Annotated in this window: 25 protein-coding genes (1 of these 25 running past the window's edge); 21 read left to right on the top strand and 4 right to left on the bottom strand. The window is 46.7% G+C overall.

Annotated elements, in window-relative coordinates; translation table 11 throughout:
• Both K339_RS0106600 and K339_RS0106595 read right to left on the bottom strand, forming a co-directional pair.
• Positions 1-458, bottom strand: partial view of a glycoside hydrolase family 43 protein gene (locus K339_RS0106600; protein WP_028522909.1) — the beginning only. It extends 562 nt beyond the left edge of the window; only the first 458 of its 1,020 coding nucleotides appear in the window; the start codon lies at positions 456-458; its stop codon lies off the left edge, out of view.
• A 102-nt stretch (positions 459-560) separates the two neighbouring features.
• On the bottom strand, positions 561-2,027 hold the full coding sequence (locus tag K339_RS0106595; RefSeq protein ID WP_028522908.1) for an MFS transporter: 1,467 nt from the start codon (positions 2,025-2,027) through the stop codon (positions 561-563).
• 201 nt (positions 2,028-2,228) lie between these two features.
• Between K339_RS0106595 and K339_RS0106590 the strand changes: the two genes are divergently transcribed.
• The 19 genes from K339_RS0106590 to K339_RS0106500 all read left to right on the top strand — a co-directional run bounded on the left by K339_RS0106590 (position 2,229) and on the right by K339_RS0106500 (position 41,564).
• The gene (locus K339_RS0106590; RefSeq protein WP_028522907.1) at positions 2,229-2,813 is read left to right on the top strand and encodes an RNA polymerase sigma factor; all 585 of its coding nucleotides are present in this window, start codon (positions 2,229-2,231) and stop codon (positions 2,811-2,813) included.
• A gap of 75 nt (positions 2,814-2,888) precedes the next feature.
• Complete coding sequence (locus tag K339_RS0106585) at positions 2,889-3,959, top strand: FecR family protein (RefSeq protein WP_028522906.1); 1,071 nt, start codon at positions 2,889-2,891, stop codon at positions 3,957-3,959.
• Positions 3,960-4,161: 202 nt separating this feature from the next.
• Positions 4,162-7,635: a TonB-dependent receptor gene (locus K339_RS0106580; RefSeq protein ID WP_028522905.1), complete on the top strand. Its 3,474-nt coding sequence runs from the start codon at positions 4,162-4,164 to the stop codon at positions 7,633-7,635.
• A gap of 6 nt (positions 7,636-7,641) precedes the next feature.
• Complete coding sequence (locus K339_RS0106575) at positions 7,642-9,453, top strand: RagB/SusD family nutrient uptake outer membrane protein (protein ID WP_028522904.1); 1,812 nt, start codon at positions 7,642-7,644, stop codon at positions 9,451-9,453.
• 388 nt (positions 9,454-9,841) lie between these two features.
• Positions 9,842-12,313: a glycoside hydrolase family 95 protein gene (locus tag K339_RS0106570; protein WP_028522903.1), complete on the top strand. Its 2,472-nt coding sequence runs from the start codon at positions 9,842-9,844 to the stop codon at positions 12,311-12,313.
• A gap of 29 nt (positions 12,314-12,342) precedes the next feature.
• Positions 12,343-14,019 carry a glycoside hydrolase family 43 protein gene (locus K339_RS0106565; protein WP_028522902.1) on the top strand — a complete coding sequence of 559 codons (1,677 nt, stop codon included), beginning with the start codon at positions 12,343-12,345 and terminating at the stop codon, positions 14,017-14,019.
• 131 nt (positions 14,020-14,150) lie between these two features.
• The gene (locus tag K339_RS0106560; RefSeq protein WP_028522901.1) at positions 14,151-16,433 is read left to right on the top strand and encodes a glycoside hydrolase family 127 protein; all 2,283 of its coding nucleotides are present in this window, start codon (positions 14,151-14,153) and stop codon (positions 16,431-16,433) included.
• 326 nt (positions 16,434-16,759) lie between these two features.
• The gene (locus K339_RS0106555) at positions 16,760-18,334 is read left to right on the top strand and encodes a glycoside hydrolase family 43 protein (protein ID WP_028522900.1); all 1,575 of its coding nucleotides are present in this window, start codon (positions 16,760-16,762) and stop codon (positions 18,332-18,334) included.
• Positions 18,335-18,400: 66 nt separating this feature from the next.
• Positions 18,401-19,234: a sialate O-acetylesterase gene (locus tag K339_RS0106550; RefSeq protein ID WP_028522899.1), complete on the top strand. Its 834-nt coding sequence runs from the start codon at positions 18,401-18,403 to the stop codon at positions 19,232-19,234.
• 32 nt (positions 19,235-19,266) lie between these two features.
• A complete protein-coding gene (locus K339_RS0106545; RefSeq protein ID WP_028522898.1) occupies positions 19,267-20,430 on the top strand; it encodes an esterase in 1,164 nt (387 codons plus the stop codon).
• Positions 20,431-20,480: 50 nt separating this feature from the next.
• Positions 20,481-21,554 (top strand): alpha/beta hydrolase-fold protein, encoded by a 1,074-nt coding sequence (locus tag K339_RS0106540; RefSeq protein ID WP_229598705.1) that lies wholly within the window; start codon positions 20,481-20,483, stop codon positions 21,552-21,554.
• 14 nt (positions 21,555-21,568) lie between these two features.
• The gene (locus K339_RS0106535; protein ID WP_028522896.1) at positions 21,569-22,960 is read left to right on the top strand and encodes a glucuronyl esterase domain-containing protein; all 1,392 of its coding nucleotides are present in this window, start codon (positions 21,569-21,571) and stop codon (positions 22,958-22,960) included.
• Between the two features lie 175 nt (positions 22,961-23,135).
• A complete protein-coding gene (locus tag K339_RS0106530) occupies positions 23,136-25,064 on the top strand; it encodes an alpha/beta hydrolase-fold protein (protein WP_028522895.1) in 1,929 nt (642 codons plus the stop codon).
• Positions 25,065-25,514: 450 nt separating this feature from the next.
• A complete protein-coding gene (locus K339_RS0106525; protein WP_028522894.1) occupies positions 25,515-25,850 on the top strand; it encodes a hypothetical protein in 336 nt (111 codons plus the stop codon).
• Positions 25,851-25,877: 27 nt separating this feature from the next.
• Entirely contained in the window at positions 25,878-26,978 is a 1,101-nt protein-coding gene (locus tag K339_RS0106520; protein WP_028522893.1) for an endo-1,4-beta-xylanase, read from the top strand.
• Positions 26,979-27,133: 155 nt separating this feature from the next.
• Entirely contained in the window at positions 27,134-29,902 is a 2,769-nt protein-coding gene (locus tag K339_RS35790) for an ATP-binding protein (protein WP_169731822.1), read from the top strand.
• 176 nt (positions 29,903-30,078) lie between these two features.
• The gene (locus tag K339_RS32745) at positions 30,079-30,822 is read left to right on the top strand and encodes a DUF5602 domain-containing protein (protein WP_051397842.1); all 744 of its coding nucleotides are present in this window, start codon (positions 30,079-30,081) and stop codon (positions 30,820-30,822) included.
• Positions 30,823-30,959: 137 nt separating this feature from the next.
• Positions 30,960-39,764 carry a BspA family leucine-rich repeat surface protein gene (locus tag K339_RS35785; protein ID WP_051397841.1) on the top strand — a complete coding sequence of 2,935 codons (8,805 nt, stop codon included), beginning with the start codon at positions 30,960-30,962 and terminating at the stop codon, positions 39,762-39,764.
• Positions 39,765-39,893: 129 nt separating this feature from the next.
• Positions 39,894-41,564 carry a helix-turn-helix transcriptional regulator gene (locus K339_RS0106500; RefSeq protein ID WP_028522892.1) on the top strand — a complete coding sequence of 557 codons (1,671 nt, stop codon included), beginning with the start codon at positions 39,894-39,896 and terminating at the stop codon, positions 41,562-41,564.
• 93 nt (positions 41,565-41,657) lie between these two features.
• Here the strand turns inward: K339_RS0106500 and K339_RS0106495 are convergent, their stop codons facing one another.
• Positions 41,658-42,272, bottom strand: a complete 615-nt coding sequence (locus tag K339_RS0106495) for a response regulator (protein ID WP_037299435.1) — start codon at positions 42,270-42,272, stop codon at positions 41,658-41,660.
• A gap of 30 nt (positions 42,273-42,302) precedes the next feature.
• Complete coding sequence (locus K339_RS0106490) at positions 42,303-43,895, bottom strand: tetratricopeptide repeat-containing sensor histidine kinase (protein WP_028522890.1); 1,593 nt, start codon at positions 43,893-43,895, stop codon at positions 42,303-42,305.
• An 859-nt stretch (positions 43,896-44,754) separates the two neighbouring features.
• On the opposite strand from K339_RS0106490, the gene K339_RS0106480 reads away from it, so the two are divergent.
• A complete protein-coding gene (locus K339_RS0106480; protein ID WP_028522889.1) occupies positions 44,755-52,386 on the top strand; it encodes a DUF8693 domain-containing protein in 7,632 nt (2,543 codons plus the stop codon).
• A 202-nt stretch (positions 52,387-52,588) separates the two neighbouring features.
• Positions 52,589-57,671: beta strand repeat-containing protein (locus K339_RS0106475; protein ID WP_157607499.1), on the top strand; the 5,083-nt coding region annotated here is incomplete at its 3' end.

Here is a 57,671-nt window from a genome sequence, read left to right as displayed (position 1 = left end):
GCAGGGTCAATGCTGTAACTGCCTTTTATTGGTGATTTTTCGGCCACAAAAGGTCCCGTCGGAGAGTTTGAAATGGCCACCCCAATTTGAAAAATTCCTTCGTGGTTTTTGGCAGGGAAAAAAAGGTAATAGCGTCCGTCTTTGTGCGCGGCATCGGGCGCCCACAACTGCCGTTCTGCCCACGGAACATCGTTTACGTGCAGCGCCACCCCGTGGTCAACCACTTCACTATTCACTGATTCCATCGAAAAAACGTGGTAATCTTCCATGCCAAAATGGTCGCCGTTGTCATTAAACGGAATGCCCGCGTCGATGTCGTGGGAAGGATAAATGTAAATTTTCCCGTCAAAAACGTGTGCGGATGGGTCGGCCGTAAACAAATGCGAAACCAACGGTTGCGAAATTGCTCGTTCGTTAAGTTTCTCAAAATCAATGTGCTCGATGCTATCTTCTGGCATTTTTTTATTTTTTATTAATTGCTATAATCAACCTTTGTCACTTCGACGAAACTTTTGTCACTTCGACGAAGGAGAAGTCTATTTTCGGAGAAGCCCAACACCTCACCGCTGACGTTTTTCCTTCAAATCAGCCTCAATTTGCACTTCCATTGTTTTGTTAATTTCGTACCAAAACAACAAAGCGACGCTTACGAGAAAAATCAATCCAGGGTAAATACTCACGGCCATTTTAATACCATTGACAGCACCTGCCGTTTGTTTGGTTTGTTCGGCTACATATCCATAATTTGATAAAATTCCTGCCCCGATTGATCCCCCAATACTGAGTCCCGCTTTCAGGCCAAAAATCATGGCAGAAAAGATAATAGCGGTAGCGCGGCGGTTGTTTTTCCATTCTGAATAATCCGCAACGTCGGCAATCATGGCCCAAAGCAACGGAATGGTCACGCCGTAGGTAAAGCCGTGGAGGATTTGAGTGAAAAAAACGAGGCCAATGCTGTCTTTGGAATAAAAATTAAACATCAATAAACACAGCGCCGACAGCGCCAAGAAGATTCCGAAGATGTTTCTTTTTCCAAAACGGTCGGCCAGTGGTTTAGAGAACATGATTCCGACAATCATAAAAATAATTCCACCCGCATTAAAAACGCTGTTGGCCGAGGTGGGGGCATCTTCGGGCCACTCAAACTTCCCTAAGCCTAAACCCGTGATGGTGGCATTTAAGCCCCGAATAAAGTCGTTAAAACCAATGGAATCGAGGTAAGCTGCTTGGGCAGCGTGGTCGAGGTAGTAGTTAAAATAATAAATGTACATACCGCCTTTGAGGGCTAAGGTGACAAAAATGAGAATGGTCACCAAGAGCATAATAACCCAAGGCTTGTTCTTAATAAGGTCAGTCAAATCTTGCTTAATGGAATTTTTCTCTTCAACGGGCGGTACTATACGCTCTTTGGTAGTTAAAAAAGTAATCCAAAAACAAATCACGCCTACAATGGCAAAAAAGAGCATCACTTTTTCAAACCCAACGGCTTTGTTTCCGTGCCCCAACGACAGCGCCAAAGGAAGAAGTAGCGATTGGATGATAAATTGGGCAACCATCACGGCCACAAAACGATAGGACGAAAGGCTATTTCGCTCTTTCATGTCGCCCGTAATGACGCCACTCAGTGCCGAATACGGCAAGTTATTGGCCGAATACACAATCACGAGTAGGAGGTAGGTGGTGAGGGCGTAAATAACCTTGCCCGTGTCACCAAAATTGGGTGTAGAGAAAGCCAACAAAGAAATGATTCCAAAAGGTAAGGAAGTCCAGATAATCCAAGGGCGAAATTTCCCCCAGCGCGTGTTGGTACGGTCAGCAATGAGGCCCATCAAGACATTAAAAAATGCCCCCAACAAACCTCCCACAAAAATGATGATACTGGCCGTACCCGCAGGGATTTTGTAAACATCGGTGTAGAAATACGCCAAAAAGGTCATTAAAGTCTGAAAAATGAGATTGGCAGCCAAATCTCCGAGACTGTAACCGATTTTTTCAATGACCGAAAGTTGCTGATTACTGGAATTCATTGGTAGTGTCCGTTAAAGGTTAATTGGAAGCATAAGTGGGGTTATGGTATTTTTTACTATAATATATTGGTAATTTTTTTTAGCCTCAAAAAAATAAATTACAACTTATTGTAAAAATTACCATAAGATAATAAAACTTTATTACTTTTGTTAGACTATTCACAAAAAATCTTTGTTTGGTTATATTAGCTCGATTTCACTATGACTTCTTCAGTTCAAGACCATGTTCTATGGAAATCATATCGAGAAGGCGATAAGCAGGCGCTTGGCATGATTGTCGAGCGTTATTATCGTACGTTGCGGCGCTATGGTCTAAAGTTTATGATTGATGAAGCGGCGGTCGAGGATTGTATTCAGGATTTATTTTTGCAACTGTGGCAAAATCGGCTTCAAATCAATGACACCTGTTCGGTCAAACATTATCTGCTGAAATCGTTGCGGAGCCACATTATTCAGTTTTTACGGATTGAAAAACATTTTACCCACCAAGAACCCGATTGGGACACGGCTTTGCCAAAAGAAATAGATGTTGAAACGCTTCTTATTCAGGAAGAAGTGGCTTTGTTTCAAATCAATGAACTCAAAAGACAATTAGATACGCTCCCCGCCCGCGAACGCGAAGCGCTATATTTAAAGTACTACGAAAACCTGTCGGTGGCAGAAATTGCCGAAACGATGAATGTCAACCGTCAGTCGGTTTCTAATTTTCTACAAAAAGCACTGACCAAATTGCGTAGCCGTTGGTTGGTTGCTCCCCTTTATTGGCTCATTTGTCTTTTCCTCTAAAAAAATTTAACCTTCATTAGGGTATCTCGTTTGGGTATCTTCATACTATCATTAAAAATAGTAGAAAAGTACCAAATGAAATCATTTCCCAATCCCCATTCTGTTACCGAGCTGCTCGACGATGAGGTCTTCCAACGATGGATGAAGGAGAGACGTCGGGAAGACCGTTGGTTTTGGGAAGAATGGCTTCAAGTGTATCCCGAAAAAAGAGATTTGTACGAACAGGCCGTTGCAGCTTTCTTACTGATTGAAGGTAAAGAGGATAATCTCACAGACGACGAAGTTGCCCTAAAGGCAGACCAAATTTTGGCCTCAATTCCCGATGAATCTTTGGATAATATCAAACCATTACTGGGCTGGACCTGGGTACGCTGGGTAGCGGCGGCGATTGTTATTGGACTAGCCACTTGGTACCAATTCCTGCCTAAGCCGCAAGAGGTTACCTTAACGTCCAGAAGTGAAGAAAAGGCATTGGAGGAAGGAAAGTGGACGTTGGTAAATAATACGAGTCAGCAGCCAATGGTGGTTTTATTGCCCGATAATTCGTCGGTCGTATTGTCGCAGGGAAGTAGTGTTCGTTTTCGGAAAGTAATAAGTAAAACCAAACGAGAAGTGTTTTTGCAAGGCGAAGGCTTTTTTGAAGTAGCCAAAGATGCCCAAAAACCATTTTTTGTTTATACCAATAGTCTCACTACCAAAGTATTGGGGACGAGTTTTCAAGTGCGTTCTTTTGAAGGAGAAACCGTGGCGTTGGTAAAAGTAAAATCGGGGAAAGTGGCGGTTACGTCGGTAGCAGCACCCAATAAACCAACTTATCTGATTGAACACCAAGAACTCAGTATTGTCACCAAAACCAATGAAGTCATTCAAAAAACGAGCGATAATGTAGCCGAAAACCCCGCAGCCATCGTCAATCAACAGTTTACGTATGAGTTTGCGCCCGTTTCGGAAATTTTTAGCCAATTGCAAGAAGCATATCACCTTCCGATTCAGTACGACCACGAAAAACTACGATCATGTACGTTTACGGGGCAACTTAATGATGTACCATTTCTTGAAAAAATCCGATTAATCTGTCTTACCATTGAAGCAACCTATGAAGTCGTTGATGATAAAGTGACTATTCACAGCCAAGGCTGTAATTAGTTGTTGTTCTTTCTTTAACCTATCTATTAAAACGTATGAGTTAGATTCTATCACTTTCCTTTTCCCCAAAAAAGAAAAGCGATAGTGCTCCCAACACTATCGCTAGTACTACTCTGAAATGTGTTTACCAGACACATTTAGCCGTTAAGGCGAGCAATTGTTTTTGTCATTTCTACCAAAAAACAACAAAACGAACAAATGTATGGATTCCCATTTATTTAAACACAACGTTTGGATTAGGATTATGAAAATTTCAGGTCTTCAGTTCTTGCTTGTGCTCTTATTTTTCAAAATAAGTTTTGCCCACGATAGCAAAGCGCAAGAGTTTTTGAACCGCCGCATTAGTTTTTCGGCCCAGAATCAAGATGCTGAAGTGATTATCAAACGCATTGAGAAACTAGCAAAAGTGCAATTTCTGTTTAGTCGAGAAGTTGTACAATCGAAGCGTAAAATCACTTATCAAGCCAATAATGAAGAGCTTTTTGGCGTATTAGAGCACATTTTGACCCCGCTCAACCTTACTTACGAAGTAGTAGGACAACAAATTTTGATCAAACGGCTGCCTGCGCCGTCCACACCCGCCCAAGAAAAATCTGCGGAAGCAGCGAGTGTCTCCGACATCAAGCTAATTGACATTGCAGGGCGTGTCACAGGAGACGATGGTCAAGGATTACCAGGCGTAAGCATTCAGGTAAAAGGGACGGTGAAAGGAACCAGTACCGATGCCAACGGCGACTATAAACTGTCACTTTCTGATGCCAACGGCGTGGTGTTGGTTTTTTCGTACGTCGGCTATGTTAGCAAAGAGGTAGCAGTAGGTGCGCAAAAAATCATCAACATTCGTTTAGAGGCCGACAACAAGACCCTCAATGAAGTGGTGGTAGTAGGTTACGGAACGCAGCGCAAAAGAGACATTACTGGCTCGGTGGTGTCCGTAAACGAAGCAACCTTGAAAGAAGTACCTGCTCCCAACCTTTTGAACCAGCTCAAAGGCCGTGCCGCGGGGGTTTCTATTGTGAGTAACGGCTCTACGCCTGGTAGTCAGGCAACGATTCGTATTCGCGGAAACCGCTCCCTTACGACGGGTAACGGTGACGGACTTGATGGCCCACTGGTAGTAGTAGATGGGATTCCGTTTGGAGGATTGAATGACATTAATCCAGACGATATTGCTAATCTTGAAATCTTGAAAGACGCATCGGCAACGGCTATTTATGGCTCAAGAGGAGCTGGAGGGGTAATCTTGGTTACTACAAAAAGAGGGAAAACGGGCAAGCCAGTGTTGACGTATGATGGTTACCACGGCGTGACAAACATCATGGGCAAATACAACGTCATGAACGGCGAGCAGTACGCCAAATTCAAAGAGCAATCGGCGGCACTGAACACCCAAGGTGCAGGGACAACGGCCTATCCACTTACAGAAGAAGAAAAGGCCAACCTCGCCGCAGGCGTTTCTACCAATTGGCAAGACTTATTGTACAAACAGGGCTTTAACACAAGTCACCAACTTGGCTTGCAGGGTGGCGTAGAAAATACCCAATACAGCTTGGGCCTTGGTTATTTTAATGAAACGGGTATTATGCCGAATCAAAATTTTCAGCGTATGAATATCCGTGCTACCATAGATCAAAAAATTGGCAAGCGAGTGAAAATAGGTTTAAATACGCTCAACACCCTTACGTACCGAAATGATCCTGCGGGTGGGGGCGTTCCGACGGAGTTGGTGCGTTTATCGCCACTCATCAAACCCTACAATGATGACGGCACAGTACTTCTGAACCCTAAACGCGGAACCATTGAGGCACAGGCAGTAAGCCCACTTACCCTCATTTCTCGCGGCAACGATATTCTTTCGAGAGAGCGTGCCATCAGAACATTCAATAGTTTGTACGCCGAAGTCAACATTTTGGATGGCCTTCGGTATCGGTTCAACGTTGGTTTGAACTACAGCCAGACTGGTTTTAATGGCTACGGCCCGCCAAATACATTCGTCAATACAGGCGTTGACCAAAGTGTGTCAAGCGCCGAAATTAGAAATACGGAGTATTGGGACGTAAATATGCAGCATTTGCTGTATTATGATAAAACCATTGGAAAACATAGAATAGGCTTGACTGGGCTCTATGAATATACCAAAAATCACTCGCTGGGTAGTCGATTCACGGTAAGGGGAGTTCCTGCTGATTACATTAAAACTGCCAATTTTGCGCTGGCTTCTGGAACGCCCGTTGCACCTACAGACTTCGGCAATTCCTTTTCAGAAACGGGTCTGCTTTCTTACATGGCCCGATTGAACTATACGTTCAATGATAAATACACCTTGACGGCAACGTTCCGTAGAGATGGTTCATCGACCTTGTCTCCCGCTAATCAATACTTCAATTACCCCGCCATTGGTTTAAGCTGGAATGTCATCGAAGAGCCATTTATGAAGGATTTAGCCGTTTTCTCTAACTTAAAATTGAGAGGTGGTTGGGGTATTTCGGGCAACCGTAACGTGGGTGCTTATGCTACGTTAGGAGCACTTTCAACGGGTTACTACAACTTTGGAACAACAACCGCAGGTCAAGTGCTTGCTTATACCGTTACCAGTCTTCCAGCGGCTAATTTGGGTTGGCAATCGACGGCTCAGACAGATGTTGGTTTAGAAATTGGTTTGTTTAACAACCGCATAACGGGCACATTTGACGTGTATTTCCAAAAAACGAAAGACATTTTGCTTTCGGTCAACCTGCCAGAAAGTAACGGTGCCAACTCTACCCTGAAAAACTTAGGAAGAACCGAAGGAAAGGGGTTTGAATCTTCGTTAACGTTTGATATTTTCAGAAATAAGGGTGGGTTTAATTGGAGCGCTGATGTGACCTATTTCTTTAACCGTGAAAAAATCACGCAGCTTACCACACCGACCGAGTTAGACAACAAAGGAAACTTCTGGTTTGTTGGACAACCGCTGACCGTCATTTACGACTACAATAAGATTGGTATCTGGCAACAAGCGGATTTGGATAATGGCACGTTGAAAAAACAAACGTCGCCAGTACAGATTCCAGGTGAAATCAGAGTAGAAGACGTTGATAACAATGGGGTGATTGATGCCAATGACCGCAAGATTATTGGCAATTTTCAACCAAAATGGGAAGGTGGCCTAACCAACAGATTCAACTACAAAGGTTTTGACTTATCTATCGTTACCTTCGCCCGCATGGGAATGAAAGTAGTAGTGCCGTATTTATCAGGCACTTCGGGTGGTGGTTCTGGATTTGGATTCCTTAACCAAGGACGTTCTAACCAATTGGTGATGGATTACTGGACCCCAGAAAACCCAACCAATGCTTTCCCTCGACCAGATGCAGGGGGTGGTGTGCGTAACTTTACTTCTACTACTTCGTACCAAGACGGTTCTTTCATCAAAATGAGAAGTATCAACTTAGGTTATACTGTCAGTGGAAAAGCCCTCACCAGATTGGGGATTTCTTCTGCTCGCATTTACCTAAACGCTACGAACCCTTTCATCATTTACTCGCCACTGGTAAAAGCCAAATTGGCGGTTGACCCTGAAGGAAACGGTTATGGGAATACCATTCAAGGAGGCAATTTCAACCGCTTTGTGACGGTCAACTTAAACAATCCTCCAGTTCGTCAATATACGATGGGTTTAAATCTTAAATTTTAATTCAAGATGAAAAAGATACATAGTTCAATCCTTGCTTTTACCTTACTATTCTGCTTGAGTTGCGGGAAAATATTGGAAGAGCATCCGCAATCGCAAATTGTCCCCTCTTACTTTAATAGTTCTGCTGGGGTACTGGGTGGGATTGCTGGCGTATATAATCTAATCCGAAACCAATGGGGCACCGAAGGGTTTTCTTCCGAAATGCAGGCTGGTACCGACGAATTTATTCAGGGTGCCAGCAGTGGTGGCGGTCCGATACATACCTACAACGGTCTCAATAGTACCAATTTCGGCTCGGCTTGGGGGACGTCTTTTGTGGCAATCAATACCATCAACGGTGTATTGAAATATGGACAGAGTATTGACCTGCCAGAAGCAACAAAAAAACAATATTTAGCACAGGCCAAGTTTTTGAGAGCTTTCTGGTATTTTTATTTGGTGCAAACATGGGGAGATGTTCCGTTGAGTACTGAATTTATTACGGTTCCATCACAAAGTGCCAAAAGAGACCCCGCAACAGAGGTATATAAGTTGATTATTCAAGACTTAACCGAGGCCGCTGCTGCTTTGCCCGATAAGCCAACCGCTCCATTCTTAGGAAAGGCTGCGACCAAACCTGTGGCTTTATTTTTCTTGGCAAAAGCCTACCTGACCCGTGGTTGGCTGACAAATTCGCAGGCAGATTTTGCGGAAGCAGCAAAAATTTCGAATGATCTTATTGCCGCGAAGGGAACCTATGGTTTAGACCTTTGGCAGGATTTTGGCGATGCTTTTGTGCCTGCAAACGACTATGGGAAAGAAACAATGTTTGTTAGCGATCACTCAAATGATGCTAAGTTTGGTTATTATACCGTAGGAGGTGGAGCCAGTGGTGGGGATGCTCAAAACCTTACGCCTTGGTTTACCAACTGGAATTATCCGAACAACAGCGGACTCAATTCTTTTGTAAATGCTTCTGGAGTATTGGTAAACTCTGGCACCTCAGGCATGATCCGTGATTCATACTATGGCCGCCCATACGCCCGTATTCGCCCAAACAGTGTGAAACAAACAGCGGGAGAAAGCACAGGCAAAAATTATTTTCTTGACCAAGCATTTGTCAAAAGAGATGTTGACTCAAGATTTGCCAATACATTCTACACGACGTACATTTCTAATACTGCGGTAACAAATACAGCGACAGCCGCTAATAACAAACGTGGTATTGGCTATACCATGCAAGTCGGTATTGATACCGCTGTGTGGATTACAGATTATGAAGTGGTAGGTGCTCCGCAATTTAACGGAACAAGACCCTTTAAAGGAATCATAGCTCCTCCGAGTACGTGGAATGCCAATTTGTATCCTGCTATTAAGAAACACATGGATCCGAGCCGTGGCACTAATTTCAACGACCCATCCACTCGCCCAGTTGTCATTACTCGATTTTCTGAAGTATATCTGATTGGCGCGGAAGCGTATTTGATGTCGGGTAATAAAGCCAAAGCGGCTGAATTGCTCAATGTCGTTCGTCAAAGAGCTGCTTATCGAAAGACCAACACGGCGGCGCAAAATACGGCGGCAGCAACTGCCATGGCGATTGCTGCCGATGATGTCACAATTGACTTTATCTTGGATGAAAGAAGCAGAGAGTTTTTTGGTGAATGGATGAGATACCACGACTTAGTTCGAACCAAAACCTTGGTAAGACGTATAAAAGCTTGGAATAGTGAGGCGGGGCCGTATGTAAAAGATTTTCATGTTTTACGGCCAATACCTCAATCGCAAATAGACCGTACGGTGGAAGGGCCTAAATTTCCGCAAAATCCTGGTTATTAGGTCAAAGCAATGTTAGCCGCTATCCAATAGTTGCTTAAAATGTTCTAACTCCAGCCTTTAGGCTGGGGTTATCGACTAAAACAGTGATGCGGGGCTTTAGCCCTGACTTTTTGTAGGTATTTGTGCTAAAATAAAAGTAGAGAAATAGGATAATAGATAGATGGAACGACTGAGATGTAAGTGGCATTTGCCGCTTACATCTTTTAATGTCAATTATTTTCTGTGTTTTTTATTAGAAAAATATAGCATTTTGTCTTTAGTAGTTATAAGGTAATTCTACCTTTTGCCTCTTTTTTTGTTTAAAAATGTGTAAAAATGACACGTTTATGCAAAAGTGATAATAGGTTGGAATAGATAATATTAATTTTTTGTGGATAATTGATTGTTAATGAGAAAGTTATTTGTAATTTATTTGCTGTTTTTGCCCTATTGGGGCTTCTCTCAGGAAGCGAAAACCCTCAAACTCTGGTACAACAAACCCTCGGGGACGATTTGGGAAAATGCCTTGCCTATTGGTAACGGGCGTTTGGGGGGAATGGTCTATGGGAACGTTGGCCGCGAAACAATTCAGCTGAATGAGCACACCGTTTGGTCGGGAAGCCCTAACCGTAACGATAACCTTGACGCGTGGGCTTCGCTGCCCGAAATCCGCCAGCTGATTTTTGACGGTAAACAAAAAGCGGCCGAGCAGTTGGCCAACAAAACCATCATTACCAAAAAATCGCACGGGCAGATGTTTCAGCCCGTTGGTAGCCTGCACCTTACGTTCGACGGCCACGATAACTACACCAACTACTACCGCGACCTCGATATTGAGCGGGCGGTGGCTAAAACCAGTTACTCGGTCAACGGCGTTACCTACACGCGCGAACTATTTGCGTCATTGCCCGACCGTGTGTTGGTTGTGCAGCTGACAACGAGCCAGCCCAATGCGCTTTCGTTCCGCGCCTCGTACACAACGCCGCAGGCCAAACCCGTTATCAGCGCCAATGGCAACGAGCTGACCATCGCGGGCCCTACCTCTGACCACGAAGGGGTAAAAGGTTTGGTGAAGTACATGGGTATTGCAAAGCTCAAAACCAACGGCGGTACAGTAGCGGCCAACGATACCAGCTTGACTGTAAAAGGCGCTACGTCGGTTACGATTTATATTTCGATTGCGACCAATTTCGTCAACTATAAAGACGTTTCGGGCGATGAGAAAGCCCGTGCGTACAGTTATTTAAACAAAGCCTATCCCAAACCTTACGCTAGTTTGTTGGCCCAGCACGTTGCGGCCTACCAGCGTTATTTTAATCGGGTAAAACTTGACCTCAGCACCACGGAAGCCGCAAAGCTCCCGACCGATGAACGGCTTAGAAATTTCCGTTCAGTTAATGACCCTCAATTGGTTACGCTGTATTACCAATACGGTCGCTACCTGTTGATTTCGTCTTCACAGCCATCGGGCAACGGCGAATCGGGGCAGCCTGCCAACTTGCAGGGCATCTGGAATCACAAAATGCGTCCGCCGTGGGACAGTAAATATACCATCAACATCAATGCCCAGATGAACTACTGGCCTGCCGAGAAAACCAACCTGTCGGAGCTGCACGAACCGTTTTTGAAAATGGTAACGGAGTTGTCCGAAACAGGTCAGCAAACGGCGCGCGAAATGTACCATACCCGTGGCTGGATGGCGCACCACAATACCGACATCTGGCGGGCAACGGGTGCTATCGACGGCGCTTTCTGGGGAATGTGGCTCGGTGGCGGCGGATGGACTGCCCAGCATTTGTGGGAACATTATCTATACAGCGGTGATAAAACCTATCTGACAAAAATCTACCCCATTCTGAAAGGGGCGGCGCTTTTCTACGCTGATTTTCTGATTGAACATCCCAAATACAAATGGCTCGTAATCAACCCAGGTAGTTCGCCCGAAAATGCCCCGAAAGCCCACGATGGTTCGTCGCTGGATGCGGGTACGACGATGGACAACCAGATTGTGTTTGATGCCTTCAGTACGGTGATTCGGGCGACGGAAATCCTGAAAAAAGACGCCGCTTTTGCCGATACCCTTAAACAATTGCGCGGGCGACTGGCACCAATGCACGTAGGTCAGTACGGTCAGTTGCAGGAGTGGCTCGACGACGTGGATGACCCGAACGATCACCACCGCCACGTATCGCATCTGTACGGTTTGTTTCCATCCAACCAGATTTCTGCTTACCGCACGCCCGAGTTGTTCAATGCCTCTCGCACAACGCTTATTCACCGTGGCGACGTGTCAACGGGCTGGAGCATGGGCTGGAAAGTAAACTGGTGGGCAAAGTTGCAGGATGGTAACCATGCCTATGCCCTCATTCAGAATCAGTTAACCCCGCTAGGCGTCACCAAAGACGGCGGCGGAACCTATAATAACCTGTTTGATGCACACCCGCCGTTTCAGATTGACGGGAATTTTGGCTGTACGTCGGGCATTACCGAAATGTTCATGCAAAGCACCGACGGAGCAGTACACCTGCTGCCTGCCCTGCCTGATGTCTGGCCTACGGGTAGCGTGGGCGGTTTGCGGGCTATCGGCGGTTTTGAGGTGACAGACATGCAGTGGAAAGACGGCAAACTCGTCAAACTAACCATAAAATCGGCACTGGGCGGCAACCTGCGCGTTCGTACACCAAACGCCCTCAAACTCACCAACGGAAGTGGGCTCAAGCCTGCCGCTGGTGAGAATCCGAATATGTTCTATCTAACCCAAAAAACACCCGCACCTGTCCTTTCAGCGAAAGCCAGTTTGACCCCGCTTTCGTTGAAAGAAACAGTGCTGTATGATCTGCCGACGCAGGCAGGAAAAACGTACGTTTTTGTGGCGCAATAAGCTGATTAACAGAATATCTTAACTATACTATGTTGAAAACCGCACTTACCACCTTTTGTATTGCTTGTTTGGTAGCTTTTGGTTTTGTAGCTCAGGCTCAGAAAGTTACCCTGAATAATCCCATTTTGACGGGTTTTTATCCCGACCCGAGCATCGTCAAGGTCGGGCCTAATTATTACTCGGTTCATTCCACGTTTTCGTACTTTCCGGGGCTGCCCATCATGCACAGCCGCGACCTGAAAAACTGGAAACAAATCGGCAATGTCATCAGCCGTCCGTCGCAAATGGACTTTATGGGTGAGCGCATGACGCGCGGGTTGTTTGCCCCTGCCATTGCTTATTACAAAGGCGTTTATTACGTCACCTGTACGGATATTGACCACGATGGCAACTTTGTCGTGACGGCCACCAATCCAGCGGGGCCGTACAGCAACCCCGTGAAACTTCCGCAAGTCAGGGGCATCGACCCATCCATTTATTTTGACGAAGCTACCGATAAAGCCTATATCGTTTACAACAGCGATGCGCCTGATAATAAGCCGCTTTATCCGGGTCATCGCACCGTGCGAATGTATGAGTTTGATTACAAAAATTTAAAAACCGTCGGAGAACAAAAACAATTGATAAACGGTGGGGTGGACATTTCCAAAAAACCAGTTTGGATTGAAGGCCCGCACATTTTGAAACGCAACGATTGGTATATTCTTTACTGTGCCGAGGGCGGAACGTCCGTCAATCACTCGCAGGTGGCTTTGCGTAGCCGCGACGTTTGGGGGCCGTACGTGCCGTTTGAGGGCAACCCTGTCCTGACGCAGCGCGGTTTACCTGCCGACCGTCCGAATCCGATTACGTCGGCGGGGCACGCGCAGTTTATCGAAGGCCCTGATGGCAACTGGTACTCCATTTTTCTCGCGGTTCGTCCGTACGAAGGTGATTTTTACAACACAGGCCGCGAAATGTTCATTGCTCCGCTCACGTGGGTGAACGATTGGCCGATGATTGAGCACGGCGAAAAAGCCATTGAATACAAATACGCTACCAACATTAAAGAGGTAAAACAGAAAGGCGCGTTACCGCAAAACGGCAATTTTGCCTACACCATGACCTTTGACAAAGGGCTGGATTTATCGATGCTTTTCCTGAGAACGGTGGACAGCAGTTCGTTCAAGACGTCTAAGGCTAATGGCTTGACCTTCAAACTCAAACCTGAAACCATTTCGGAAGCAGGTAACCCGTCGTTTGTCGGAAAACGCCAGCAGCATTTGACGAGTACTGCCGAAACGGAAGTAAGTTTTTCACCCAAAACCGACAATGAAAAAGCGGGACTGGTTACGTTTCAGGACGAACGCCATTTCTACTTTTTGGCCAAATCAATAAGCAACGGCAAAGCGGTTGTGCAGCTTTTTAAGAGCAAAGACAAGACGGTTGAGTTAGTGACCGAACTACCCTTGGAGGCTTCTGTGGCCAAGGTGTTTTTCAAAATTCAGTCAGAAGGCGCGCTTTACAGTTTTTACTACTCGACCGACGGAAAGAACTGGAAACTGGTAAAAGATCAGGTGGACGGTAAGTTCCTGAGTACGAAAGTGGCCAACAGTTTTATTGGTTGTGTGTATGGGTTGTATGCTACGTCGTCGGGCGAAAAATCAGACAACTCAGCCTCGTTTAAATTCCTGAAATACAGCGGCAATGATGCTGTCTTGAAATAAATCTGTGACCCTTGGAAAGGTTCAAAACCTTTCCAAGGATTAAATACAGCGGAATGATGCCGTATTGAAATAAATCTGTGACCCTTAGAAAGGTCTCAAACCTTTCCAAGGATTCTAATAAAGCTTCTGTTTTGAAACCTTTCCTTGCCCATATTGCCGCCCTTTTTCTATGCAGCGTTTCAGCGCTGGCGCAGATGCAACCGTTTACCCTTCAGGAGGTAAAGGTGACCAGCGGTGCCTTCAAAAACGCGCAGGACGTTGACCTCAGGTACATTCTGTCGCTGAACCCTGACAAACTGCTGGCACCGTACCTCATCGACGCGGGCTTGCCCCTGAAAGCCGAACGCTACGGCAACTGGGAAAGCTCAGGACTGGACGGTCACATCGGCGGGCACTACCTGTCGGCACTGGCCATGATGTACGCTTCGACAGGCAATGCCGAACTGAAAAAGCGACTCGACTACATGATCGACCAATTGGCTCAGTGCCAGGCGAAAAACGGGAATGGGTACGTAGGTGGGATTCCGCAGGGAAAAGTATTTTGGGAGCGGATTCACAAAGGTGATATCGACGGTAGCAGTTTTGGATTGAACAACACATGGGTGCCGCTCTACAACATTCATAAGCTGTTTGCAGGCTTACGGGATTCCTACGAATTTGCAGGAAATCAGCAGGCTAAACAGGTATTGGTTGGTTTGGGGAATTGGTTTGTCGAACTCATACAGCCGCTTTCGGACGACCAGATTCAACAAATTCTCCGCACCGAACACGGGGGGATGAACGAAGTTTTTGCCGACTTGTATATCCTGACAAAAGAGAAAAAATACCTTGAAACGGCCCAGCGGATTTCGCACCGCGCGATTCTGAATCCACTACTACAAAAACAGGATAAACTGACGGGGCTGCACGCCAACACGCAGATTCCGAAAGTGATTGGTTTTGAGAAGATTGCGCAATTGACGGGGAATGCAGACTGGTCGGAAGCGGCGCGTTTTTTCTGGCAGAATGTTTCCCAAACCCGCAGCGTTGCCTTTGGCGGAAACAGCGTGCGCGAGCATTTCAACCCAACCACGGATTTCAGCTCGATGCTAAAATCGAATCAGGGCCCCGAAACCTGCAATTCGTTTAACATGCTGCGACTGAGTAAAGCCCTGTTTCTGGATAAAAACGACCCGACTTATCTTGACTTTTACGAACGGATGCTCTACAACCATATCCTGTCGAGTCAACATCCGCAAAAGGGTGGTTTTGTGTATTTTACGCCCATTCGTCCCAATCACTACCGCGTCTATTCGCAGCCCGAAACCAGCATGTGGTGTTGCGTAGGTTCGGGTATCGAAAATCATACAAAATACGGCGAACTGATTTACAGCCATTCGGCCAATGACCTGTTTGTTAACCTGTTTATTCCTTCCACGTTAAACTGGAAAGAAAAGAACATTCAGCTAACCCAAAGTACGGAGTTTCCGTACAAAAACCAGACAGAACTGGTACTGAAAATCGCTAAATCACAGACGTTTACCTTGCAAATCCGTTCTCCGAAATGGGCGAAAAATGTTGAGGTTTTGGTCAATGGGCAACCGCATCCTGTTAACACCCAGCCCTCGCATTACATCGGTATCCAGCGAAAATGGAAAACGGGTGATAGAGTAGCGGTGCGTTTTACGACTTCCACGCATCTGGAATACCTGCCCGACCAGTCCAACTGGGCGGCGTTTGTGCATGGCCCGATTGTGCTCGCGGCCAAAACCTCCACCGCCGATTTGGTGGGCCTTTTTGCCGACGACAGCCGCATGGGGCACGAAACCAAAGGAAAACTGTACCCTATCGACAAAGCATATACGTTGATTGGCAATACCGATTCTTATCTTTCAAAGATAAAACCATCTGGTAATCTGACCTTTACCCTCGACTCGCTGACGCTGCAACCGTTCTACGAAATCCACGATGCGCGTTACCAAATGTATTTCCAGACCTTTACGCAGGCCGATTTTGACGCTCAAAAAGCAACCCGACGTCAGCAGGAAGCGGAGGCGCTTGCCCTCGAAGCCCGCACTGTTGACAAGGTGAATTGCGGCGAACAACAACCTGAAGTGGATCATGCGTACAAAGGCGAAAAAAGCGACTCGGGCTACGACGACGACGGCCGTTTCTGGCGCAATACCCGTTCGTACATTTCCTATCAATTACAGAACAAAGGATTGGCGGGCAAAACGCTCGACATTCATTTTTCGGGAAATCTGAAAATGGAGGATGTGGGTATTTTTATCAATGATCAAGCGGCGGAAGTACTCGCAGTAAAAGACAAAGTGATTACAGTAAAAACCGATGATAAAGAGCTTGTTAAGCTAAAAATTACGTCCGAAAACGGCAGGCCGACGCCACGGTTTTTTCAGATTAGATTGGTGAAGTAGAGGTTGTAGTTTGCGTCTGAGACGCACTACCTTTTAATACAGTGTAAACTAAATAGCTTTATTTTTTTACCCGCAGAAAGCCGCAGAATTAAAAACGCTGATTTTCGCTGAAAAAGGGTTTTATAGTGTCATTAATCTGCGCCATCTGCGACTTTCAATCGGCGTCAATCTGCGGGTAATAGTTAAAGTAACTTAGCTTACAGTGTATTTAATGTCCCGAATCTGAATTTGGGACAAGCTGTAACAAGCTATAAATAGCAAAAAAATAACGAGATAAATCGTAAACTAAATTGTGTCACATTAACACGGACTATTGTTATAAGCGTATGTTAAAATGTAATTTTTATAGTCTTTTTAAGGTAATTCTCGGGCTTTTGCTGACCACACAGGCATTTGCTCAGAAAGCCCGCAACCCCATCATCTATGCCGATGTGCCAGATTTGGCCATGATTCGGGTCGGGAATACCTACTACATGAGCAGCACCACCATGCACATGAGTCCGGGGCTGCCCATCATGAAATCGAACGATTTGGTCAACTGGCAGATGGTTGGCTATGTGTATGACACGCTGGCCAATGTCCCTTCCCTGAACCTTACCGATGGCAAAGGGACGTACGGACGCGGCTCGTGGGCAAGTAGTTTGCGCTATCACAAAGGCACCTACTATGTCACAACCTTTGCCCAGACGACGGGTAAAACCTATATCTGGTCAACGAAAAATATCGAAAAAGGGCCGTGGAAAATGGCTTCGTTTAAACCTTCCTACCACGACCATACGCTGTTTTTTGACGAAAACGATAAGGCGTATTTAATCTACGGCGCGGGAAAACTCAAGCTGGTTGAACTGAACGACGACCTTACGGGGGTTCGGGAAGGGACTACCGAAACGGTGGTGATTGAAAATGCAAGTCTGCCTGCGGGCAACAACATCATGCTGGGGGCGGAAGGCTCACAGTTGTTTAAACACAATGGCAAATACTACCTCTTCAATATCTGCTGGCCACGGGGCGGGATGCGGACCGTGATTATCCACCGCGCTGATAAAATCACGGGGCCGTGGGAAGGGCGTGTCGGGTTGCAGGACTTGGGCGTGGCGCAGGGCGGCCTGATTGATACCCCCGACGGCCGTTGGTTTGCCTATCTCTTCCGCGACTTTGGCGGTGTCGGACGGATTCCGTATTGGGTACCTGTGAAATGGGAAGACGGCTGGCCTGTGCTGGGCGAAAACGGCAAAGTCCCCGAAACGCTTGATTTGCCTGCCAATAAGTCATTGATTCCCAACATTGTTGCTTCCGACGACTTTACCCGCAAAAAAGGTGAAGCGGCCTTGCCGTTGGTTTGGCAGTGGAACCACAACCCCGACAATGCCCTTTGGTCGGTGACCGAGCGTAAGGGTTTTTTACGGTTAAAAACGGGACGGATTGATACGTCGTTTGTACTCGCCCGCAATACCCTGACGCAGCGCACTTTCGGCCCTGAGTCGGCGGGGTCGGCTGCGCTGGATGTCTCCAACATGAAGGAGGGCGATTTTGCGGGACTGGGTTTGTTACAAAAGAACTTTGGTTTGGTGGGGGTGAAGGTGGCCAATGGCAGCAAATCCATTGTGATGGTCAGTGCCAATACGGGCAAACCCATTGAAATCGAGCGCGTTCCGTTGGCCAAAACGACGGTGTATCTCAAGGCCGAATGCGATTTCAAAAACCGCGCCGACATTGCCCATTTCTTTTACAGCCTCGACGGTAAAACGTGGACCAAAACCGGGGAGCCGCTGAAAATGCCGTACACGATTCCGCATTTTATGGGCTACCGTTTCGGACTGTTCAACTACGCCACCCAAACCACGGGCGGTTTTGCCGATTTTGATTATTTCCGAATGGAGGACAAAATTTCTCCGAAATAGTAACCTTCGTGTTCATCGTGCCATCCTTTGAGTTCTTTGTGGTTAAACCCCTATAACTTACTAATAATGAAACGCTTACTTTTGTTTTTAACCTTTTCTGTCGTTGGATTCATTCGCGCCCACGCCCAGGACCCCAACTTCCACATTTACCTCTGCATCGGGCAGTCGAACATGGAAGGCCCGGCCCGCATTGAACCTCAGGACACCACCGTGGATAGCCGACTGCGCTTACTGGCCGCCATCGATTGCCCTGAACTGGGGCGCATCAAAGGCAACTGGTACACCGCCAAACCGCCGCTTTGCCGCTGTAATACCCGCCTTTCGCCCGCTGATTATTTTGGGAGAACAATGGTGGCCAATCTGCCGCAAAACGTCAAAGTAGGTTTGGTACACGTGGCCGTGGCAGGGAGTAAAATTGAGATTTTTGATAAAAAAGACTATAAAATGTACCTCGATACCTCGGCCAAAGAAAGGCCGTGGATGATTAATATGGCCAACCAATACGGCGGCAATCCGTACGAACGATTGGTCGAAATGGCGCGTTTGGCGCAAAAAGCGGGCGTTATCAAAGGCATTTTGCTGCATCAGGGTGAATCCAACACGGGCGATAAAGAATGGCCGATGAAGGTCAAAAAAATCTACGATGATTTGCTGACCGACCTGAATTTACCCGCCAACTCAGTGCCGTTGCTGGCGGGCGAACTGGTCAATGCCGATCAGGGAGGTAAATGTGCCAGCATGAACCCCATCATTGCGACCTTGCCGCAGGTGATTCCGAAAGCTCTTGTGGTTTCGTCCAAAGGACTACCCGCCGTGCCTGATAAACTGCATTTCAGCAGTGAAGGCATCCGCATTTTTGGTAAGCGCTACGCTGAGGTTTTGCTACAAATCTCAAAATAAAACCTAACTACCCTTAACCAATCAGATAAACAATGAAACCCCTTACATTCTTTACAAAAATTGGCTTGCTACTGCTGATTCTTATCCCGTTTGCAGGGTTGGCCCAGCCCCCGCGCGGCCCGTTTGTGATTTCCCCCAAAGTAAACCCTGACAAAACCGTCACGTTTTCGTACTTAGCACCAAACGCCAAAACGGTGCTGTTGGGCGGAAGTCAGTTCGGGCAAGCTGATGTACCGTTGACCAAAAATGCCGAAGGGGTTTGGTCAGTCACGGTTGGCCCCGTCAAACCTGATATTTACCCGTACAGCTTTAAAGTCGATGGCGTGACCGTGATGGATCCTGCCAACGTTGCTTTCTTTCCCAATGAGCGTTTCAAGGCCAGTCTGGTCGAAATCCCGTCGGATGAACCTGCCATTTATGCACTCAAAAATGTACCGCATGGCTCCATTACTTATGAATATTACCCCTCGGTCGAAGGCTCAACGGGGACGGTAGTCGTCTATACCCCAGCGGGCTACACCAAAGAAACCGCCAAAAAATACCCCGTCTATTACCTTATCAGTGGCACGACCGATACCGAAGAAACCTTCTGGAAAGTGGGTAAAGTCAACCTGATGCTGGACAATATGATTGCGGCGGGCACAGCCAAACCCATGATTGTGGTGATGCCTTACGGGAATCCGCTGGCGAAAATTGCCGAACAAACGGGCAAAGACAAACCCGCCGATGTGATGTCCCGCGACGGAGACGATGCCCTGCGCCGCATGAAACTGTTTGAAACCGACTTGGTTTCGCACGTCATTCCGTATATTGAAAAGAACTACCGAACCATTAACAATCGTGACAACCGCGCCATTGGCGGCTTCTCACGCGGGGGCGGACAGACATTGCGGACGGCGTTCAACAACGTCGATAAATTTGCGTACGTGTGCAGTTATGCCTCTTACATTGCACCCGCCGAAATGGACAAAAGCTTTACCAACATTACCTCAAATCCTGCCAAAACCAACAAGGATTTCAAGCTGCTTTGGTCAGGCATCGGAACCGACGACTTCTTGTACAAAGGCACGGTCGAGTTTGAAGATTACCTGAAAACCAAGAAGATAAACTTCAAAAGTTACGTCACCGACGGCGGTCACACGTGGATGAATGTGAAGAAGTACCTCAACGAGACATTGCCTGTTTTGTTCAAATAAAGCCTATCTCAACCCTTATGATGGTGAAAAACCGCATTTTATCAACCTTCATGGCTTCGGCGCTGTCCATCGGACTCTGCCATGCCCAAATTGCCGAAGATTTCAAACCGTCCAGCCTCAACCAACCGGGTCAGGAATATCCGATGGTTAATTCTCAGGGCTATGCCCGTTTCAAAATCGTAGCTCCTGCCGCCGACAGCGTTCGGGTAAGTCTGGGGCTGGGCGGTAAGGGTGGTACAAAACTCGCCAAAACCGAAGATGGCTCGTGGATGGGCACCACCGAAGGCCCGATGGACGAGGGCTTTCACTACTACAACGTCAAAATTGACGGCGGGAAATTCAACGACCCGGGCACACTCAACTTCTACGGTTCGGTGCGTTGGGAAAGCGGCATTGAGATTCCTGCCAAGGATCAGGATTTTTATTCCCTCAAAAACGTACCCCATGGCAATGTGCAACAAATCCTTTTCCCGTCGCCTAGCACAGGCACTTCCCGTCGGGCTTTTGTCTATACACCTCCGGGCTATGAAAAAGGGAAAGGCAAATACCCTGTGTTGTATTTGCAGCACGGCTGGGGCGAAGACGAAACGGCGTGGATGAATCAGGGACGAGCCAATTTAATCATGGACAATCTGATTGCGGAAGGAAAAATCAAGCCGTTTATCATTGTCAACACCTACGGTATGACTAATGAAGTGAAGTTTGGCAAAATCCGTGAGTTTAAGATTGAACCTTTTCAAACTGTGCTGATTAATGAGTTGATTCCGTACGTGGATGCCAATTTTCGCACGTTGGCCAACAAAGACAAACGCGCCATGGCAGGCTTGTCGATGGGAGGCATGGAAACCAAAACCATTACCCTCAATAACCCCGAGGTGTTTGCGTATTATGGCCTGCTGAGTGGCGGTTTGTACGCCCCCGCCGACATCAAAGACAAGTCGAAAGTGAAGCTTATCTTCCTGAGCTGTGGCAGCAAAGAGCGCCCAGAAGGTGTCAAAAAATCGACCGAAGAACTCAAGGCGGCAGGGTTCAACGCTGTGGGTTACGTGTCAGAAGGCACCGCTCATGAATTTCAGACGTGGCGTCGGAGTTTGTATCAATTGGCACCGTTACTCTTTAAATAAAATACCTCTGCCTCATGATAAAATTACCTTTCCTAACGCTATTGCTGGCTGGGCTATCCTTTGTGGCCATTGCGCAGCAACCACGCCGCACACCCGAACAGGATAGCCTGATGGCGCGGATGCAGCGAAAGACTACGGCGGACCATCAACAAATGTTGAAGCAACTTGGAATCAGTGCATTGCGGCCTGGGCCGTCGGGTAATCCGTCGGCGCCCAATGCCGCCAATCGTGATGAATCGAAGGTGCCGCCTTATACATTGCCCGATCCCTTAGTGCTCAAAAACGGCAAAAAAGTAAAGTCGGCCAAAGAGTGGGTCGCTGTCAAACGTCCTGAATTAGTGGAAGATTTTGAACGGGAAATGTACGGTCGATTGCCCGCCACTCTTCCGAAAGTAAGCTGGCAGGTGGTTTCGGTGAAAGACACCACCGTGGGCAATCAACGCATTAAAGAAAAAACGCTGCGGGGTGTGGTGGACAATTCTGCCTATCCATCCATTAGTGTCAATATTGAACTGGTGCTGGCAACCCCCAAAACTGCATCGGGACCCGTACCCGTGGTGATGGAATTTGGTTTTATCCGTTCTCCGTTCGGCAACAATGCGCCCGTTCAACCCATCGGATTAGGATCGGCGGGCGAACCGACGTGGAAAGAGCAGCTGATTTCCCGAGGATGGGGGTACGCCATTATTGTTCCCTCCAGCATTCAGGCCGACAATGGTGCGGGTCTGACGGAAGGTATCATTGGTTTATGCAACAAAGGGCAATTCCGCAAACCAGACGATTGGGGAGCATTACGGGCATGGGCGTGGGGAGCAAGCCGTGCCGTTGACTATTTCGAAACAGACAAAGATGTTGACACCAAACGGATTGCGATTGAAGGCCTGTCGCGCTACGGAAAAGCTACTGCCGTCGCTATGGCTTTTGAGCCCCGTTTCTCGCTGGCGTTTATCGGCTCATCAGGGGCGGGCGGTGCCAAAATCTTACGCCGAATCTTTGGCGAGCAAGCCGAAAACCTGGCTGGTTCGGGCGAATACCATTGGTTTTGCGGTAATTTCGTGAAGTATGCAGGACCGCTCACCCCGCAGGATATGCCCGTCGATGGTCACTCGCTCGTGGCCTTGTGTGCGCCGCGCCCTGTTTTTATCAGTTCGGGCTCACCGCAGGTGGAAGGGCAGTGGGTCGATGCCAAAGGAATGTTTCTGGCGGGTGTCCATGCGGGGCCTGTTTACAAACTATTTGGTAAAAAAGACCTTGGCACTTCCGAATTTCCCCGCCTCGGTACTCCGCTGATTGACGGAGAAATAGCCTTCCGTCAACACGCAGGCGGACACAGTACTGGTCCCAACTGGAGTACGTGGATAGCCTGGGCCTGTCGCTATTGGGGCGATTGTAAATACTACGAATGATTAAATCCTGCTAAGTTCGTTTAAAATTTTACCCGCAGATTGGCGCAGATTGAGAGCCGCAGACAAGCGCAGATAGCACCATTAAAATCCTTTTCAGCGAAAATCTGCGTTTGTATTGTTCAACGGTCTTCTGCGGGCGAAAAAAGAAAATTGTTTACTTAACAATGTGTTCATTATGAAGCATTTATCGTATTTTATTTTTTCACTTTTTGGCTTTGTGGGCAGTTTGCAAGCCCAACCCACCGACAAGGAAATGCCCAAAGGTTTTGATCAGGTCAGAACGGGCATTGCCATGGGTAAACTGGACACCGTAAAATACGAATCCAAAACGGTTGGTAGTACCCGTAAAACGCTCATTTACACGCCGCCCAATTTTAACAAAAAAACAAAGTATCCCGTGTTGTACCTGTTGCACGGCATTGGCGGGGACGAAAAAGAATGGCTCAAAGGCGGCAATCCGCAGGTGATTCTGGACAACCTGTATGCCGATGGCAAACTCGCGCCCATGATTGTGGTGATGCCCAATGGCCGTGCCATGAAAGACGACCGCGCGGTGGGCAATATCTTTGACAAAGACAAGGTAGAAGCCTTTGCGACCTTTGAAAAAGACCTGCTCAACGACCTGATTCCGTTTGTCGAAAAGAAATATCCGACACTTACCGACCGCGAAAACCGTGCCATTGCGGGCTTGTCGATGGGAGGGGGGCAATCGCTGAACTTTGGGTTGGGTAATCTGGACAAATTCGCTTGGGTGGGCGGGTTTTCCTCAGCGCCCAACACCAAAGTTCCGCAAGAATTAGTCCCGAATCCTGAAGACGCCAAGCAAAAACTGAAGTTGCTCTGGATTTCGTGCGGCGATGCTGACGGGTTGATTACGTTCAGCAAACGTACCCACGATTATTTATACCAGAACAGCGTGCCGCACATCTACTACCTCGAAGCGGGCGGCCACGATTTTAAGGTGTGGAAAAACGGGTTGTTTATGTTCTCACAGTTTCTGTTCAAACCTGTCGATGCGGCGTCGTTTCCTTCGTATTCGGTGCTGGGAACGCCTGCGGCTACCAACATCCGCAACGGGAAATACCCGCAGATTCTGCCCGATAACCGCGTTGTTTTTCGCGTAAAAGCTCCTCAGGCGCAGAAAGTTCAGGTGGATTTGGGTAAAAAGTATGACATGGTAAAAGACACCGCAGGCTTTTGGAACGTAACCACCGATGTCATCAGCCGTGGGTTTCATTATTACTCGCTCATCATCGACGGTGTGGCCCTTGCTGACCCCGCCAGCGAAACCTTTTACGGCATGGGACGCATGGCGAGCGGCATCGAAATTCCGTACGAAGGCAGCGGATTTTATACGCTCAAAGATGTGCCGCACGGCGATATTCGGGTCAAAAAGTACTATTCTAAAGTTACCAATTCGTTGCGGGAAATGTACGTGTATGCGCCTCCAGGTTACGACAAGTCTTTTGAAAAATACCCCGTTATGTACCTCCTCCATGGTGGTGGCGAAGACCAGCGCGGCTGGGCAACGCAGGGGCGTACGGACGTTATTTTGGACAACCTCATCGCCGAAAATAAAGCCAAACCTATGCTGATTGTGATGGTGGACGGCAACTTTTACGGCAACGGCGGCGGCGTGGCAGGCTTTGGGATGCAGCAGCTAAACCAGTTTGAAAACGAGCTCAAAAACGCGGTAATCCCGTTTGTGGAAGCTAATTTCCGCACCTTGACCGACGCTAAAAACCGCGCATTAGCTGGTCTGTCAATGGGTGGTTTGCAAACGCTTCACGCTGGGGTTCGCAACTCCGACTTGTTTGGGTACCTCGGTGTATTTAGCTCAGGCTGGTGGTCAAATAATGCTAAACTGTCTGATCCTCAGTACGAATTCATGCAAGCCAATAAGGACAAAATCAACGCTAACATCAAACAATTCTGGATTTCGCAAGGAGGTAAAGAAGACATTGCCCACGCCAACTGCCAGATTATGATGAAGAAGTTTGATGACATGGGTATCAAGTACCAGTACAGCGAATACGCGGGTGGGCATACGTGGCCCGTGTGGCGGCATGATCTGTTCGGATTTTCTCAGTTGTTGTTTAAGTAGATGATCAAGATTGTGATAGGTCTAATATTAATAGCATTGACACTTTAACCCCATGCCTTTAGGCTGGGGGGAGTGAACAAGAAGAATTAGTAGGGCTTTAGCCCTGAATTTTATATAGCAAAGTGCTAAAATTCAGTACACTGTTAGCTAAGTTTTTTAAGTTTTACCCGCAGATTGACGCTGATTGAAAGTCGCAGATGACGCTAATTAATGACAATATAAAGCCCTTTTCTGCGAAAATCTGCGTTTGTTTTGTTCTGCGGGCTTCTGCGGGTAAAAATTGAAACTAGTTAATTAACAATGTATTCAGGGCTAAAGCCCCACATTAGTTTTGATTATTTATAGCCCCCAGCCTAAAGGCATGGGGTTAGAACAGTAGCTCTTTAATCCAATCTAATTTTACTTAATTATCTCAAATAAATGTTTCATTCAAAACCCCCAATCAGTACAATGAAAACCTTGTTTTTTTCTCTGATTTTATCAATCGCCAGCTTTGTAGCCATGGCGCAAAACCCGATTGACGGCAACTGGAAAGGTAGCCGCGAAACGCCCAACGGTACGTTTGAAGTCAACTATACCTTCAAGGTAGAAGGTGATAAATTGACTGGCACGTGGAAAACGCAATTTGGCGAAGCCAAAATTGAAGAAGGCAAAGTAGAAGGCAAAAAAATCTCTTATTCCATCTCATTCAACGACCGCAAGATGAGCTACACAGGCGAGTTGGTTTCTGAAAAAGAGCTGGTCGTAAAAAGTGAGCGCGGTGAGATGAAGCTTGCCAAGCAGTAGATATTTATTCATTAACCCAATAATCAAATGTTTTCAAAAAAAAGCGCGAAGGCTGTAAGTACGGCCATTCTGATGGCGGGAGCGACCACTGGTTTTGCCCAATCCATACCGTCGTTGAAAGATACCTTTAAAAACGATTTTGGCATCGGGACGGCCTTGAACAACGGCCAGATTGAGGAGCGTGACCCTGCGATGACCCAATTGATTGTGAGTCAGTTTAACATGGCAACCCCCGAAAACGTCATGAAATCGGCGCTAATTCATCCCAAATGGGATACCTACGATTTTGTCGTGCCCGATAAACTGGTTGCTTTTGGAAAAAAACACAACATCAAAATCAACGGTCATACCTTGGTTTGGCACAGTCAGCTGCCGTCGTTTATTCGTGGTATTCACAGCAAAGACTCCATTCAAACGTTTTTTAACGACCACATCAAAACCGTGGCAGGTCGCTACAAAGACAATATCTTTTCGTGGGATGTGGTGAACGAAGCCTTGAACGAAGACGGAACTTTGCGCAAAACTGTTTTCCTAGATTATCTGGGTGAAGGCTACATTGCCGAAGCTTTCCGCCTCACGCAGCAGGCCGCGCCAAACGTGGAGTTGTACTACAACGACTACAACAACGAACAACCTGCCAAACGCGCGGGCTGTATTGAGCTTATCAAGAAAGTACAAGCTTCGGGTGCGCGCATCGACGGCGTGGGGATTCAGGGACACTGGCACGTAGGGCGAGTACCGTTTAAAGACATCGAAGAAAGCATTTTGCAGTATTCGGCGCTGGGGCTGAAAGTGATGTTTACCGAACTGGACATTGAAGTGCTTCCCCGCAACTTTCAGGGAGCCGATGTCAGCCAGCGCATGGCCAGCAATCCCAGTCTAAATCCTTACACGGCTGGTTTGCCCGACGAAGTTCAGAAGCAGTTAGCCGCCGATTATGAAGCGCTATTCAAATTGTTTTTGAAGCATAAAGACAAAGTAACCCGCGTGACATTGTGGGGTGTTAACGACGCAAACAGCTGGCTCAACGGTTGGCCTGTGCGTGGTCGTACCAATTACCCGTTGCTTTTTGACCGTAATAACCAGCCCAAACCTGCGTTTTATTCGGTCGTAGCGCTGAAAAAGTAGTAAAAGTTTTACAATAGGTGGTTTTGGGTTCGTATCTAAAACCTAAACCACTTATTGTAATAAGACATATTTAGGGCTACTTTTATTTGCTATAAGATTGGTTTTAGGTAGATTTAGGTATATTTGATTCTTTTCTCAAATGAGGTGAGATGAAAATGAAAAACTATATAAAGCTACTTTTCTTCTTTGTAATTGCGTTTTATGGCTTTCCTAAGCAGGGAGTTTCTCAAGAAATTGTTTTGTCGGAAGACCAAAAGATTCCTAAAAACATTACTTCTTCCATTGAAATTTTAAAGGATTCGACGGGCAAACTGACGTTGGAACAAGTGGCCGCGATGAACTTCAAGAAGTCGCCCAAAGACCACATTGTTTTTCCCTATTCTGATGATGTATTCTGGGTGCGATTTTCCCTAAAAAATACCAATGCCGCCAATAAAGACTGGATTTTGGTATGGACAAACCCTTTGGTGGAGCAGTTGGATATTTATATTTCGGATACGACGGGGCAAAAATTTTCGCACAAACGACAGAAAATTTTAACGGTTGAGAAAGAGAAAAAACTCATCGACCAAGACCCAACCTTTACCGTTGACCTTAGCCCCAACCAACGCAAAAACATCTATGTCAAAGTAACCAGCAAACGCGGTCACTACATGACTTTGCGGCTACATTCAGAAAAAACATACTATAAGTCAAAACTGGAGAGTTTTGCAGGGCAAAGTTTCTTCAACGGTTTGGTTATTTTTCGTTTGTTTTTGGTACTTACGCTTAGTTTGTTCATCATCAACAATTTTGCCTTTAGGCTATATTCGCTACATACCGTCATCAAAACATTTGCCTTTTGGGGGTATCTCAATATCGCTGGCCCATGGTTTACGGACGACCCCGACGTTGCTAAAAAAATTGATTTTTTGTTCTATAATTCCGTGACTTTAGGCGGCGGGATTTTTGTCTATTTTACCCAAGTCAGGGGGAAGTTTTCAAAAATTCATACCATCATTGCCATGACCATTATTTTGCTGACCATCTTCGAGAGTATCATTGTTTTCGTTGATTATCAGTGGTATTGGCTCAAGTTGGGGGTGTATAGCATCATCATTTCGGCAACGTATTTTTCTGGTTTGTACCTCTATTCCATCGTTAAGAAAATCGCTATTGAAAAATACTACGCCATTCCTTTTATTTTGGGGATGATCAGCTACGCCCTGCTTTACATTCGGTTGTTGGGCTGGATTGAATACGAACCCGTGTATTCGATTGCGTATTTGTTGTTTTTGGGAGAAATTTTCGTTTTTGTCATTTTCTTAGGCGGGATTTTTCGTTCTGCGGAGCAAAAACTCAATTTCAGCATCGAGCAAAACAGCCGTTTGAAGGAACTAGACAACCTCAAAACCAGCTTCTTCGCCAACATTTCCCACGAATTTCGGACGCCCCTGACGCTGATTTTGTCGCCCCTCAAAGACCTGCGGCGAGAGTTTCCAGAGCGGGATATTTTTCGCGTAATGCAGCAAAACGCCGAACGATTGTTAGCGCTTATCAATCAATTGTTGGATTTGAGCAAACTGGAGGCTGGAAAAATGGACATGCAGTTGCAAAGAAGCGACCTAGCCCAGTTCCTAAACTATTTGTTTGCTTCCTTTGAATCGCTTGGGCAAAACAAGAAAATTCTTTTTCAGTACGAGCAAAGTCAGTTGAATTATGTAGCTGATTTTGACCAAGATAAGATTGAAAAAGTTGTGACCAACCTCCTCTCGAACGCGTTTAAGTTCACGCCTCCTAATGGACGAGTACAGGTACGGGTTGATTACCAAAAAACGCAGCTACTCCTGAAAGTACAAGACTTTGGTATCGGGATTGACCCACAGCGTTTGCCACGCATATTCGACCGTTTTTACCAAGCCGACAGTGGCGATAACCGTACGTACGAAGGAACGGGCATTGGGCTGGCGTTGGTGAAAGAGTTGGTACAAGTGATGAAAGGAAGCATCAATGTAGAAAGTAAAGTAGGCGAAGGCTCTATTTTTACGGTGATGTTGCCCATGTTGGAAGAGAGTGAAGCACCCAAAGGTCAGGTGGTTGTACCCATAAATATGCCAAAGGAACAAGCGCTTTTGGTAGAAGAATTGCCAATGGAAAACCCCATCAATGATGGCAAAGAGGTGCTGTTGATTGTGGAAGATAACCCCGAACTGCGGGCGTACATACGGGAAATTTTTGCCCCCCATTACGATTTATTAGAGGCAAGCGACGGACAAGAAGGGCTGGAAAAAGCGATTGAAGAACTTCCCGATGTTGTCATCTGTGATTTGATGATGCCCCGACTCGACGGTTTTGGTTTTTGCAAAGCCATGAAAAATAATGAGCTCACCAACCATATTCCGATAATAATGCTGACGGCCAAAGCGACCCTAACCGACCGCTTGGAAGGCTTGGAACTTGGCGCTGACGATTATTTGTCAAAGCCCTTTGATCGGGAAGAGTTGCAGGTGAGGGTTCGGAATTTGATAAAACAACGTCAGGTTTTACTTCAAAAATATACGAAAAACAAGGCGTCCGAACTGGCTCAGAAAAGCCAAGTGGAGGAAGAAACAGCGCTTAAAAATCGCATCAACGATGAGCAATTTATGCAACACTGCCACGAAGTACTCATGCAGCATTTGGGAGAAAGCGGCTTTGATGTGGAGCGTTTTGCGGAGGCGATGAACGTTTCTGCGGTGCAGCTTCGCCGCAAGCTGAAAGCCAGTACGGGACAGGGAGTGATTGAATATTTGCGAAATTTTAGACTTGAAAAAGCCGCCGAAATGCTCGCCAATAAGACCGAAACTGTGTCGGAAGTTGCCTACAAAGTGGGCTTTGAAAGCCTGTCGTATTTTTCAAAAATGTTTTTTGAAAAATACGAAAAAAGTCCTTCTGATTGGTCATAAACGGTATTTTGTTCAAAATGAGTTAAAGAAAGTCAAAAATGAGTTAATAAAAATTGAAAGCTCCGCTGAGGGGCTTTTTTTATTGTTCAAAATGAGTTAAAGAAAGTCCATTTTGTGATAACACTTGCATCCAGCAAACCACCAATTTTGGGTATCACTTTTAACTCATTCCAATCATGAAAAAACTACTTGTATTATTATTCGCTACAGCGATGATGTTCGGATGCAGCAAAGACGAAAACGTAGCACCTACCTACACGGGCGCGTCCCAAAACATCGGAAACGGTAAGGCGTATTCTTGGATTAAATTCACGACCGACAACAAGCCTTCTTCTCTGGGCTTTACCATGACCAAAGGCGCGCTCGACAACCTACCGCACGGAGGAATTGCGCTGGTGTTGAGCCTGCCCAACGAAGCCATCGGTCAAGTGCCTTTTGACCACATCATGCTCGACTATCTGCACACGGGTCACGAGCCGCCAGGCACCTACGACGTAGCCCATTTTGACATGCACTTTTATATTCAGGCGCTTGCAGAGCGGAAAGCGATACCTGCCTATCCAGTAGCTCCTGCCAAATTTGACAACCTCCCTGCGGCGGGCTACATTCCTACCAGCTACATCCGCCTCCCTGCGGGTGTTCCCGAAATGGGCGTTCACTGGGCTGATCCTGCGTCTCCAGAATTATCAGGAAAGGGCAAGTTTACCGAAACGCTTATTTATGGTTCGTACGATGGCAAAATGACGTTTGTCGAACCAATGGTAAGTCACGAGTTTTTGAGTAGCAAGCCGAACTTGACCAAATCAATGCCGCTGCCGACCAAGTTTGCAAAGGCGGGCTACTATCCGATGAAATACAGCATCAAGCAAGTGGGCGACGACATCGTGGTAAGCCTCGATGACCTAATGATGATGCAATAACCAATAGTTTTTCAATACCCTACTCATAATCTTTCATGGTAGAAAGGGAAGGAGGTGTCTGGGGGCATTTGACGAAATGTTTCTACCTCCTTTTTCTACTACCGACTCATGTTAAACTCATTCAAACGTTTCTACCCATGAAAAATCTTTTTACGATACTGGCATTTTGGGTTATTACCATAGCCAGTTTTAGCTCATTAGCCCAAACCCCCGATATTAGTGTCAAATACGGTTCTACTAATGTTCCAAATAATGCTGGGGTAAGTAATAACAATGGGACGCTTTTTAGCTCAATTCCCTTGAGTAATGGAACGTTGAGTAGCGACTTTACCATTGAAAACAGGGGGACTGGTACACTTACCATTTCATCGATTGAAATCACTGGAACAGAGGCGGGCGATTTTACAGTCGGCAATTCACCCAGCACTACACTTGCTCCTAATGCTACTACTACCTTAAGAATTACCTTTAATCCTTCCGTTGCAGGTAGAAGAACAGCAACAGTTACTATCACCAGCAATGACTCAGACGAAAGTCCTTTTAGGCTCAATTTTTTAGGATTTGGCATTGAGCCCGAAATGGATGTTTTCGGAAACGGATACCCAATTGCGAGCGGTAGCTCAACGCCCATTACGAATAATCATACCCATTTTGGGGCAGAATTTGTAACAGCAGGCTCGATAGTTCGCACTTTTACGATTGAAAACAATGAAAGTGCCGCGCTTAATCTTACGGGTACGCCAACAAAAGTAGCGATTACTGGTACCCATGCGTCAGATTTTACGTTAACTGCGGCACCGTCGTCACCCGTACCACGTTTTGGATCTACCACGTTCCAAATAACATTTAATCCTTCGGGAAACGGGGTACGAACCGCACTCCTGACCATTGCCAATGATGATGAAGACGAAAGACCTTATACGTTTGCTATTGAGGGGGTAGGCACGGTTCTATCGTCCTCGGCTGACTATACGATTTCTACCGCCAATAATACGGTGACTATCAACGATGTCGGTGGTAATGGTGAAACCATAGACATAAGTGAAAGCAATTCAACTATCCGCTTCTTTGTATCAGGCAGAACGTACAGCATTGACGGGGGTGCTGTTACGCCATTTACAACGCCTGCTGATATACCCATTTCTGGTAATACAGGCATTGTCATCAATACAAATGCAGGCCATGATATTATCAATGTCGGAGCGTTTACCTCCGCATTGCCCAGTCTGACAATCAACGCGGGTGTTGGCGATGACATTGTGAATATGAATGGTAACATAACTTTTGCGGCAAATGCCAACCTGGATTTAGACTTACAGAATGATGATGCTTCTCCTGGTAGGGATGTTGTGAATATTGCCACTGGTGCAAATGTGGCTTTGACTGGAACGGGTAATGCTACGATAAAGGTAAGCCAGAATGTTTTGGTAAACACAGGAGGAGGGCTAACGACCGCCAACGGCAATCTCGTGGTTGAAGCTAACCAGCAAAGTACGCCTACAAGTGGTAATTTTGTAGGTGTACGATTAAACGGTCTAAATGCGTTGTTTCAGGTGACGGGCAGTGGTTTACTCACCGTAAAAGGGAAAGGAGGAAATACAGGAAATGACAACCAAGGCATTTATTTAAGTAGTAGCGCAAAAATACTAGGCGGAACCAACACCGTAACATTAGAAGGTATCGGTGGGCCTACGAGTGGTTATAGAAGTTACGGAGTATCTGTACTTGAAAACAGCGAAGTGAGTTCGACGGATGGAAACATTGTTATGAATGGTACTGGAGATGGAACTGGATTCAACAGCGGGGGTATTGGTTTAGGGTACCATGGCGTATTTGTTCGTGGGGCGATTGCAGCAGGCGGTTCGGGCAATATTACAATAACAGGGCGAGGAAGCCTAAACTATACTGAGGAAGGGTCAGGTGGGGTTTATATATTAAGTGGAACAGTAACTACTGCGGGAGGAAATATACTTTTCAATGGGTATGGAGGAGGCTCAGGAAACGCCCGTTTTTGTGCGGGAGTCGTTATTGCCTCTAGCTCAGTTTCACCTGGGGGAATGGGTACGTTAACGCTTTATGGAGAAGGTGGCCCAGGTACTGGAACAGGAAACCTTGGCGTTAGAGTAAGTGCTGCAATTACGAGTAATGGAGGGAACATAACTGTTACAGGGAAAGAAGGTGGTAGTAACAGTTCTCATGGGGTTTTCGTAGAAAATACGGACATAAACGGCGTAAATGGTGAAATCAAGACATCTATCAATGGTGGGGATATAACAGTGACTACCAATAGTTTTGCCTCAGTCTTGGATAATCAGGCTTTAATAACAGGCCACCCTTCTAATAAAATTACGTTTTTGCCATTGACTAATGGGACTGAAATTAATTTTGTTTCTACCAGCGAAGTAGCCTCAAACCCAATCCTTATCTCTGATTTTGAATTTGATAATGTTACAGGAGGAGCTATTCATTTCGGAAATGCCAATACAGGCGCCATCAATGTAAATCAAGCCATTACCCACGCTGCTGGCAATATTTATTTAATTACTGGGCAAGCACTCAACCTGAATCAGTCATTTGGGGCAGGTACTGGTAATATTACCATTAATGCTGCTGGCGGGATAAATCCTAAGGCTACAACCGTGGATTTGAGCGGCAATACTATTTCGTTTACTTCTGGCAATAACCTTAATATCGCCATCGGTGGCACAACGGTCAATACAGAGTATGACGAATTGAATATACAGGGAGCGATTGATTTAACAGGGTTGAACTTGGTACTTTCGGGTAGCTACGTCCCTGTTGCTGGAAATACTTTCACCATTGTCAACAACGACGGCACGGATGCCATCGTGGGTACGTTCAATAATCTAGCGCAAGGAGCGACGATTCCTAATTTTAGAGGAAGTGGATTAAATGCAACGATTTCCTACACGGGAGGTTCGGACAACAACGATGTGGTGATAACGGTAGCTTCGGCAGCGGTGGCTGAGATTAACGTGAAAGGTAACAGTCAAAACATCGTCAGTGGAGATAATACCCCAATCATTACTGACCATACCGATTTTGGGGCCGTATCAGTGCCGAGCGGCTCGGTGACCCGTACGTTTACCATTGAAAATCCCAATACGGCAACAGCTGCCTTGGTTTTGGGGACAATTACGGGAGGTACAACTGATTTTGTTATTACTCAGCCTAGCCTCACAACCATTCCTGTGGGTAGTTCTACTACATTTACGGTCACATTCGACCCGACTGTAGCGGGTAAACGCACGGCTACGATTAGTATTCCAAACAATGACCCAGATGAGAATCCTTATACCTTCGCCATCGAAGGCTACGGAGGAACGCCTTTTGTCACCACTTGGAAAACCGACAATGTAGGTACATCCAACAGTACTTCCATCACAATTCCGACCACGGGCAGTGGCTACAACTACGACGTGGACTGGAACAACGATGGTACGTTTGATGAGTTTGGTTTGACGGGTAACGTTACGCACAACTACGGTACGGCGGGTACTTATACGGTAGCCATCCGAGGCGATTTTCCCAGAATATACTTTAACATTGAAGGCGACAGGCGTAAACTAGTGTCCATCCAACAGTGGGGCAGCATTGTGTGGACAAGTATGGAAAAGGCTTTCTGGGGCTGTGAGAACATGGTACTCAACGCCACCGATGTGCCCAATACCGCCGCCGTTACGGATATGAGTTTTATGTTTGCCAATTGCCGTAGCTTCAATCAAGCTTTACCCGTAGGATTCAATACCACAGCTGTCACCGATATGAGTTATATGTTTAGTGGGTGCACTATCTATAACCAAGCCCTGCCCAGCACTTTCAATACGGCCCAGGTAACCAAGATGAATAATATGTTTTCTGATTGCGGTGACTATAACAAAGCCTTACCCAACAGTTTCAGTACAGCTTCTGTCACCGATATGAGTTATCTATTTTATCGTTGTATCGACTATAACCAGACCTTACCGAGCAGTTTTAATACCGCTGCTGTAACCAATATGAGAAGTATGTTTGAGGGTTGCAGTGCCTACAACAAAGCCTTACCAATCAGTTTCAACACTGCGGCTGTAACCAATATGAGAGGTATGTTTGATGGTTGCGTCAACTACAATCACGTCTTGCCGAGCAGTTTCAACACCGCTGCCGTAACCGACATGATTGATATGTTTGCTGACTGCAGGGCTTACAATCAGGTCTTACCGCTAAGTTTTAACACGGTGTCCGTTACGAATATGAGAGGTATGTTTGATGCTTGTATCACCTACAACCAAGCCTTACCGAGCAGTTTCAACACCGCTGCCGTAACCGACATGAGCTCCATGTTTCGGAATTGTTTGGACTATAACCAAGCCCTGCCAAGCAGTTTCAACACCGCTGCCGTAACCGATATGAGTGCGATGTTTTCTGGTTGCAGTAACTACAACCAAGCCCTGCCCAACAGTTTCACTACCGCTGCCGTAACCAGTATGAGTGCCATGTTTGCCAGTGCAAGGGCTTTTAACCAAAATATAGGCACTTGGAGCACCGCTGCCGTGACTAATATGTCAGAAATGTTTGCTGGTGCAAGGGCTTTTAACCAAAATTTAGGGTCTTTGAACATCAGTTTAGTAACTGACATGACCGATATGCTCAGAAACTCAGGCCTATCGGTGGACAATTACGATGCCACGCTCATAGGCTGGAATAACGGTGGCTATACCAATAAAAACCTGGGCGATGCCTCACCACTCAAATACTGCGCTGCCCAATCAGCCCGCAACACGCTGACAACCACCAAAGGCTGGACTATCACGGGAGATATAAGCGTCATTCCAGCAACGCCTACGGCTTCGGTGACGGTTCAGCCGACGTGTACGACTTCAACGGGAACGATTGTGGTCACTGAGCCTGTGGACGGAGATATTCAATACAGTATTGGTGGTCCTTACCAAATTTCGGGAACGTTTAGCGGGTTGAACCCAGGCCCATACACAGTAACGGCGAAGAATACGACAACGGGTTGTATTTCATCGGGTTTGTCATTGACGGTGAATGCCGTTCCAAGCGCGCCAGCAACACCCACGGCTTCGGTGACGTTACAGCCGACGTGTACGACGCCAAAGGGTACGATTGTGGTCACTGCGCCTGTGGACGGGGATATTCAATACAGCATTGGCGGCCCTTACCAAATTTCGGGAACGTTTAGCGGGTTGGACTCAGGCCCATACACGGTAACTGCCAAGAACACGACAACGGGTTGTATTTCATCAGGTTTATCGTTGACGGTGAATGCAGTTCCTAATGCCCCCGCGATACCCACGGCTTCGGTGACGGTTCAGCCGACGTGTACGACTTCAACGGGAACGATTGTAGTCACCGCGCCTGTGGACGGAGATATTCAATACAGTATTGGTGGTCCTTACCAAATTTCGGGAACGTTTAGCGGTTTGGACTCAGGCCCATACACAGTAACGGCCAAGAACACGACAACGGGCTGTATTTCATCGGGTTTGTCGTTGACAGTGAATGCAGTTCCAAGTGCCCCCGCTACGCCAACAGCCTCGGTGACGGTACAGCCAACGTGTACGACACCGACGGGAACGATTGAAGTCACTGCGCCTTTGGGAACAGGGATTGAGTACAGCATCGGCGGTCTTTACCAAACTTCGGGAACGTTTAGTGGCTTGAACCCAGGTCCATACACAGTAACGGCGAAGAACACGACAACGGGCTGTATTTCATCGGGTTTGTCGTTGACAGTGAATGCAGTTCCTAATGCCCCCGCGATACCCACGGCTTCGGTGACGGTACAGCCGACGTGTACGATTTCAAAGGGCACGATTGTAGTCACCGCGCCTGTGGACGGGGATATTCAATACAGCATTGGCGGTCCTTACCAAATTTCGGGAACGTTTAGCGGTTTGAACCCAGGCCCATACACAGTAACGGCGAAGAATACGACAACGGGTTGTATTTCATCGGGTTTGTCATTGACGGTGAATGCCGTTCCAAGCGCGCCAGCAACGCCCACGGCTTCGGTGACGGTACAGCCGACGTGTACGACACCGACGGGAACGATTGTAGTCACCGCGCCTGTGGACGGGGATATTCAATACAGTATTGGTGGTCCTTACCAAACATTAGGAACGTTTAGCGGGTTGAACCCAGGCCCATACACAGTAACGGCGAAGAATACGACAACGGGTTGTATTTCATCGGGTTTGTCATTGACGGTGAATGCAGTTCCTAATGCCCCCGCGATACCCACGGCTTCGGTGACGGTACAGCCGACGTGTACGACACCGACGGGAACGATTGTAGTCACCGCGCCTTCGGGAACAGGGATTGAGTACAGCATCGGCGGTCTTTACCAAACATTGGGAACGTTTAGTGGCTTGAACCCAGGCCCATACACAGTAACAGCGAAGAATACGACGACGGGTTGTATCTCATCGGGCTTGTCTTTGACGGTGAATACAGTTCCTAATGCCCCCGCGATACCCACGGCTTCGGTGACGGTACAGCCAACGTGTACGACGCCAACGGGTACAATTGTGGTCACTGCGCCTGTGGACGGGGATATTCAATACAGCATTGGCGGTCCTTACCAAACATCGGGAACGTTTAGCGGATTGGACTCAGGCCCATACACAGTAACTGCCAAGAACACGACGACGGGTTGTATCTCATCGGGTTTATTGTTGACGGTGAATGCAGTTCCAAGTGCGTTAAACATCGCGACAGGAACGAGTTCGCCGATTTGCGCGGGCGTTACGTCTTTTACAATCCCTTATACGGTCGTGATGGGTACTCCAACCACCTACTCAGTTTCGGGAGCAGGCATTACGACCGTTAGCAACGGCGTTTTAACAAACCCAATTGTGGTGAATTTGAGTGGTCCAGCTACAGGAAACGCTATTTCTTACACCTTGACCGTCGGCAATGCCAGCGGGTGTGTTTCTGGGAATATTACGGGAAGTGTGACAGTAGTAGGTCCACCGACTATTTCGTTGACAACGCTCCAACAAACGCTCAACGAAGGCAACAACCCTGTTTTGTGTGACACAGATGCGAATCCTGTGAATAGTTTACAGTTTAATGTTTCGGGTTTGTGTGTTTCTGGTAATCCTGTTTGGCGCGTGCAAGTGGGTAACGGCGCGTGGAGTGCGTGGTCAGCAACTGCTCCAGTTTTCCAACCATCTAATAACCAAACCCATCGCTACCAAGCGGCTTGTGATGCGAGTTGTGCTTCTACTTACTCGGGTGTGATTGAGTTGACGATTAATAACCGCGCCACTGTTCCCCAAAACGTGTCGTTGGTGGTAGATGGCGTAACAGTTGCCGTAGGCGAGACCAGAGAAGTGTGTAGTTTGGTTACAATTCCGCTGACGTTTAATGCCAATTGCGCAGCGGGTGAAATAACACTATACTCAGTCGATGGGGGTGAATATTCATCGGGTGTGCCAACGGGCTTGGTGGACAATCAGTATCACAATTACCGCGTTCGCTGCCGCAAATCAGACGGAACGCCATCTTGCGTAGAATCTGAATCGGGTGTGATGCGATTAAAATTGGTGACTATTCCAAGTGCGCCAACGGTCTCGTTGTCATCGACAAGCAGTTGTAACCCATCGGCTAGTTTCAGTGGACAATCATCTTGCGGAAGTTTGCGAACAGTTTGGTACAACGCAACTACGAATGTGGCTTTACCAAGCTTGCCTTCGACCGTACCAGGCCAGACGACGTCTTATTACGCTCGTTGTCAGACGGAAAATGGTTGTGTGAGTGAAAAGAGTAATGTGGTGACGTTTACTTTGACACCAACGCAAGTAGCGCCAGTGATTACGGCTTCGCAAGAGATAGTATGTACAGGTACAACGGTCACCATTTCGGCGAATTGCCCCGCAGGTAGCCAAACGTTCTGGAATACAGGTGTGACTGCGCCAAGTTTTCAGGTAGCATTTAATAACGTCACCAAGCAAACGTATTGGGCGAAGTGTCTATTTGAAGGTGGTTGCCAAAGTGCCGAAAGTATTCGTAAAGATATTTACTGGAATGCTTTTGTGGTGACGTTGATCAACGTAGGTGAAACCAAATCAGCGGTGAAACCAGCGAACGACAAATCGTTGTGGAGTAGTCAATTCATCACGCGTGATGGCGGCCCAGAGTTGGAACAAAGTACACAGCAAAACCCGACTTTGTATTACGTAGAAAATGCCAACAAAATAGCCCCTCGTTACTGGACAATCAACGTAGAAGCCTGCGGATTAAGCACCGATGGTTCGTTAACATTTGACATGTTGGCAACGCCAGAGATGGGTGTGATTCGCTCATTCAACACCCACGAGAACAATGCACCTTACTTTATGTACGCCAACCGCGAAGGCTGGACTGAGCTTTATGCCCAAAACCACCCCGCCTACGGTTTCTACCAAGACAACGGCGCGGGCGGTAACGTCTATGACGCAGGTTTACCGAAAGGTTTGTACAAATTAGGTATTCGTTATTGGGATATGAAAGGCTGGGGCAGTATTTATCCATCAACGCGCCAACCACAAGGCAACGTGCTGGCCTACCAAGAATACTGGTTCAGAATCCAATCGAAAGACGGTGTCGGCGTAGGTGCAGCGAGAACAGCGGAAGGGGCAACTACTTTGTCATCCCGGAGGGATCTAAAATCCACTAATAACGTTTTTGCGCAAGTGATGCCAAACCCTGTATTGAGTGTTCTCCGCCTCCAAGTAGCAGACAGCAAGGGGCAAACAGTACAAACTACTTTGAGCGATGCTTCGGGTCGGGAAGTTTTGCGTCGAAAATTTGTGCCCGAAACAAACACCCACCAGGAGGAGTTTGGGGTGAGTGAATTGCCGACGGGAATGTATTTCTTGAAGGTGATGACAGAGATGCAACAAGCTACTTTGAAAGTCGTGAAGGTAGAATAGTTATTGCTTACTAAAGCCATTTGCAGGGGATCCAATTCAGTTTGGATTCCCTTTTTTGTAAATAAAACGGAGAAATAGCACCTAAAAGGAATATGGTATATCTTTGTGCGTGTACGCAAGGTTGTAGAAATGAAGCACAAAACCCTATTAAACGTTAGTTTGCTCTTTTTACTGGGTAGTTTGTTGGTAAATGCGCAATATGAGCGTTTTTTACACAAAGACTACCAAGGAAGGGCCAAAGAATGGGGGAATTTTTGGACCGAAAAATCTGTCAACACCCAATACGATTCGGTGCTATTTTTTAAAGAACTTTTGGAGATTCGTCGAACGGCGATAGCCCATAAAGACGAAGGGCTAGAAATGGATACCTATATGTCGGAGTTGGGCTTTTTTTTGTACCGAAAAAAATATTCCGAACAAGTAGCGTTCAACGTTTTAAACCGTACGCTAAAGATTGCCCAACAAAAAAGATTACTGCAGGAAGCTTCCGTCGAAAAGCATTTCGGCGTGATATATTTTCATCGGATAAAAAACTACGAATTGGCGTTTGAACATTTTTTGCGAATGTATGAACTGGTCAAAAACGTGAGTAAACGCACCTTTCCCGATAAGACTAATTGCCTCAAAGAGTTAGCTTATGCATATTATTATTTTGAAGACTATTCCAAAACCATTGAGTTGGCCAAAGCGTCTATTCAAAGCGAGGTGGAAGTAAACGAAACGGCGCATTTATGCAAAAACTACGGGTTGGTGGGTATTTGTTTTCGAAAACAAAATCAGTTGGATTCTTCGGATTATTACTTCAAAGAGTCGTTGCAAATATCACTTAATCAGCGTGATACGCTCTGGCAAGGGATTAATTACGGCGAACTTGGATACAATGCGTTTAAAAGGGAGTATTTTACCCAAGCAATTCCTTTGCTAAATCAATCCCTTGCGATTATTAGGCCCCGAAAAGAATGGACAACCATGGTAAAAGTGCTTACAACACTGGGAGCGATTGCGCTTTTAAAAGGGAAAGTAAAGGAAGCTGAACCGCTTTTGGCAGAAGCCAAAAAATATGCCGATGGTCAGCAACAGCTCGAACTTTATAACCTGCTATATCCTTGGCTATTAAAATTATACGTACAAACTGAGCAGCCGCGATTGGCAGTGATGTATTCCGATTCGGCGGCTTGGGTAAAAGATAGCTTGCAACGACAATTTAGTGCGCGTAAAATTTTGCGGGCGGTACAGGCCAATCAATTGCGGCAACATCGGGCAGAAATGACCGATATAAAAAGCCAACGCACGTCAAAAGAACAAGAGCGCAACGGCGTGTTGCTGTTGTTGCTGATTGGCTTTGGGTTGGCGGTTTACGTTTATCAAAGTCAACGAAAAAAATACCTTCAAGAACAATTGATTTCGGTGCAGCAACTGCAAATAAAAGAACAGGAGCTAGGATTGGCCAAGCAACAACTACAACATTTTACGCAGCGCGTGTTGGAGAAAAACGAATTCATTGAGCAGTTACAAGGAGCGACCATTCTGACCGATGAGCAATGGGAGGATTTTCGTGCGCTTTTTGAGAAAGTTCATGGTGGGTATTTGCGCCGTACGAAGGAGAAATTTCCGAGTCTTACGCCCGCCGAAATTCGGTTTATAGCTTTGGCAAAACTTCAATTGTCCACCAAAGAAATGGCCACTATGTTGGGAGTCTCTCCCGTAAGTGTGCGCTCTACTTGGTCGCGTTTACGTAAAAAAGTGCAGCTTACAGAAGAAGAAAGCCTAGAAAAGTGGCTTGAAATGATGGGTGAATAGACCCATTTTTATTCCTTCGTAATGTTTCCTCAGAGGACGACTACTTTTGCTCTTTTCCTACAATAAGATTGTTTTGTGGTTTGTAATAATTATTTATTTGTCTATAAAATGCTTCATTGCCCAGTGGAGAAGGATGTTTTTTTCTTTGGGTAGATTGAGTTTTTGAATGATGTTTGAACGGTGCTTCTCTACCGTTTTTTCTGAAATAAATAGTAAATCACCAATTTGCTTAGATGTTTTTTGTTGGGCGATAAGTTCTAGTACTTTTTTTTCGGCAAAAGTCAACTCTTCACTTTCGCTGGTTTGGTGTTTATTGACTTCTTTTAAAATCAATTTACTCATGTATTTGCCACCTTGAGCAACGGTTTCTAAACACAGTTTTAATTCATCTTCTGAACCTTCTTTGAGCAAATAACCTGACAAACCCATGTTTTTAGCACGTTTGTAAATCGTGGCTTCTTTGTGCATTGTAAACAAGATTATACGCGTAGAAATGCCCCGCTGATGTAGCTTTTCAAGCACCTCTAGGCCATCCATTTGGGGCATACTGATGTCCAAAATCGCCATCTTTGGTTGGTGCATTACAATCCACTCAAATGCTTCTTGTCCATCGGTGCAGATGTGTACTACCTTGTACCCCAGCGATGTAACAAACGCCTGGGTGCCGTAGAGCGTAAGGGGATGGTCATCGGCAATTAATATGGTCATCGAATTTTTGTCTAATGCGCAGTTTTTCATTTACTTAGCTATTTCTATGTCAATCACCGAACCTTCGGACGATGACTGGAGTTGTGTGGTTCCGCCGATGATTCGGCTACGTTCTATGATGTTATGAAGTCCAAATGCTTGGGTACTCGACAGGGTTTTTGCCACGTCAAAACCGACGCCGTTGTCGCGAATTTGTAAGTGGATTTTTTCGGCAGATTCGGTCAGGGTAATTTTAGCCGCGTGCGCTTTGGCATACTTGATGATGTTGGTCAATGCTTCTTGGGTGATGCGGTATAGCTGCAATTCGGCCTCCGAACTCAGCGAGCCTTGGTAGTCAAACTCGGTGCTAACCATCAGGTTATGTTGTGCTTGAAACCGCTCTGTCAGTTGTTCAATGTTGGGCTCTAATCCAATTTTGTCAAACATCACGGGGTGCAAGTTCCTACTAATGATTCGAACATCGTTGATGATTTGGTCAATCTTCGTATTTATCACCTCGGGGTCTTGTTTATCACTTTTTTTGAGCGACAACAGTTCATAATTAATACTGTCGTGTAAATCTCCTGCAATTCGCTTGCGTTCTTCTTCCGTTTTTTCTAAAAGTTGTTTGGTATAATGTAAGTTTCTTTCTTTTTCGGTCTGCAATTGTTTTTTTCGTTGCCACAAAATAAAATACGCCACAAAACCCGAAAGTGTAACCAAAATGCCTATCAGGATAAGGTTTTTTTGTTGTTCATTTTTTAAACTTGACTGGTAGAGTTTTTCGTTGATTTTGCTTTTTTCTTGTTGGTATTTCAATTCACGGTCTTTGAGTGCCGACAGATGTTCTTCTTGTTTATAAACGGTATTGAGCGAATCGTAGATTTTGAGGGCGTTGAAAGCCGCCGAAATATTGCCTAAGCGTTCGTAGGATCTGTACAGCTCTTCGTAGGTATAAAGCCCGTATTTGGTGATTTTGCAGGAGTCGGCGGCTTTGAGCGACTGGGCGGCGGCTTTTCGCATTCCTGCTTCGTTACCCATTTTTTCGTAGAGCTGAATGAGCTTGGTATAAATCATCGGTACGTCGCAGGTGCTGCTGCGTTGCAGGTGCGTAAGTGCCTCATAGTAGCGTCGTTCGGCGCTGGGGTAGCGTTTTTTCAAATACAGCAAATAGGCTTCCTGCATGTTGATTTTTGCCCGTTGTTCTTCGTCCAAATACTGGTAGTTGGTGCGGGCAAGTTGCTGCATTCGCTGGTCGGCTTCCTCGTAGCGATGGGTATCAAATAAAACGTATGCTTTTTGGCAAGAAATGTTGGCTTCAAAGTAGGCGCGGTGGGTGGTTTTGCGGCCATATACCAAGGCCGAGTCTAGCTGCTCCAACGTGGAGGTGTAGTCAAAGAGCCGTTTGTAGGTGTGCGAAAGGTACAAAAAAGCGTAGAAACGGTCTTCGTTGGAGGTCGTGGGGGCATCAATCAAGCGGCGAAGGAGGACAATCGACGAGTCGTATCGAAATGCGTTATTGAGTACATAAACCTCAAGTCCTAGCTTATTTATTGACGAACTGGGCAGCGGACTCGGTGCTTCTTGTCCCTCCACCCGATGCAAAGCTATCAACCAAAATAAACAGAAGTAGATGATTTTCATAACATTCGATCCGAAAACAAGTGTAATACTTTACTGCTGATATTCCAAAAAATAAGGGTTAACCCTTATTTTTTTTTGTTTTTTTTAGCAGATCTTTGTGTTGTACATACAATTACCCTACTTTGTTATCATCTTGCCTAACCTCACCCCCCCCCTTCTCCTTTCTGGAGAGGGGGGGAAGGGTAAAAGTCAGAAAAATATTTATACTGAAATGTGATTTTTATTTTTAATGGCATATATTCTCCTTAAAAAACCATAAAAGTATCCAAAAAATAAGGGTTAACCCTTATTTTTTTTATTTTTTTTCGCTATTTATTTGTGACTTCAAATTTAACGTACTATCCAATCAAGTTTTTTTGTAGAGAAAAATTCCTAATTCAGCATAAGCTCTTTAAGTCTATAAAACTTAGGAAGCCTGACCCAGCACGCATGAAGAAACGGTGCTGAATGTGCTCAAAGTAAATTAAAATGTAGTAGCTTTAATATCGTAGTGCTTAGAGGGCCTCCAATCTTTGGAGGCTCTCTTTTTTGTAAAAACGGTCGAAAAATGACTTTTTGTAACTGCCTGATAATCAGCGAGTGGAACATTAGAGCAAAAGATTGGAACATTAGAGCAAAAGAAAATTGGGAAAATGGAACATTAGAGCAAAGGATTGGAACATTAGAGTTAACACAATTTGAGAACGCAGATGTATGTTTGTGAGCGCACAATCGCGGTCTAAATCAATACACTATTACCCTTTTCTCAACCATGACAAAACTCTCCATCGTCGTCATTTTGGGGGTCTTATTACTGCTTTGTTGCATCTAAAAAAACAGACACTCCAATTCCCTTTTTATCAAAAAACTCTAATTTTTTATGAAACAGCTATTACATCTCTTTTGGGTACTCTTGCTGAGTCAGCAAGTTTTTTCCCAAACCATTACTTGGACAGGAGCAACCGACACTGATTGGAATACTGCATCCAACTGGTCAACCAATGTGGCACCCGCAGCTGCCGATAACGTGTTTGTGCCAGGAAGTTTGGCGCGTTATCCTGTGTTGAACAGTACAACTTCCATCAAATCGCTCGCCGTGCAAAGTGGTTCTTTGTTGACAATCAATGCGGGCATTACACTAACAATCTCGGGTGCAGGAGCGGGTTATAGTATTGATCTGACTGGTACTATCCAAAACAACGGCACTATTGCTATCACTGCTACCTCGGATGCTGTTTATTTGCAGGGTAATGGCCAACTTAACAACAACACTGGCGCAACCCTATCGGTTATATCCACGGGTAATTACGGTGTTAAGATTTTCAATTCGGGGGTATTGACGAACCAAACGGGAGCTACTGCTATTATCGAGGGAAATTCGGGTTCTATATATATGAGCGGAGCGAATACCCCCACCGAAATGGTGAAAAACTACGGAAAAATGACCTTGGCAGGCCAAATCGAAAAATCCACTGATACCTTTCACAATTATCCTTGCGGGGTTGTTACCCTTACTAGGGGCGAAGTCTATAATACTGGCTCACTCCTCAACGAAGGCTTTTTCAGCGCTGCCGCTAACCTCAATGGACTTGCGGCCGATTTTATCAATAATGGCATTATTTACATTGGCGGAGGCCCGCCTTCTTATACCAACAATGCCATTAGAATTTTCAATAACGCCACAACGACGAGTATTTTTGAATTTGGAACAGGCAATAATTTAACGGTGGAGGGAATCTATAAAAACGATGCGGCTACGACCTCGGCAGGAAGTTACAACCAAGCTACCAATACCTTCTCCCCCGTAGGAGTGCCAGGAGGAGTCCAAACACTCTACGCCAAAATTACGCGCCCAGGGGGGACTTGCCCGCAAGTTGTTCCTTTTTCGATTGATTTGCCTGGGTTTCTTACGCAGCCCGCTCCTCAGTCAATATGTCCTGGGACAAATGCCGTATTCTCGGTGACAAGTACGGGATTTACGAGCTTTCAATGGCAAGAGTCGGCCGATGCGGCTTTTACGTCTCCTACCACTATTTCTACGGGCGGGATTTATACCGTCAGCTCTACCACCGATGCAAGCAGCCTGACCGTTGCCCACAATGCAGGTGTGAATGGAAAATATTACCGATGCGTAGGTAGCCCAGGAGCTATTGCTTCCAATGGTGCCTTGCTGACCGTAGTGACGGGCTCAAGTGCCACCATCGCCTACGCAGGGTCGCCGTATTTGAATGTAGGTACGGCTACGGTCACTTTTACGGGTACTGCGGGGGGGAGTTTTAGCGCACTGCCATCAGGACTGTCGCTTAACCTATCAACGGGAGAAATTAACTTAGCGACTTCCACCCTCGGTGCTTATACCGTAACTTACAGGGTAGCTTCTTCGGGCGGATGCCCTGATTTTGTAACTACCACGTCTGTGGCAATTAGAAATACGGGCAGACCTTACGTGTGGACGGGAGCGGCCAGTGTCCAATGGAATAACGTAAACAACTGGCTGGTGGATGGAAATATTCCAACCGTTTTGCCCAAGTTTGGCTCCCTCGAAGGAAACCCAGTGGAGATTCCTGTGGTGGGTAGTGGGCGTTATCCCGAGGTAACTACCACGGAAGGTGCGCGTAAAGTGACCATCGCTGCCAATGCTAGTTTGACGGTTAAGAATGCAGGTAGCTTACGAATCGAAGCAAGCGATACCGACGGCGTTACCAACGCAGGGACGTTCACCAACAACGGAACGGTGCTCATCGACTCTTCTTATAACGACGGTTTTGTCAACCAAACGGGTGCTTCACTCATCAACACCAACGCGTTTACGGTGCGGATGGGCACGGGTAACCGTTTCGAAAACTACGGTAGCCTCAACAACAGCGGCACATTCACCATCGGCGGAGGGCTTGGGATAGCCATTCTCAACCACCCAGCGGCCACGATAACCAATAGTTCTACTTTTCGGGTGAGTGGAGGATTGACGGGTGGCATACTAAACCAAGGTACAGTCGATAACTCGGGGCAGTTTACGATGACTGGGGGTGTTTCGGGAACGTTATTTATCAACCAAGAAACGGTAAAGAATCGCCCGGGAGCTACCATGAATGTACGTAACCATGATGCACTTCTGTTTGATAACCAAAAACTACTCGAAAATGAAGGGAGTTTTAATGTAAATGGAACGTTTGATAGGGGCTTTGTCAACCGACTAGGGGCAACCTTACGAAACAAGACGGGGGGCGCATTTGATGTGTCGGGAGCTCCAAAACTCCTATTTCGGAATGAAGGCTTACTCGAAAATAACCATGTATTTAGCTTGTCTGGTAGTGCAGAAGATACTTGTTTCTACAATTTACCAACGGGGGAAATCGAAAACAATGCTACTTTTAGGATGAGTGGTGTCGATGGGGGGATTCTCAACTTGGGTAAATTTACCCACGGCTCGGCAGGAACTTTAAATTCAGAGGGAATGGGTGGTATAGCATTTAAAAATGGTGGTACGTTTTTGAGTAGTGCCGGGTGTGTAATTACTCACACTTCAGCCAACGACCTACTTCTGAACCTGCCAAATGCGGTGTTTGTAAATAAGTGTGCTACAACTTTTGGAAGCTCAGGGAATCCAGTTATCAATCAAGGACGATACACCCATACGGCGGGGAGTTTTACGGGCGGGGTTTTGAATATCATTCTGCAAAATTCAGCTTATGCGGAGGTCAATGTGCCCTTTATTTCGACGGGGGAGATTGGAAAATGGTTTGTCAATAGTGATACGTTGATTTTAGGGCCTCAGACAACCGTTACAACCAACCTTCCTTCAAAACACGGTACGCCACTGACCAATACAAGCACAGGCTATGTCCATTCACAAGCTGATTTTACAATCAGTTCTGCCACGTCCATAATCGAGAATGCGGGCAAAATGGTGTTAGGCAGCCAATCAACGCTTATCGGCACCGACATGGGTACGCCCATCATCAATACAGGAAACCTGACCAACGAAGGCCGTGCCAATTTTAACCGTTTTGGAGGTTATGGGATTGATAACTCGGGGACGTTTGTCAACAAAGGGCGCTTTGAAACTGGCAACAGCGACAAAAGTATTCTCAACAACGGTGGCACGATGGAAAACTCGGGCGTGATGGAGATCGATTCGGTCTTTAGAGATGCCATCTTACAGCAAGGTAGCGGTAGCAGTTTTACGAATACCGCCACGGGACAAATAAACATTGATTTTGTGTTTGGTAATGGTATTAACAATACCGCTGGTGGTTTTGTCAACAATGGTGAAATTATGATTGCTCAAACCGATACCATTGCGCTCTCGGGAGTCACGAATGCAGGGACGTTTCAAAACAACAAACTCATGCGCATTGGCGGCCTAGGTAAAATCAAACAGCATGGGTTGTACAATACAGGTACGTTTACCAATACCACCAATAGCCAAGTGTTTCTGCAAAGTGCCGAAGGCTCGGGTATTACCAATCAGGGCGGAACCATCACCAACCAAAGTTGCGCTTATATCGAGTCTCTTCCTGCGATTCTCAACGCGGCGGGTACTTTTAGCAACGCTGGAATTATCAAAAAACGAAAAGATAACGTTGTGGCAGTTAGTACGATTAGTAGCAACTCGGGCAAAATTATCAACGAAGACACCGACGCTTTTAACGTAACGGGCACCAATAGCGGTGCTATAATCAGCATTACCAGCAGCAGCGCGTCTATGTCGTTGTGCGCAAATACCCGTACGCTCACTGCGACTCCCTCGGGAGGTACTTTTAGCATTACAGGGCCAGGAACACTGGCTGGAAGTTTGCTCACGGCCACGGGAGTTGGCACGATTGTCGTTAGTTATGCGTACAACAACGACCCAAGTTGCCCGTATTCGGCCAATCAAAACATCGAAGTTGTTTCAACGACCAGTCCCACGGGCCTACTCACTTGGACGGGCGCAGTAAGTACTGATTGGAACACGGCCTGCAACTGGTCACCCGCCAGCGTACCTACCGCTACCAACGACGTAGTGATTCCGAATACGACCAACAAACCCACCATCAACACCGCTGCGGTAGCTAAATCGGTGGAGGTGCAAGCGAGCGCGGTGCTGACCATTAATGCTACTAGGAGCTTGATAATTAATGGGTCAAGGGTGTCTGGAGGCGGTGAGGCTGGGTTTTATAATGCAGGAACGGTACAGAACAACGGGCAGCTTGTACTTGGAAATACAGGGAGTGTCGGAGCAACAGGTATCAACAACCTCGCTACTTTCAATAACAATACAGGCGGAGAAATCAAGATAGATAATTCTACGCAAGTTGGTTTATACAATCTTACTGGTGCTACCTTTACGAATGCCGCTAAACTCTTCATCGGAGCTACTGCCAATGTGGGTATTCAAGGCATCGTGAACGATGGGGCTTTCCATAACAACGCAGGAGAACTAACGATTGATAGGCCAACCCAAATAGGGATTTTTAACCAAAACGGCACATTCAACAACGCCGCAAAACTTACCATCGGTGGTGTTGAAAGTACTGGAGAAAGAGGGATTGTCAATTATAACATTTTTAGCAACAATGCAGGTGGTGATATTAAGATTGATAAAGCCTCAAAAGTTGCGTTGGAAAGTGGTGTGACGTTTACTAATTCAGCCAAAATTACCATCGGGGCTACAAGCGGAAGTCAAAGTGGCCTACTCATTGGAGGTACTTTTGATAATACTACGGGTGGAGAAATTACGATTGATAGAACTACGTTGGATGCGTTATTTAATTCTGGTTCCTCATTTAACAACGCGGGTAAAATCACCATCGGAGCATTGGCCAGTTTGGGTAGCACTTCGGGGTTGGGTAACGTAACTGCGTTCAATAACAACGCCTGTGGCCAAGTTATCGTTGCCAGCGGTACAGTATTGAATGATGCCTCAGGAAGTTTCACCAATGCGGGTCTCGTCCAAATCGCCAATAACCTTGAAAATATTGGTACTTTCACCAACAACGGCGTATTAAAATACGGTACGCTCACGGGTACTGTAACCAACGCCACTAACTCATCACTCATCGTCAACAACACCCCTACACCTATTTTTACGTACGGAGGCAGTTATAATGGTGTGATCAACGGGATTTTTACCGATGCCAACGCTACGGTTTCGGCAGGAGCGTTTACGGCTCCCAATACGTTTGTGCCTTCGGGTTTGCCCGCAGGTTCGCAAACGTTGTACGCCAAAATCACGCCTCAAGGGAGCGCGTGTAGTTTTGTGGTGTCATTTACGTTCAATAATACAGCACTTGCTCCCGTGTTTACAACCCAGCCCACGGCAGTCACCCGTTGCGCGGGTAGTTCGGCGAGTTTTACGGCCGTCGCTACCAATGCCACGGGCTATCAATGGCAGTTGAGTACGGGCGGTGGCTGGAGCAATGTGCCTGCATCGGCTCCTTATGCCAATACCACCACGGGCACGCTTGCTATCAGCGATGTGACGGGCTTGAATGGGTATCAGTTTCGTTGCGTAGCCATCGGCGCAATAAGTAATACCAATTCTGACCCAGCCAGTCTAACGGTCGTCAGCAAACCAACAATTACCCTGACGGCTTTGACGCAAACATTGGTGGAAGGCAATAACCCTGTTCTCTGTGATACAGATGCGAATCCTGTTAACGGTTTGCAGTTTACGGTTTCGGGTTTGTGTGTGGTGGGTTCGCCTGTTTGGCGCGTGCAGGTAGGCAGTGGCGCATGGAGTGCGTGGTCAGCAACTGCCCCAGTTTCCCAACCCTCCAATAACCAACCCCACCGCTACCAAGCGGCCTGCGATGCGAGTTGCCCGAGTACTTATACTTCACCGATTGAGTTGACGATTAATTACCGCGCATCTACACCTCAAAATGTATCGCTGTTGGTGGACGGTGTGACGGTAGCCGTGGGTGAGACCAAAGAAGTGTGTAGTTTGGTTACAATTCCGCTGACGTTTAATGCCAATTGCGCAGCGGGTGAAATCGTACTTTACTCATTGGATGGTGGTGAATATTCATCGGGTGTGCCAACGGGCTTGGTGGATAATCAGTATCACAATTACCGCGTTCGCTGCCGCAAATCGGACGGAACGCCATCTTGCATAGAATCTGAATCAGGGGTAATGCGCTTAAAATTAGTGACTATTCCATCGGCTCCGATGGTGTCGTTGTCATCGACAAGCAGTTGTGATGCGACGGCTAGTTTCAGTGGACAATCATCATGCGGAAGTTTGCGAACAGTTTGGTACAATGCAACTACGAATGTGGCTTTACCAAGTTTGCCTTCTACCGTTCCAAGTGCCACGACGTCATACTACGCTCGTTGTCAGACCGAAAATGGCTGCGTGAGTGAAAAGAGCAATGTCGTGACGTTTACTTTGACACCAACGCAAGTAGCGCCTGTAATTACGGCTTCGCAAGAGATTGTTTGCACAGGAACGACGGTCACCATTTCGGCCAACTGCCCCGCAGGTAGCCAAACGTTCTGGAACACGGGCGTAACTGCGCCAAGTTTTCAGGTAGCATTTAATAACGTCACCAAGCAAACGTACTGGGCGAAGTGTCTATTTGAAGGCGGTTGTCAAAGTTCAGAAAGTGTTCGGAAGGATATTTATTGGAATGCTTTTGTGGTGACGTTGATCAACGTAGGTGAAACCAAATCGTCGGTGAAACCTGCGAATGACAAATCGTTGTGGAGTAGCCAGTTCATCACGCGCGATGGCGGGCCAGAGTTGGAGCAAAGTACGCAAGTAAACCCGACGCTGTATTTTGTTGAAAACGCCAACAAAATAGCGCCCCGTTATTGGACAATCAACGTAGAAGCCTGCGGCTTGAGTACGGACGGTTCATTAACTTTTGATATGTTGGCGACACCAGAAATGGGTGTGATTCGCTCGTTCAACACGCACGAGAACAATGCACCTTACTTCATGTATGCCAACCGCGAAGGCTGGACGGAGCTTTATGCCCAAAACCACCCTGCCTACGGATTTTACCAAGACAACGGTGCGGGCGGCAACGTATATGATGCAGGGTTACCCAAAGGTTTATACAAACTAGGTATTCGTTATTGGGACATGAAAGGCTGGGGCAGTATTTATCCTTCAACGCGCAAGCCGCAAGGGAATGTGTTGGCTTACCAAGAATACTGGTTCCGTATTCAATCGAAAGACGGTGTCGGCGTAGGAGCAGCACGTACAGCGGAGAGCGGTAGCGAAGAGAAAGGGGTATTAGTTCCCCCATTGGGACGGTCCGCCGCGCGGGGCAGGGGGCTGGCTGTCCTCCCCAACCCAGTCACCAACATCCTCCGCCTCCAAGTACAAAACAGCAAGGGACAAGTAGTACAAACTACTTTGAACGATGCAACAGGACGTGAAGTCTTGCGTCGCCAATTTGTACCCGAAACCAACACCCACCAAGAGGAGTTTGGAGTGAGCGAGTTACCTACGGGAATGTACTTCTTGAAGGTATCGACTTCCGAAAAACAAGCTACTTTGAAAGTGGTAAAGGTGGACTAATTTGCTTCTGAAATACAACGATAAAAAGGGGGCAAACTTATTGCCCCCTTTTTATCATATACATTCCCAAAAATTAGCCATTAAACGGTGTTTTGTCAAAAATGAGCTAAAAATTGTTCAAAATGAGTTAAAGATTGTTCATTTTGAGATAACACTTGCATTGTTTAGTCCCATAGCTTTGTGCTTTAAACATACGCTACTCATGAAAAAACTCTTTACATCTTTGCTACGTTCGCTATTGATTTTTCTTTGCGGTGCGACAACCGCGTTTAGCCAGACATTTTGCGTAGGCACGGATTCACCCACAGGTGGCTCACCTGGAGTTATTACCTCTAGTTTCGCGCAAAGCCTTACAATGGGCGCTGGCTGTTCGGGTGTTTTTGCTGGACTGGTGGTTGATTTAGGCTCCGTTACCAATGCTGGTGGTGCTGTTTGGACATTGGAAATTTTCCAAGGGAACGGGTTTGGAGGAACTTTATTATATACCCAGACCGGTATCACGCTTACTGATATAGGTGGTGGTCACATTTTTATCAATATTGCAGGCGCTAGCGAATCTAGAGCTTTCACTGGAGGAAGTCAGTACACCTTTCGGGTTTCGACCTCTACGTCCAGTTCTGTTACTGTTTTTCGCAATGAGACCAGTTTCTACGCGGGTGGCCAAGGATATACTAATAATTCTCCATTTGGAACAAACGGAGATATCCTAGATTTCAACATCTTTACCCAGGCCGCTACCACTTCATGCGGTGCTGCCACCCGTTTGTATGTCAAACACAATGCCAGCGGTAGCAACAACGGTACTTCTTGGGCGAACGCCTACACCAGTCTGCAAAGTGCCATTGATTATGCGCGTGGCTGTAGCAATATTCAGGAAATTTGGGTGGCTTCGGGCACTTATAAACCTTCTAAAGACAAAACGGGTAATGCCAGCCCCACTACTGTGACCAATAAGACCTTTTACGTGGACTTCCCTGTAGCCATCTATGGAGGCTTTGCGGGCGGAGAAAATGCGCTTTCAGCCAGAAACGTTAGCTCGAATGTAACTGTGTTGAGTGGTGATATTGATAACAACGATGGCGCAAGCCCTGCAGTCGTTTCGACTGATGTACAGGGATCAAATGCCAAAATTGTTGTTCATATCCAGAATGTAGCCAATGGAGTGACGGTAGATGGATTTACAGTGGGTGCTGGGGCTGACAATGGCATTTTTAACGAAGGAACTGGCTACCCTTTTGGCTCCAGCGCTACGATTCGCAACTGTAAAATTCAGGGCAATACGGGTTCGGCCATATTGAATAGAGGTAATCTTAGTTTTTTCTCTGCGGGGAAGGCTACTTTGTTGGTAGAAAATTCCAGCATCTCTGGCAATACGGATAATTTTGAGGCGCCAGGTATCGATTGTAACTCAAACGGAGGAATGACGAGTACCACAGTCAATAATTGTACTTTTTCCAATAATACCTCCACCGGAAGTAGTTATACTGGGGCTTATCATGAACATGCCCCAAGCGGGAACGGCACGGCTACTTTTTCAAACTGTATTTTTAGCGACAATAACAGCACGACCACAAATGGAGCGGCAGTCCACGCCAATGGGCTTAATTCGGGTAATATCAATCATACCTTTACCAATTGTGTGTTTAGGAACAACACCAGTGCGGGTAAAGGTGGCGCTTATTATGCCAATGGTGCGTCTAGTGGACGGATCACTACGGTATTTACCAATTGCACTTTTTATGATAATGAAGCGACTAACGGTGGCGGGGCAATCGCTTATACAACAAGCGTTAGTCACACTTCCATGTTGCTCCGTAATTGTATTTTATGGCAAAACCCCAACGAGATTCTGCTGGAGGGCAATGCTTTAATGACGCTTTCGTATAGTCTTATCAATAGCACCAGTGCTCCTTCTGGGGTCATCTCGACTGTTGGCACACTTTTTAACACCGATCCATTGTTTGTGGATGCAGTGAACTTGCGGTTACAGAACTGTTCACCTGCGCGAAACTCAGGCACTTCAAGCGGTGCTCCTAGCACAGACTTGGACAATAACGCCCGCCCTGCGTTGGGGGGCTATGATATGGGGGCTTATGAAGCACAAACGGGTAACGCACCTACGACCTATTACGCCGATGCGGATGGCGACGGTTTTGGGAATGCAGCCGTGAGTCAACAAGCGTGTAGTCAGCCAGTGGGTTATGTGGCCAATAATACGGATTGCAACGATAATAATATTTTGGAAAGACCAAATCAAGTATGGTACAAAGATACTGATAATGATGGCTACGCCCAAACGGGGGCAGCTACCATGACGCAGTGCGAGCGCCCGATAGGCTATAAAGTAGCGACTGAATTGTTAGCCACCAGTGGAGATTGCAACGACAACAACAATGCCATCAAACCTGGAGCTACCGAAATCTGTGATGGTATTGACAACAACTGTAACGGCTCCACAGACGAAGGTGGCATTTGTTCACCCGACTATACCATCAGCACGACAGGCGGTGTCATTACTATCACCGACTTAGCGGGCAATGGCGAAACACTCAACATTTCAGAAAGTGGTGCTAATATTCGCTTTGCCACTGTACCTGCTACCCGAACTTACTCCCTCAATGGCGGCACAATAACGGCTTTCAGCACGCCTGCCAACGTAGCACTTTCGGGGGTTTCTAGCATTGTGGTCAATACTGATGTAGGGAACGATATTATCAACGTAGGTGGATTTTCTTCTGCCAATCTACTCCCCAGCTTAACCATTAACGGAGGTATTGGAGACGATCAAGTGAATTTTAACGGTGATATTACTTTTTCTACTGATGCCAACCTAGACGTGGATTTGCAAAACGATAATGCTACCCCTGGTACTGATCAGGTATCTTTTACCAACAGCGCCAATTTAGTGCTTTCTGGCACTGGTGCTGCGGTGATAAAAGCGAGTCGCAACATCGCCTTTAGCAATGGTACTGCTTCTCTCGAAACCACCAACGGCAACTTGACCTTGGAAGCCAACCAGCAAGCTACGGCCAGCACGGGCAACTTCGTGGGCGTATCGGTCAATGGTGCTACGGTACGGGTCAACGGTACAGGTACACTCAGCGTCAAGGGCAAAAGTGGCACCGATTCAGCCATCAATCAATTTGGAGTAGTTGTCCAAAATGGAGGTGTGATTAGTGGGGGCACCAGCGCCACAGCTACCATAGAAGGTTCAGCGGGGGCTGGATCGGCCAATAGTAACATTGGTGTATATGTAACGGGTACAAATGCACGTATCACCTCTTTGGGGGGAAATGTGTCCGTCATCGGTTTGAATAACAGTGCAAGTGCCAGTTCTACTTGCCGAGGTGTAGCTGTAGGTACCAATGGAACAATCACTGCGGGTGGTAGTGGGAATGTAAGTGTGAGTGGTACGGGTGGCGCAGGTAGTGGTAATTACAATGCAGGAGTCTATGTAGCGGGTAATACAAGCACTATGATTACTTCCTCTGGAGGAAATGTGACAGTTACTGGTACAGGTGGTGGTAGTGGCTCTGGCAATAATAATTATGGAGTTTGGCAGGAGTTAGGCGGTACGATTACAGCAGGTGGGAGCGGTTTGGTAACGGTAAATGGTACTGGAGGCAATACAACGGGAGGTGATAATTATGGAGTATATGTAAGTTCGGGTCTTGCGCAGATTACTTCCTCAGGTGGCGCAATCAGTGTAACCGGGCAAGGTGGTGGTGGCACCTCAACAGGCGAAGATAACATTGGCGTTTTTGTTGATTCTAATGGCTTAATTGCTGCTAGTAGTGGAAGTGGTAGTGTAACGGTAAATGGTACTGGAGCAAATACAAGTGGAAATAGAAATTACGGGGTATATGTCAGTGGATCTGGTGCACGTATAAGAAGTTTTAACGGCAACCTCAACATCACTGCACAAGGCGGAGGTTCAGGCACATCACAGAGCAATATGGGGCTGGCTATCCTTAGCAGTGCTCAGGTATCGTCAACTGGTAGCGGCCACGTAATAATACAAGCAAATGGTAGTGCAGGGGCGACAGGGCACAGCAATTATGGCCTCTATGTAGAAGGCGCGAGTAGCTTAATCACCTCTTCTGGCGGAAATGTGACAATCAACGCCACAGGTGGAGGGGCTGCTCCATCTAGTTATGGTGCCAGTATAGCTTTCGGTGGGCAGATTAGTGCTGGTGGTATGGGAACGGTAACTATTATTGGCCAAGGTGGGGGAGGTAGTGGGGGTAATAATTATGGTGTACAAACATTCGCTTCTAGCAGTCAAATCACATCAGGTGGAGGCGATATCACCATCACAGGTATTGAAGGGGCGGGCTCAAATAGCTTTGGTATTTACCACTTTTCTCCAGCCGCCATCACAACGGCTACCAATGGAGGTAATATAACACTGATAGCCAACAGTATGAATTTTGCAGGTACGGTCAGTACCCAAGTACCAGGGGGTAGCACCACGTTGCGACCCTATACCAACAATGTCGCCATCAACCTAGGTACGGCGACAAATACGACAGGCGGCCCCTTGGGTCTCAGTGATACTGAACTCGACCAAATTACGACAGGTACGCTTGTTATCGGTCATGCCAACAGTGGAAACATTAATGTTTCCGATGCTATCACCCGCCCAACCAGTACCAACGTACAACTGATTAGCGGTGGTGATGTGCTCATCAGCAATGGGGGCTTCGATACGGGTGGTGGTACGATGTTACTCGACCCAGGTACTTCGCCAGCGGCAGTGAAACCCACCTTCAACGGTACAGACGTAACGGCCAGTACGTTGTCTTTTGTTGGTGATTTAAGCATTGCTATGAATGGAACCACTTTAGGTAACGGTACGGGCAGTACTTATACCCAACTCAAAGTAACGGGAGCTGTTAATCTCTCGGGGGTAAATTTGCTTTTGACGGGTTCATACGTACCTACTGGTGGTGAAACCTTTACCATTTTGGACAATGACGGTAGTGACGCCATAGTAGGAACATTTACGGACTTATTGGAAGGAGCAACGATTCCTAATTTCAGGGGAAGTGGATTAAGTGCGACCATTACTTATGTAGGAGGTTCGGGGAATGATGTGGTGATAACGGTAGCTTTACCTTGCCCAACGACAGCTGCTGCAGGTTCAGACCAAACGCCCGCATGTGGAACGACGCAGGTAACTTTAGCAGCCAATACGCCAACGGTAGGAACGGGTCTGTGGACTGTGGTGAGTGGTACGGGAGGCACGTTTGGTGATGCCAGCAGTCCGACCTCAAGTTTCACAG

Source organism: Runella limosa DSM 17973, from assembly GCF_000482465.1.
Classification (GTDB): domain Bacteria; phylum Bacteroidota; class Bacteroidia; order Cytophagales; family Spirosomataceae; genus Runella; species Runella limosa.
The sequence above is the reverse complement of the archived record's forward strand: the minus strand, read 5'-3'. Positions and strand labels throughout refer to the sequence as shown.

Excerpts from the sequence above, each read along its gene's own strand:
- K339_RS0106595 (WP_028522908.1), bottom strand. The coding sequence starts at position 2,027 with ATGAATTCCAGTAATCAGCAACTTTCGGTCATTGAAAAAATCGGTTAC.
- K339_RS0106590 (WP_028522907.1), top strand. The coding sequence starts at position 2,229 with ATGACTTCTTCAGTTCAAGACCATGTTCTATGGAAATCATATCGAGAA.
- K339_RS0106585 (WP_028522906.1), top strand. The coding sequence starts at position 2,889 with ATGAAATCATTTCCCAATCCCCATTCTGTTACCGAGCTGCTCGACGAT.
- K339_RS0106580 (WP_028522905.1), top strand. The coding sequence starts at position 4,162 with ATGGATTCCCATTTATTTAAACACAACGTTTGGATTAGGATTATGAAA.
- K339_RS0106575 (WP_028522904.1), top strand. The coding sequence starts at position 7,642 with ATGAAAAAGATACATAGTTCAATCCTTGCTTTTACCTTACTATTCTGC.
- K339_RS0106570 (WP_028522903.1), top strand. The coding sequence starts at position 9,842 with ATGAGAAAGTTATTTGTAATTTATTTGCTGTTTTTGCCCTATTGGGGC.
- K339_RS0106565 (WP_028522902.1), top strand. The coding sequence starts at position 12,343 with ATGTTGAAAACCGCACTTACCACCTTTTGTATTGCTTGTTTGGTAGCT.
- K339_RS0106555 (WP_028522900.1), top strand. The coding sequence starts at position 16,760 with ATGTTAAAATGTAATTTTTATAGTCTTTTTAAGGTAATTCTCGGGCTT.
- K339_RS0106550 (WP_028522899.1), top strand. The coding sequence starts at position 18,401 with ATGAAACGCTTACTTTTGTTTTTAACCTTTTCTGTCGTTGGATTCATT.
- K339_RS0106545 (WP_028522898.1), top strand. The coding sequence starts at position 19,267 with ATGAAACCCCTTACATTCTTTACAAAAATTGGCTTGCTACTGCTGATT.
- K339_RS0106540 (WP_229598705.1), top strand. The coding sequence starts at position 20,481 with ATGGCTTCGGCGCTGTCCATCGGACTCTGCCATGCCCAAATTGCCGAA.
- K339_RS0106535 (WP_028522896.1), top strand. The coding sequence starts at position 21,569 with ATGATAAAATTACCTTTCCTAACGCTATTGCTGGCTGGGCTATCCTTT.
- K339_RS0106530 (WP_028522895.1), top strand. The coding sequence starts at position 23,136 with ATGAAGCATTTATCGTATTTTATTTTTTCACTTTTTGGCTTTGTGGGC.
- K339_RS0106525 (WP_028522894.1), top strand. The coding sequence starts at position 25,515 with ATGAAAACCTTGTTTTTTTCTCTGATTTTATCAATCGCCAGCTTTGTA.
- K339_RS0106520 (WP_028522893.1), top strand. The coding sequence starts at position 25,878 with ATGTTTTCAAAAAAAAGCGCGAAGGCTGTAAGTACGGCCATTCTGATG.
- K339_RS35790 (WP_169731822.1), top strand. The coding sequence starts at position 27,134 with ATGAAAAACTATATAAAGCTACTTTTCTTCTTTGTAATTGCGTTTTAT.
- K339_RS32745 (WP_051397842.1), top strand. The coding sequence starts at position 30,079 with ATGAAAAAACTACTTGTATTATTATTCGCTACAGCGATGATGTTCGGA.
- K339_RS35785 (WP_051397841.1), top strand. The coding sequence starts at position 30,960 with ATGAAAAATCTTTTTACGATACTGGCATTTTGGGTTATTACCATAGCC.
- K339_RS0106500 (WP_028522892.1), top strand. The coding sequence starts at position 39,894 with ATGAAGCACAAAACCCTATTAAACGTTAGTTTGCTCTTTTTACTGGGT.
- K339_RS0106495 (WP_037299435.1), bottom strand. The coding sequence starts at position 42,272 with ATGACCATATTAATTGCCGATGACCATCCCCTTACGCTCTACGGCACC.
- K339_RS0106490 (WP_028522890.1), bottom strand. The coding sequence starts at position 43,895 with ATGAAAATCATCTACTTCTGTTTATTTTGGTTGATAGCTTTGCATCGG.
- K339_RS0106480 (WP_028522889.1), top strand. The coding sequence starts at position 44,755 with ATGAAACAGCTATTACATCTCTTTTGGGTACTCTTGCTGAGTCAGCAA.